Here is a 56153-nt window from a genome sequence, read left to right as displayed (position 1 = left end):
CCTCCCCGGGTGCCGTCGTAGACGGTGGCGTTGGTAATCAGCACGGTGTTCATAGCGAGCGACGTGCTCCTTTCTAGGCTTCGGTGGCGAAGAGCGTGAGCAGGCGGGAGGCCTCCGCACCCAACGCCTCACGGCCCTTCGCGACGTACTTGCGCGAGTCCGTCACCTCGGGGTTGTCGGTCAAGAATTCGCGGATGGCGCGGGTGAAGAAGCCGTTGAGGTGGGTGGAGACGTTGATCTTGGTCATGCCGGCGCGGATGCCGCGCAGGATCTCGTCGTCAGGCACGCCGGAGGAACCGTGCAGCACCAGCGGCACGTCGAGCGCATCCTTGATCTCGGCGATGAGGTCGAGGTCGAGCGAGGCCGTCCGGCTGGCCATGGCGTGCTGCGAGCCCACGGCCACGGCCAGCAGGTCAACGCCCGTGGAGGCCACGAACGACGCCGCCTCATTCGGGTTCGTGCGTACGCCGGGGGCGTGGGCGTTCTGCTTGCCACCGATCTCGCCGAGCTCCGCCTCCACGTCGCAGTTGTGGGCGTGCGCGTAGTCGACGACCTCGGCGGTCATAGAGACGTTTTCCTCATAAGGAGTCCACGAGCCGTCGAACATGACGGAGTTGAACCCGAGATCCACCGCCCGCTTGGCCAGATCCACCTTCTCGCAGTGGTCGAGGTGGACGGCGACCTGCGCGCTCGAGGCGCGCGCGAGTTCCAGCGTGGTGGCCGCGATCGGCTCGAGCGCGCCGTGATACTTCACGCAGTTCTGGCTGATCTGCAAGATGACCGGCAGCTGCGCCTCCTCGGCTGCGCGGACGAGGGCCTCCGCCGTCTCCAGGTGGATGACGTTGAAGGCGCCGATGCCGGTTTTCGCCTCAGCGGCGGCGGTCACGAGTTCTTTGGTCGAAGCAGTAGGCAAGGGCTTTCTTCTTTCTCTTGTGTATCTAGCGAGCAGTGACTATGACCCGGTCGGACAAGGCGGTCCACTGCGTGCCGATCGCCCCCGCCACCGGCTGCGTGACCGCCGCCGCCGACCACGCCACGGCCCGGCGCAGCAGCTCGGTCGCGTCCAGGTCATCCATGAGTGCCGTGGCCACCGCGGCCACTACCGCATCCCCAGCGCCGGCGGGTTGCCCTCGAGCTCCTCATCCAGCACCGCCTGCGTTACGTCCTCGGCGGTGACCAGCACCAAGCCCTCGGCACCCCGGGAGACCAGCACCTTCTTCGCACCATCGTCGAGGAGTGCCTGCGCGGCGTCGCTAAGCTCGCTGATCCCCGTGGCCTCTTCAAGCTCCGCGGCATTCGGCTTCACCAGGTCAGCCCCGCGCGGCACGCGGTGCGCAGCATGGGCCCCGAGGTATCGACGATGATCTTCCCGCCCGCGCGATGAGCCGCCGCGATCAGCGACTCCACGAGCTCCGGCGGGGTGCCCGGCGGCAGGGATCCACTGACGGTGACCACCGAGTGCGGGTCGCGGGCAACATGCTTGTCGACGCGCGCCACCACGTCATCCCACACCTCGCGCGCGTGCTCGAAGCCGGGCTCGTTGAGGATATAGGTGGCGTTGGTGGTCTTCTCGTAGATCGCCCACGTGCAGCGCACCGGCTGCGGCGTGGGGGAGAAGGCGGCCTCGACGCCGGTGTGCAGGCCGGTGTCGGGGTGATCGGCGTAGGCCTCTTTATCTGCCGACGACAGCGGCCCCAGCGCCACCGCCTGGTAGCCCTGTTCGGCGCAGACGTTGGCGACGTTGAGGCCCTTGCCGCCGAGTTTGCGCTTCGCTGTGGCTATTCGGTGCGTCGCATGCGGTTCGAGCTTATCGACCGTCATGCTCAGATCGAGAGCAGGATTCGGGGTTGCAGCTATGACAGTGGGCATTGCTCCATCGATTCTCTGCGTGAAAACGCGAGCGTAGGGCGGCTTTCCACCCTCGATGCTACGGCAACGTTATAACGAAGTAAAGCGTATATATACTCTCTGCATGATAGCGATAAGGCTAAGGAGCGCCTAGCGTCGCGCCATGACGTCGGCGAGCTGGCGGCGATCGCGCACGTCGAGTTTCCGATACGCCCGGGTGAGGTGGTGCTCGACGGTCTTCGTCGACAGTGACAGCTGCGCGGCGACCTGCTTGTTGCTCAAGCCCTCGGCGACCAGCAGCGCGACTTGCTCTTCCTGGCTGGTCAGCTGGTTGCCGCCGCGCGTCAGGGCGCTGCCGCGGGTGGAGCGGTGCAAGGCGTCGCAGCGGCGCACCATCGCCGGCGCGCCGATGAGAGCGTAGATCTCGCGGGCCTGGGGGATGACCTCCGCCGCCCGGGAGCGGCGGCCGTGGCGGCGGAGGGCGCGGGCGTAGTCGAAAAGCACGCGGGCGTGATAGGTCGGCATGTGGCGGCCCTCGAGGGACTCGGCGGCTTCCTCATAGGCTTTAAACCCGGCCGTCTTCTCGCCGCGCTGGAGGAGGATCGCCGCGTGCACCATGGCGTTCTTCGCGTTCACGGACACCAGCCCCGCCGGCATCTGACGGTCTAAGGTGCGATCGTTCAGTGCCGCTGCCTTGTCGACTAAGCCTGCCCGCAAAAGCGTCTGCGCGTAGACGTCTTCCCACGGCCAGTACCCGGGGTGTTGGGTATCGGTGACGGTCACGGTCTTTTCCAGCTCCTCGCCCGCGCGCAGCGCCGAGGGCAGATCCGCGGTCGCGGCGGTGTAGATCATCCGGCCCATCGCAGCAGGCAGGCGTTGGAGGAGGAAGGCGTCGTCGGCGACGGGCATCCGGTCGAAGTAGAACCGGGCCAGCGCATCGTTGCCCGACATCGCCGCCGTCTGCGCCCCCGTCCACAGCAGCAGCGGCTCCAAAAGGTAGAGCCCGCGGGCCTCGACGTTCGCGAGCCCGCGTTCCACCGAGGTCAGCGCCCCGGGTAAATCGCCGAGCACGTAGTGGGTGCGGGCCAGCCAGGCGTCTTTCCACGCGCGCATGACGGCGGACTCCTCGGCACGCGGGCGCAGGTATTCGCGGGCCCCGAGAACGTCGTCGTGCGCGAGGCTGATCCAGCCGAGCATCATCTCCAGCCGGTTGTGGCCGGTGGGGGTGCGCATCTTTGGGATATCGACGGGGCGCAGACCCGTCGTCACCGACTTCCCGAGCAGCGCCATCGCCCGGGATTCGTCGAGCGCCTGGTCGCAGAGCTCGCCTTGCTGCGCCGCCTCGGATAAGGCGGCGATGTCGGCTGGGCGCCAGTCGGCGAGCGCGACGAAAGCGCGCCGGGTCGCGTCCAGCCGTTCCAGCTGCGCGGTTTCCGGACGATCGCCCGAGTACACCGACAGGTAGGTGGCTAAGGCGGCGCGTTCGTCGTCTTCGCCGGGCAGTGCTGTGTCCGAGGCGTAGACCCGGGCGGTCGAGATCTCGCCGCGCGCGGTGAAGTCGCGGGCCTTCGCCAGCGAATCCGGACTGGTCGCCTCCGGGGTGTTCCAGTCGTCGCGGGGGTGGGCGTCGAGAAGCTGATCGATGGCGTCGAGATCCCCTGTGGTGGTATCCCGGATCTTCTCGATCTGCGCGGAGCTCAACCGGGTGCCCACTTTGCGCCACACATAGGACGAGATCTCCGGCAGCGTCAGCGGGCTGACCCGCAGCCGCTCGGTCACGAGGTCGTCGAAACGGCTATCGCGGCCCGTGGCGACGACCACCAGCGGCTTCTCCCGCGACTGGTGCACGCGCTGCAGAAGCATATCCAGCGACTCGTCGTCGATGTAGTGCAGATCGTTGAGTAACGCGATGCCGCTGTCCGCCGGCAGCAACCTAGCCACCGAGCCCGAATCGCCGCGGTTGGAGGGGATGAGCTGCACGAAGCGGGCGGCGCGGTGCGACAGGGCGTCATGCAGCATGAGCAGGAATCTCCGCCCGATCGCCGGGGAGGCGGCGTCGATGGACACCAGCAGGCCGAGATCGCTGGGCAGGGCGTCGACGCGCAGGGCCAGTCGGGTCACGAGGCGGTAGTCCATACCGCCACAGCCTAGCCATGCGCGCAGAAACGGCTATGCTGACTGACATGGAGGACAAGCAGGAGAGCAATATGTACGACGTCGTCGTTTTCGGTGCGACCAGCTTCGTCGGCACGCTGGTGGCCCGCTACGTCGCCAACCACGCCCCACAGGGCGTCAGCTTCGCACTGGCGGGGCGCAACGAGCAGAAGCTGCAGAGCTTAGGTATCGACGCCCCGCTCATCGTCGCCGACGCCTCCGACGCCGAAGACATGCGCCGGCTGGCGGAATCGGCACGCGTGGTCATCACCACCGTCGGGCCTTATGACCTCTACGGCCGCACCCTCGTGCGCGCCTGCGCCGAGGCCGGCACCGACTACCTGGATCTCGCCGGCGAGGTGAACTTCGTGCGCGATTCGATCCTCACCCTCGATGAGACCGCCCGTAAAAGCGGCGCCCGCATCGTCCACTCCGCCGGCTTCGATTCCATCCCCAGCGACATCGCGCTGTTTCGCCTCCACCAGAAGCAGGGCTCGCTGGGCACGACCCGCATGGTGGTCGAGGACTTAGTCGGCGGCATCTCCGGCGGCACGGTCGCCTCGGCGCTCAACGCCCGAGAGCACGTGGCCCAGCTTGACGAAGAGAAACGCGCCGCCCTGCGCTCTCCCTTCGCCTTGGCACCGGGTGCGCGCTCGACGAAGAAGGTCCGCTCCACCGGAGCGACGGGCGATCTCGCCCCGTTCTTCATGGCCGGCTACAACACCCGGCTGGTGCAGCGCAGCGCTCAGCTGCTCGACTACGGACCCGAGTTCGCCTACAGCGAGTACCGTCGCGTCGGCAGCCGGTGGCGCTCGCTCATCACGACCGCCCGGCTCAAGGTGTTCGGCTGGCTGACCAGCACCCATTTAGGCCGCCGCCTGGCCTCCCGGTTCTTGCCCGCCCCAGGCGAGGGGCCGTCGGCCGAAGAGCGCGCCCGGGGCCGGTTCAAGATCAAGACCACCGACCAGGAGAGCGTTCGCGTCGAACTCGACATGGATCCCGGCTACGAGGGCACCGCACTCATGATCGCCGAGTCCGCGTTCTCCCTGCTCGAGCACGAGGGCGATGCCGGCGTGACCACCCCGGCGGCCGCACTCGGTGACACACTCGTCGAGCGCCTGCGGGCGGCGGGGATGCGGATTTCCTAGTTCTGCCGCGCCCGGGTGGGGTAGTGGTCCAGCGCCCAGGCGATGAAGCAGCCGATCACGATGCCCCAGAACGCCGCGGAGATGTTCAGCAGCGTGATATTCGACGCGGTGATGAGAAAGCACACGAGCGCGCCGGTGGAAAACTGGCCGGAAAAGCCCGCCATGAACGCGTTGCGCAGCGGGGTGAGCATGGCGATGCCGGCGAGCGTCGAGACGAACGCCGCTGGCATGCCCAGCATGAACCCCGTTGCCGCCGGGGCGAAGAGCCCCACGACGATCGCCGCGCTCGCCGTGACCAGCGCCGTGGCGTAGTGGCGCTCGCGCAGAGGGCTGGAGGTGATCAGCGCGTTCGTCGGTCCGGTCAGACACGTCGACGAGGAGCCCAAGAACGCCTGCGGGACCGACCACAGCCCGGAGGCCGCGGCCGAGAGGTTGACGCCCTGGGTGTGCCCGGCGCCGCGCAGCACGGCCGTTCCCTGGCCGTTTTGCACGATGACCACGGTGATCGCCAGCGGTACGACCAGCTCCGCCAGCGCGGCGGGCGAGAACTCCGGCAGGGTCAGGGTGGGGCTGGCGAGGATGCCGTCGTCGAAGATGCCGTCGGCGAGCTGGCCGTCGGCAATCGCGATGAGCGTGCCGACGACCGCCGCCACCGCCACCGGCGGCGCCAGTGCGGCCAGCCGCGGCAGCATGGTCAGGCCGACAAAGAGCGCGATCATCGGGATCGCCACCAGCGGCGAGCCCACGGCGGCCTCCACCAGCTCGATGCCGAAGCGGAGGAACACCCCGGCGACCATGGCCATGACGATCGTGTGCGGGATCAGCTCCATGATCCGACCGATGAGCCCGGACCAGCCGAGCAGGAAGACGAGCACCGCCGTGGCGAGATACGCGCCGACCACCTCGCCGAAGCTCAGCCGGGTCAAGGAATCCCCGACGATGACGGTCCCGGGAATCGTCCAGAAATACGCCTGCGGGCTGCGATAGAGCCAGGTCAGAAGGGCCGTGAGGAGACCGTTGCCGAGGAACGCGCCGAAGATCCAGGTCGAGGTCTCCTGCGCGCTGAGCTCACCGGCGGCCGCCGCGGCGAGGATCACCGCCAGCGGGCCGGAGGCCGAGAAGATCAGCGCGACAAGTCCCGTGCCGATCTCCTGCGGGCCGGTGTCGCGGAGGATCTCGGGGAGACTCGGCCGCGCAAGCTCGGGCTTTTCAATAGCCCCCAGTAGAAACCGTGCCATGCTCTAGTAGCGGGAGAAGAACTCCACGAGGGCGTCGTTAACCTGCTCGGCCGCCTCGATGGTCGGCACGTGCGCGCCGGGGGAGACGACCACGCTGGTGACTTCCCCGCCCACGCCGGCGGCGATCGTTTCGAGTGCCGACGGCGGCGTGGATGCGTCCTGCTCACCAGCGAGGGTGAGCACGGGGCAGGTGATCTCCCCGAGACGCTCGCGGAAATCCCACTGCGCCAACGCGTCGGCGCAGGAGGCGTAGCCCACACCGCGGGTCGAGAGGATCATCCGCCGGTAGAAATCGGTGGTGGCGGGGTAGTTCGCCTGGAACCCATCCGTGACCCACAGGCCGAGCACCCCGTCGAGCATGGGGTCCATGTCCTCGGCGCGGGTGAGCTCGGAACGCGGGCGCCACTTGTCCTCGCCGCCGAAGTAGGCGGCGGTGCACAGAAACGCCGCGGACTCGACCCGCTCGGAGGTGGCGGCGAGGTACTGCGCCAGCACGCCGCCCAGCGACAGCCCGACGACGCGGAAGTCTTCCACCCCGAGTTCATCCAGGGTGGTGAGGATGTCGTCGACGAGGTCGTCGATACCCGTGGTGAAAGGCTCGACCTCGGGGTCCTGCGAGAGCCCGTGGCCGCGGTGATCCAGCGCGATGACGTGGTGCTCGTGGGAGAGCACGTCGAGCTGGTTGAGCCACATGTCCGTGTGCGAGGCGATGGAGCCTAAGAAAACGATCGGGGTGCCGCCGTGGCGACGGCCGTATTCCACGTGGTGCAGTTGCATGTTTAGCCTTCCTTCTTGATGACCGCGGCCAGCCCCTGCCCGCCGCCGATGCACATGGTGACCAGGGCGTTCTTCTTCTCTGAGCGGGCGAGCTCGTGGGCGGCGGTCACGACCATGCGCGCGCCGGTCGCACCCACCGGGTGTCCCATGGAGATGCCGGAGCCGACCGGGTTGAGGCGCTCATCATCGGCGTCGATGCCCCAGGCCTTCAGGCAGGCGAGGGCCTGCGCGGCGAAGGCCTCGTTGAGCTCGATGAGGTCGATGTCGTCGAAGGTGAGGTTAAGGCGCTCAAAGAGCTTCTCGGTGGCGGCGACCGGTCCGATGCCCATGGTCTCCGGGGCCACGCCGGCGACGGCCCAGCCCTTGAGGGTGGCGGCCGGGGTGAGACCCAGCTCGGCGGCCTTGGCGCGGGTGGTGACGATCATCGCCGCCGCCCCGTCGTTCTGGCCCGAGGCGTTGCCGGCGGTGACGGTGGCGTCGTCGCCGTACTGCTTCCGCATGATGGCGCGCAGCCCAGAGAGCTTCTCGACGGTCGTATCCGCCCGCGGGTGCTCATCGCGATCGACGACAACGGGATCGCCCTTGCGCTGCGGGACCTCGACGGGGACGATTTCGGCGTCGAAAAGCCCCTGCTCCTGCGCCTTGACGGCCGACTGGTGGGAGTTATAAGCCATCTGATCCTGCACCTCACGCGTGATCGAGTACTCCTCGCGGAGGTTCTCGGCGGTTTCGATCATGCCGCCGGGGATCGGGTGGTTCTTGCCGCCGGCGGTCTCGCGGGCCTCGGCGAGGCGGTCGCGGAAGGTCATGTTGCCGCCCTTCTTGCCCCAGCGCACGTCGGCGTCCACGGTGTACTCGGTGCGCGACATCGACTCCGCGCCGCCGGCGATGATGAGCTCGGCCGCCCCCGACTGGATGTGCGCGGCGGCGGTGGCGATGGCCTGCAGGCCGGAACCGCAACGACGGTCGAGCTGCATACCCGGCACACTCTCGCCCAGCCCGGCGTCCAGCGCGACGACTCGACCCAGCGCCGGGGCCGCGCCGTTGGGGGAGGCCTGGCCGAGGATGAGGTCGTCGACCTGCTCAGGCTTCAGGCCGGTGCGCTCCACCAGGGTGCGCACGACCAGCGACGCGAGGTCCTGCACCGGAACGTCCTTGAGCGCGCCGCCATAACGGCCGACCGGGGTACGCAGCGGCGAGCACAAAACGATGTCGTTGTCATGGGACATGGGTCAATAGCCTTTCTAGGTGAGTTCAGTGGACACTAAGTCATCGGAGATGGCGCGAGCCGTATCGAGGACCGCCGGCAAATGCCGGGCGCAGAGCTCCTCGAGATCGTGCACCGAGGTCTGCGTCGAGACGTTGATCGCCGCCACCGCGTCCCCGCCCGGCGAGAACACCGGCGCCGCGACCGAGCGCAGCCCCGGCTCGAGCTCCTGGTCGACGATGCACCACCCCTGGCGACGGATGGTGTCGAGCTCTTCTGCCAGCCGCCGCTTATCGACGGTCGTCGCCGGCGTCAACGCATCCAGCTCCGCGTGCGCGAGGTAGCGCTGGCGGTCCTCGTCGCTCAGATGGGCGAGCAGCACCCGACCCATCGAGGTGGCGTGGGCGGGAAAACGGGTGCCGATCGTGATCGACACCGTCATGATTCGCCGCACCGGCACGCGGTTGACGTAGACGATCTCGCTGTTGTCGAGCACGGACATCGAACAGGACTCGTCGACCAGGCGCGACAGCGCCTCCAAGCGGGGCTGCGCGATCGCCGGCAGGCCGAGTCCCGACATGTAGGAATAACCCAGCTCGAGCACCCGCGGGGTGAGCCAGAACTGGGTGCCGTCGGTGGCGGCATACCCCGTGGTCACGAGGGTGTGCAAAAAGCGGCGCGCGGTGGCGCGGGCCAGCCCGGTGGCCTCGGCGACCTGCGCCAAGGTCTGTCGCGGGCGGTCAGCGTCGAAGGAGCGGATGACCGATAGCCCGCGCACGAGCGACTGCACCGTCGGCTGTTCTTCGGCGGCCATGGTCCCTCCTTTCGTCGGTGAAGTACGTGGTGGCACCCCACCCTACACACGTTTGTTCACGATGTGAACCCTTGTGCGCTAGGTGGCTGTGGGTTAGGGTGGGGCGCATGCTCGATAAAACCGTTTCCTCCATCGACGATGCCGTGGCTGACATCCACGACGGCGCCTCCATTGCCGTCGGCGGATTCGGCCTCGTCGGCATCCCCGCCCGCCTCATCGAGGCGCTTCGTGCCCAGGGCGCGAAGGACCTCACCGTCATCTCCAACAACCTCGGCACCGACGGCTTCGGCCTCGGCCTCTTGCTCGAGGACAAGAAGATCTCCCGCTCCATCGGCTCCTACATCGGCAGCAACAAGGAGTACGCCCGCCAGTACCTAAGCGGCGAGCTCACCGTCGAGTTCACCCCGCAGGGCACCCTCGCCGAACGCCTGCGCGCCGGCGGCAACGGCATCCCGGCGTTCTACACGAAGGCCGGCGTCGGCACGCAGCTCGCCGAAGGTGGCCTGCCCGCCCGCTACCACGAGGACGGCACCGTCGCCGAGTTCTCCCGCCCCAAGGAGACCCGCGTCTTCAATGACGAGCTCTTCGTCCTCGAAGAAGGCATCCGCGCCGACTTCGGCCTCGTCCACGCCCACAAGGCCGACCGCTACGGCAACCTGATCTTCCGCAAGACCGCCCGCAACTTCAACCCCGATGTCGCCATGAGCGGCAAGGTCACCATCGTGCAGGCCGAGCACCTCGTCGACGAGATCGACGCCGACGAAGCCCACCTGCCCGGCATCTTCGTCGACCGCATCGTGGTCGTCGGCGAGCAGGAGACCGGCATCGAAAACCGCACGATCACCGAGAAGGAGGCCTAAGCCATGACCTGGTCCAAACAACAGATGGCCGAACGCGTCGCCAAGGAGCTGCGCAACGGGCAATACGTCAACCTGGGCATCGGCATGCCGACCCTCATCCCCGGCTACCTGCCCGACAACCTAGAGGTCGTCCTCCACTCCGAGAACGGCATCCTCGGCGTCGGCCGCTACCCGACCGAAGAAGAACTCGACCCCGAAATGATCAACGCCGGCAAGGAAACCATCACCGCCGCGCCGGGCGCGAGCTTCTTCTCCTCCTCGCAGTCCTTCGGCATGATCCGCTCCCGCGCCATCGACGTCGCCGTCCTCGGCGCCATGGAGGTCTCCCAGTACGGCGACCTCGCCAACTGGATGATCCCCGGCAAGATGGTTAAAGGTATGGGTGGTGCCATGGACCTCGTGCACGGCGCCAAGCAGATCATCCTCATGATGGACCACGTCACCAAGAAGGGCGCCTCCAAGGTCCTCGACTCCTGCAAACTCCCCCTCACCGGCGCCAAGTGCGTCGACCTGATCGTCACCAACTACGCCGTGTTCAAGGTCGACCACGCCGAGGGGCTCACCCTCATCGAAATCGCCGAGGGCGAAACCCTCGACAGCGTCGCCGAGGTCACCGAGGCCCCATACGAGGTGGACCCGCGTCTCCAGTAGGCCCATATCCTCTTGCAGGCGCGGCTTTCGTCGTTGTCGGTCCTCGGCGACTAGGATGAGAGGCCATCCTGATCCCGAAGAAACGAGGTCTTCTCCCGTCATGGCACGTATGCAAGAAAGCGCCGACCTGCTGAAGTGCTCGTTCTGTGGAAAGAGCCAGAAGCAGGTCAAGAAGCTCATCGCCGGTGGGGGCGTTTATATCTGCGATGAGTGCATCGAGCTGTGCAACGAGATCATCGAGGAAGAGCTCGGCGCGGCCGAAGCGGAGGGCGCGGACAACGAGAACAAGCGCCTGCCGCGCCCTAGCGAGATCTCGGCGTATCTCGACGAGTACGTCATCGGCCAGTCCGCCGCCAAGCGGACGCTGAGCGTGGCCGTGTACAACCACTACAAGCGCGTGCGCGCAGAGAAGATGGGCAAGCGCCGCCGCTCGGAGGAGCAGGTGGAGATCGCGAAGTCGAACATCCTGCTGCTCGGACCCACGGGCTCCGGCAAGACGTACCTGGCGCAGACGCTGGCGCGCATGCTCGACGTGCCTTTCGCGATCGCCGATGCCACCAGCCTCACCGAGGCGGGATACGTCGGCGAGGACGTCGAAAACATCCTGCTCAAGCTGCTGCAGGCGGCGGATTTCGACGTCGAACGCGCCCAGCACGGCATCATCTACGTCGACGAGGTGGACAAGATCTCGCGGAAGTCGGACAACCCGTCGATCACCCGCGACGTCTCCGGCGAGGGCGTCCAGCAGGCGCTGCTTAAGATCCTCGAGGGTACGGTCGCGTCGATCCCGCCGCAGGGCGGGCGCAAGCACCCGAACCAGGAGTTCATCCAGCTGGACACGTCGAACGTGCTGTTCATCGTCGCCGGCGCGTTCGCGGGTTTGGAGAAGGTCGTCGCCGAGCGCGTCGGCCGCAACGGCCTCGGCTTCGGTGCGAGCCTGGACAGTGCCGACGACAAGGCCGCCCGCAACCTGTTCGCGGAGGCGCTGCCGGAAGACCTCGTGAAGTTCGGCCTCATCCCCGAGTTCATCGGGCGTTTGCCGGTGGTGGCGACCGTCGAGAACCTCGACCGTGACTCGCTGGTGCGGGTGCTCACCGAGCCGAAGCATTCCCTGGTCAAGCAGTATGAGCGCCTGTTTGAGATGGACGGCGTCGCGCTGCGCTTCGAGAAGGAAGCCCTGGGACTCATCGCCGACAAGGCCCTTTCGCGCGGCACCGGCGCTCGCGGACTGCGTGCGATCATGGAGGAGCTGCTCGTGCCGGTGATGTATGACATCCCGGACCAGGAGGGCATCGAGGAAGTCGTGATCACCCCGGCCGTCGTCGAGGGCACCGACGCCCCGCAACTCATCCAGCGCGCCGAGTCGGCCTAGTCCTCGTAGACCCGGTCGGCGCCGTCGTCGTCACTTGCCGACGACAAATACGCCCTCTGCCCCGAATCCGGGATATTCGCCGTCAGAAAGGCCAGCACCGCATCGACGATCATGCGGTGCAGCCCCCGCGTGGCCTCCTCCGAGGCGAGGTCGATGTCGAAGAGGTTATGGGTCAGCCCCTGGTGGATCTGCCGGTAGAAGACGAGTGAAGAGATCAGCGCGTAGATGTCGTAGGCGGAGATGCCGGGCCGGAACGCGCCGGAGTCCTGGCCGAGCAGCAGCAGCCGGTCGAGGTAGAGCGTCGTCTCGGAGTCGTTGCTCAGCGACACCTGGTTCTCGCCAGTCGCGACCTTATCGAGGCCCTCTTTCAACAACAGCCGCACGCACGTGGGATGGGTGAGGAATTGGTCGAACATGGCGTCGATAAGCTTGCGTACCCCCTCGACCGGCACGGAGGTGTCCAGCTGCAGCTCGGATTTCGGCACGTGCAGCCGCCGGATCGCCTCGCTGAGCGCGCGGGTATAAAGGCCGAGCTTGTCGCCGAAGTGGTAGTGGATCATGCGTTTCGACATGCCGGACGTACTCGCGATGGTGTCGAGCTTCGTGTCCGCATACCCATAGGCGGCGAACTCCTCGAGGGCCACGGCGATGACGTCGTCGACTGCTACGGCCGAATCGCCGGTCCCATCCTGCACGTCCATCACAATCCGTTCCTGTCGGTCATCCACTGGTTCGTGTCCATGGTGCCCCATGGCCAGTGCATCGGGCTACGACTCCACCCCCCTTGGGGACGTGCGCACGCGCAACCCGCCCCAACCGGGGGTAGGGGCTAGTCGAGGATGCGCATCGCGCCCAGGTTTCCGACGGGATGATCACTCAGTATGGGTGGCCCGCCGCGCGGCGGCCGCCACACGATATGGCCGTTGACTCTCTCGAGCCTGCCGTTGCGGGGGCGGGCGGGATCGTCGTCGTTGGCGCCGTTGTGGTAGCCGCAGAGGCAGGAGAGGTCCTCCATGTTGGTCTTGCCGCCGCGGGCGAAGGCTTCGAGGTGGTGGATCTGGCAGCGGCTGGCGGGCATCGAGCACCCGGGCCATGGGCAGATGGGGTTTTCGGCGCGCGCCATGATCCGCTGCGCCTCGCTGGCGAAACGGTCGGTGCGATAGAGGTTCAGCCCGCCGCTGACTGGGTGGAACAGCCCGACGAAGCCGTGCTCCGTCATCCGGTCGTTGACGAGCTCGGCGCCGCTCACGAGCGTGCCGTCGTCGCTGGCGAGCATGATGTCGTCGCCCTCGCCGCCGAGGATCGGGCGCAGATCGCGCGCGGAGACCACCACCAGCGGGGTGTAGCGGGTGCGGGGGATGGCGGTGCCTGTGCCACGCAGTTGTGCGAGCATCGCCTCGCCCAACGCTTCTCGACGCGGCGCATCCTTCGCCTGCGCCTCCAGCCCGCGTATCAGGTCGGCGCCGGTGCGGGTATCGACGGTCAAAGCCAACGTCGTCGTATGCGCCCGGTGGTTGTGGCGCACGCTCACCCCCGGCGTCGGCGTGGGTGGTTCTTTCGGTTCGTTGAGCTCCTCGACCCGCCGGCGCGCGTGATCGCGCACGGCCTCGAAGTTGCCTTCAACGCGGCACAGCTCGAGGCGCAGCGGCCACTGTTGGCGCTCCTCGCGCGCGCGGCGGACGTAGCGCTCGATCATCGCCAGCGTGGCTACCCCATGTCCGTTGCGTTCGGCGGCGTCGAGGGCGTCGCGCTGCACGCGGGTATAGCGCGTCGGGCCGCAGTAGGTTTCCGACAAACGGACGAGGCGCTGCGCTTCGGTGCGCGGCAGGGAGTTTTCGACCACGAGCTGCCGGGCGCTGCGGCCCGCGATGGCCCGCAGCAGCTCGGCGCCGCGGCTGTTGAGGGCGGTGAGGGCGTCGAGAAGCGGGTGCATGGGCCTCAACCTAAAACAAGAGGCCATGGGTCCACGGCGCAGAGACCATGGGGCTGTGGATAACTCGAGTTATCCACAGATTTGGCCTCGGCGCGCGTAGTTGGCCGGTGCGCTGGCCCAAACCCCGATAAGATGGGGCGCGCTATCTATCGACTCTATCGAGGAGTGACATTATGGCTGCTTCCCCTGTTCGGATCACGGTCACCGGTGCGGCCGGTAACATTGCCTACTCGCTGCTGTGGCGGCTGGCGGCGGGCGAGGTCTTCGGAAAGGGCACCCGCGTCGAGCTGCGCCTGCTGGAGATCCCGGAAGCGCTGAAGGCGACCGAGGGTGTGGCCATGGAGCTGGGGGATTCGGCTTTCCCGCTGCTGAGTGATGTCGTGGTCACCGACGATGCCGCGAAGGCCTTCGACGGCACGAACGCCGCGTTCTTGGTGGGCGCGAAGCCGCGCGGCAAGGGGATGGAGCGTTCGGATCTGCTCGCCGAAAACGGCCGGATCTTCGGCCCGCAGGGCAAGGCCATCAACGAGCAGGCGGCGGAGGATGTGCGGGTGTTGGTCGTCGGCAACCCGGCGAACACGAACGCGCTGATCGCCTCGAGCAATGCCCCGGACGTGCCGGCGGAGCGTTTCCACGCGCTCATGCGCCTCGATCACAACCGCGCGTTGAGTCAGCTGGCCCAGCGCCTGGGGTGTGCGACGAATGAGATCGAGAACGTCGCGGTGTGGGGTAACCACTCGGCGACCCAGTTCCCGGATCTGACGAATGCGACGGTGGCGGGTAAGAAGGTCATCGACACCCTGGATCCGAGTTGGTACACCAAGGAGTTCATTCCGCGTGTGGCCAAGCGCGGCAGCGAGATCATCGAGGTGCGCGGCAGCTCTTCGGCGGCTTCGGCCGCCTCGGCGGCGGTCGATCACATGCGCGACTGGATCCACGGCTCGGCCGGCTGGGCGACGGCAGCGGTGCCCTCGGACGGCTCCTACGGCATCGACGAGGGCCTGGTGTGCGGCTTCCCGACGGTCGCCGAGAACGGCTCCTACCGCATCATCGACGATCTAGAGCTCAACGATTTCCAGCGCGAGCGCATCGAGGCCTCCGTCGCGGAGCTGCGCTCCGAGCGCGAGGCGGTCGCTGACCTGCTCTAGAGGTGGCGTCTCGGTGCGCGGACCAGCCCCGCTAAGATGGTCCGCGTGACTGAGCGAAACTCTCTTCTGGGTAAAAACCGTGCCGACGAGCTCCCGAAGTCTTGGGAGCCCGGCGAGCACGAAGCCGCCATCTACGAGCGCTGGGTCGAGCGCGGTTACTTCACCGCCGACGCCGCGAGCGATCGCCCGCCGTTTTCGGTGGTGCTGCCGCCGCCGAACGTGACCGGCCAGCTGCACATGGGGCATGCTTTAGACCACACGCTGATCGACGCGATCGTGCGGCGCAAGCGCATGCAGGGCTTCGAGACGCTCTGGCTGCCGGGCATGGACCACGCCGGCATCGCGACGCAGACCAAGGTCGAGGCCCAGCTGCGCGAGAAAGAGGGCAAGGACCGCTACGACTACGGGCGTGAGGAGTTCGTCGAGAAGGTCTGGGAGTGGAAGCACCGCTACGGCGGCGATATCCAGAACCAGATGCGCGCGATCGGCGATTCGGTCGACTGGTCGCGTGACCGTTTCACGCTGGACGAGGGGCTCAACCGCGCCGTCGTCACCATCTTTAAGGCCCTGTTCGACCGCGGCATGATCTACCGGGCGAACCGCCTGGTCAACTGGTCGCCGGTGCTGGAGACCGCGGTCAGTGACATCGAGGTCGTCTATAAGGATGTCGAAGGCGAGCTGGTGTCCATCCGCTATGGCTCCCTGGACGACGACGAGCCGCACGTCATCGTCGCCACCACCCGTGTCGAGACGATGCTGGGCGATGTCGCCATCGCCGTCCACCCCGACGACGAGCGCTACGCCGACCTCGTCGGCCAGGAGTTCGACCACCCGTTCCGCGAGGACCTGAAGCTCACCGTCGTCGCCGACGAGTACGTCGACCCCGAGTTCGGCACCGGCGCGGTGAAGATCACGCCGGCGCATGATCCGAATGACTATGGGATCGGCAAGCGTCATGACCTCGACATGCCCACCATCATGGACACCACCGGCCACATCGCCGATACGGGCACCCAGTTTGACGGCTTAACCCGCGAAGAGGCGCGGGTGAAGGTCCGCGAGGCGCTCGCCGAGCAGGGCCGCATCGTCAAGGAAGTCCGCCCGTATGTCCACTCGGTGGGGCATTCGGAGCGCACCGGCGAGCCGATCGAGCCGCGCCTGTCGCTGCAGTGGTTCGTCAAGGTCGACGAGCTGGCGAAGATGTCCGGCGACGCCGTGCGCCAGGGCGATACCACCATCCACCCGCAGTCGATGGAGCCCCGTTACTTCGACTGGGTCGACAACATGCACGACTGGACCATCTCGCGCCAGCTGTGGTGGGGGCATCGCATCCCGATCTGGTACGGCCCCAACGGCGAGGTGGTTTGCTGCGGGCCGGACGACACCCCGCCGGAAGGCTACGAGCAGGACCCGGACGTCTTGGATACCTGGTTCTCCTCGGCGCTGTGGCCTTTTTCCACCATGGGCTGGCCCGACAATACCGCCGACCTGCAGAAGTTCTACCCGACCAACGTCCTGGTCACCGCCTACGACATCCTGTTCTTCTGGGTCGCGCGCATGATGATGTTCGGCACCTTCGCCGCGACAATCACCCCGGAGATCCTCGGCACCGCCGCCGACGGCCGCCCGCAGATCCCGTTTACCGATCTCTACCTCCACGGCCTCGTGCGCGACGAGCACGGCCGCAAGATGAGCAAGTCGCTCGGCAACGGCATCGACCCCATGGACTGGGTCGAGCGCTTCGGCGCCGACGCCCTGCGTTTCACCCTCGCCCGCGGTGCGAACCCGGGCGTGGATCTGCCCGTCGGCGAGGACCACGCACAGAGCTCCCGTAACTTCGCTACCAAGCTTTACAATGCCACGAAGTTTGCGCTGATGAACGGCGCGGCCGTCGATAAGCTGCCGGCGCGCGAGCAGCTCACCGACGCCGATCGCTGGATCCTCGATCGCCTGAACGCCACCCACGCGTCGGTGGATCGCTTCCTCGACGACTACCAGTTCGCCAAGGCCAACGAGGAGCTCTACCAGTTCATCTGGAATGAGTTCTGCGACTGGTACCTCGAGATCGCCAAGACGCAGATGAACGACGACACCCGCCGCGTGCTCGGGCACGTCCTCGATGTGGTGCTGCGGCTTCTGCACCCGTCGATGCCCTTCGTCACCGAGGTGCTGTGGACCACGCTGACCGGCGAGGAAACGCTCACTCGCGCCGCCTGGCCCACCCCGGATACAGAGACGGCGGCCGACGAGCGGGCCGCCGCGCGTATCGACGACTCCATCAACCTCATCACCGAACTGCGCCGATTCCGCGCTGACCAGGGCGTGAAGCCCTCGCAGAAGGTGCCGGCGGCCATCGACTTCGCCGCCGCCGACCTCGCCGCCCAGGAGGACATGATCCGTTCGGTGGCGCGCGTCGAGGTCCCGGGGGAGGATTTCGCCGCGTCGGCGTCCATCGAAGTCCGCCTCGGCACGGCGACGCTGGAGGTGCAGCTGGATACGTCCGGCACCGTCGATAAGGAGGCCGAGCGCAAGCGGCTGGCAAAGGCGCTGGCAGCGGCCGAAAAGGAGCTGGAGACCACCGGCAAGAAGCTGGCCAACGAGAACTTCCTGGCGAAGGCGCCGGCGGAGGTCGTCGAGAAGATCCGGAAGCGTCAGCAGGTCGCGCGCGAGGAGCAGGAGCGCGTCTCGAAGCGCATGGAGGGACTCCAGTAGTGGCAGACGAGGAATTCGGACGCATCCGCCTCGAGGAGCACGGCATTACGCTCAACCTCGGGGAGTCGCACGAAAAGAACCCGGAGGTCGTCCACCGCGAGGTCACTGACGCCGACCGCGAGGCGCTGGCGCGCGTGCAGGCCGAGCTCAACTCCCGCTGGCCGGAGACGAAGATCGACCCGTCGTTGGAGCGGATCGAAAAGCTGATGGATTATCTCGGCCATCCCGAGAAGACGTTTAAGTCCATCCACGTCGCCGGCACCAACGGCAAGACCTCGGTGGTGCGCATGGTCGAATCCCTGCTGCGCGCGTTTCACCGCCGCACCGGGCGCACTACGAGCCCGCACCTACAGTCGGTCACCGAGCGCATCGCCATCGACGGCGAGCCGATCCACCCGGCGGACTTCGTGGCGATCTACGACGAGATCATCCCCTTCGTCGAACTCGTCGACCGCGACTCCGAGCACCCCATGTCGACTTTCGAGGTGCTCATCGCCATCGCGTACTCGGCGTTCGCGGACGCGCCGGTCGACGTCGCCGTCGTCGAGGTCGGCCTGGGCGGCAGGTGGGATGCGACGAACGTCATCTCCTCGGACGTGGCGGTGGTCATGCCCGTCGGCATGGATCACACCGATTACCTCGGCGATACGCTCGCCGAGATCGCGGGGGAGAAGGCCGGGATCATCAAGTCGCGCTGGGACACCGGCGATTTGCTCGCCCCGCCCGACAACGTCGCCATTGTCGCCGAGCAGGAACCGGAGGCCATGGAGGTCATCCTCGAGCGCGCCATCAGCGTCGACGCCGCCGTCGCCCGCGCCGGGCGCGAGTTCGGGCTGGCGGCCGCCGGCATCGCGGTCGGCGGGCAGATGATCAACATCCGCGGGCTCGCCGGCGACTACGACGAGATCTTCTTGCCCCTCGCCGGCGAGCACCAGGCCCACAACGCGGCGCTCGCGCTCGCCGCCGTGGAGGCCATGTTCGGCGCCGGCCCCGGCCGCCCGCTCGATATTGAGACCGTGCGCCGCGGCTTCGCCGAGGCCACCTCGCCCGGCCGGCTCGAGCGCGTGCGCTCCACGCCGGCGACATTTCTCGACGCCGCCCACAACCCGCATGGCGCGGCGGCGCTCGGCGCGGCCCTCGAGCGCGACTACGACTTCGCCCGGCTCATCGGGGTGGTCGGCGTGCTCGGCGATAAAGACGCCGCCGGGATCTTGAAGGAGTTGGAGAAACGCTTAGACGAGGTCGTCGTCACGCAAACTACCTCGCCGCGGGCGCTCGATGTCTATGATCTCGCCGAGATCGCCCGCGACATCTTCGGCGACGAGCGCGTGCACACCGTCGAGGACCTGCCTGGGGCCTATGATCTCGCGGTGGAGCTCGCGGAGGACGCAGACATCCAGTCCGGCTCGGCGGTCGTGATCACCGGCTCGGTGGTCACCGCCGGCGAGGCCCGGGCGCTGTTCGGAAAGGACCCGCAGTGACGGACGAGACGAATAACTACGGCCCGCTTGGACCCGGATCCACCCCGGTCAAAGACCCCTTCAAGGGCCTGCGCGGCGTGCTCGCCGGCGTGCTCATCCTAGAGGCGATCACGATCTTTCTGGCGCTGACCGTGATCCTCCAGGTCGACGGCGGCCAGTATTGGACCACGTTCAACTGGGGCTTCATCGTCGTGCTCGGCACCGCGCACGTGGTGCTGGCGTTTCTGCAGCGCTTCGACTTCGCCCTGCCGGCCGCCCTAGTACTGCAGGCGATCGGCTTTGTCGGCGGGCTGTTTGTGCACTGGTCGCTGTCCGCCGTGATGTTTATCTTCCTGCTGGTGTGGTGGTACGTGCTGCGCCTGCGCAAAAACCTCCTGGAGCGCATGAAGCGCGGCCTGCTCACCACCCAGCATCTGGGCACTAAGTAGGAGCTACTGCGCCGAGGTATCGAGCGTGACCTGGTCGACGACGCTGCCGTCGGCGACGTTGTAGGTGGTCAGCACCATGGTCTCCGGGCTCACCTGGATCTGGGTGAAATCCGGGGTGCGGTCCTGGATCCAGTAGGCGGTGTGCTCGGCGGTCAGGCCGGCGGCGTCCGACTGCTCCATGGTGGTGATCTCGGGGTACTCCTCGTAGGAGCGGCCCTCGGCGACGGCGAAGTCATAGTACTTCGAGCCGGTCGACGAGGTGCCGGTGAGGTAGAGCACCTCGTTGTCCGCCGGGGTGAGCACATCGCCCGGGCCGGTCTCACCCTCGGGGACCTGCGGGGTGTTACCCACCATCAGGTGCGAACGGGTGTGGATGTGATCGTGGCCGGCGAGCACGACGTCGACACCCAACTCCGAGATGAGATCGACCATCCCGTTGTGGCGGTAGTCCTGCACGATCCGGTCGGTCTGGTGGTAGGCCTGCGAATAGGTGGAGTGGTGGTAGGTCACCACGATCCAGTCCTTATCCGCGCCGTGGTTTTCCACGGTCGAGCGCAAAAAGTCCTTCTGGGCCTCCAGCTCGCCGGAGGTGATCGTGTTGCTGTCGAGCGCGACGAACAGCACGTTGTTGTGCTCGAAGAAGTAGTTGTGCGGCTGGATGCCGGTGGCGGTGGAGTTCGGCAGATTGAACGCCTCGCTGTAGGCTTTCGAGACGTCGTGGTTGCCGCGGTTGGCGGCGAAACGGTTCTCGCGCAGCTCATCGGGGGTGAAGAACAGCGAGTACTCATGCTGCTGGATCTGACCGTCGAGGAAGAAGTCGACTTGGTCGCCGGCGGAGAGCCACAGCGAGCTGTCCGGGTGGCGCTCGCCGATGGCGGCGGCGGTGCGCTCCCAGGAGCCGCCGTCGTCGACACGCGCGGAGCTCATGGCCATCTGGGAGGCGCCGATCTGTGGGTCGCCGAAGAAGCTGAACTCCCACTCGTCGCCAAACGTGCCGGTGGTGAAGGTATAAGGTGCGCTCCAGCCGCTGCGCTCGGAGCCGGCGCGGTAGACGTATGCGGTGTTTTCTTCTAACCCGGAGATCTCGGCGGTGCGCGGGTAGCGGGCCTCGCGGATGGTCAGCCCGCCGCGCTCGGCGGGGATGGTGGTGGCGGCGTCTACGGGAAACTCGGTGCCGTCGAAGGTAGTGGTCGGGGCGATCTGCAGGTACTCCTGCTGCAGGCCCGGGGCGGACCAGTTGAAGTTGGCGCTGGTCTCGTCGGCGCCGACGCCGAGCACGAGGTTTTGCACCCGGGTTCCGTCGTGGGCGAGGGCGATCGGGGTGGCGACGGCGCCGGCGGCCACGGCGGCCACCGCGGTTAAGGCAAGGCGGGTGCGGAGCATGGGGTCAAGCTGTCCTTTTCCTTGTAAGGGGCTGGAAACGTAAACATTCATTAATGTACGACAGACTCCTTGGCTCCGCAGGGCGAGTTAATCGATGCGGCGCTCGGGGCGGGCGACGGGCTTCGGGTTCTTGCGGGGCCGGATCACGGCGTTGGGCAGTCTCGGCGCGGGCAGCCGGTCGAGGCCTTCGGGGTGGTGGGCGATGTAGCCGTCGGTACGCCCGAAGCGTGCGGCGTGGTCCTCCCACTCGGCGCGGTAGGCGACGATCTCGTCGTGGCTGCGGCCGATGAAGTTCCACCACATGACGACGTCCTCCGTGAAGGGCTCGCCGCCTATGAGCACCATCCGGGCGCGCTGCGGGGAGCGGTTGGAAATGCGCAGGCGGCGTTCGCCGACCCCGGTGTAGGCGAGCTCGCTTTCGGCGACGCTCACACCTTCGAGGGCGATGTCGCCGGCGTCCACGAGCAGGCCGTGTTCGAAGGCGGGATCGACGTCGAGTGTGAGACTGCCGTGGCCGTCCAGGCGGATCTCGGCGGCCACCAGCGGGCTAAACGTCGCCACCGGCGAGCGATATCCGAGCAAGGAGCCGATAAAGACGAGCGCCTTGCCGCCGTCGAAGGACACCGGGGTGGGGCGGTGGTGATCGAAGCGGCGCTCTCCGTGGCGGGCAGAATCCGGCAGGACCGTCCACAGCTGCACGCCGTGCAGGGTCGTGGTGGACTGCGTGGAGACCTCCGAGTGGCAGATGCCGGCGCCGGCGGTCATGAGATTGACCTCCCCGGGGCGGACGACGGCGTGGTGGTCGCCGGAGTCGTGATGGGTGATGTGGCCGTCGAAAAGCCAGGAGACCGTCTGCAACCCGGTATGGGGGTGCGGGGCGACGTCCATGCCGCCGGTGCGGGAGACGTCGTCGGGGCCATAATGATCGATGAAGCAGAATGCACCGATGAGTGAGCGCTGCCGCTGCGGCAGGGTGCGGCGCACGGTCATGGCGCGCGGGCCGCCGAGCGGGACGTTGCGGGCGGTGATGATCTCGACTGGGGCGGCGTCGGTGGTGGACATGGCCTCAACCCTAGCAATGGTGACGTGTCACTGAGGTAGCCTGGAGACCATGCGCATCCTCCTGTTCGTGGTTTCGGCTGTCTTTTCGCTCGCCGCCGTCGGTCTGCTTGTGTTCGGGCTGCCGCGGTGGGTGGCGCTGATCATGCTCGCGGTCGCCGGCCTCGCGCTGGTGGGTGCCATGCGTGAGCAGGCCCGGCAGGAGGCGCCGCGGGCGATCGAGCTCGACGAGAAGCAGCGCGCACAAATCCGCGACATGAAGGCGGAGGGCCGCCACGGGGCGGCGATTAGGCAGGTGCAGCTGTGGCATCGCTACGCCACGGAAAGCGATGCCCGCCGACTTGTGCAGGAGGCCTAGCATGCCAGGTAGGATCACGAAGTATGACTGAACGTACTCTGATCCTGATCAAGCCCGACGGTGTCGCCAACGGTCACGTTGGCGAGATCATCTCCCGTATCGAGCGCAAGGGCCTCAAGCTCGCCGAGCTGGACCTGCGCACCGCGGACCGCGAGACCGCTGAGAAGCACTACGCCGAGCACAAGGACAAGCCTTTCTTCGGCGAGCTCGTCGACTTCATCACCTCCGCCCCGCTGATCGCCGGCATCGTTGAAGGCGAGCGCGCCATCGAGGCGTGGCGCCAGCTCGCCGGTGGCACCGACCCGGTCTCCAAGGCCACCCCGGGCACCATCCGCGGCGACTTCGCCCTGACCGTCGGCGAGAACATCGTCCATGGTTCGGATTCCCCGGAGTCCGCTGAGCGGGAGATCGCTATCTGGTTCCCGAACCTCTAAAACGCTTAAGCTTCATAGCGTTTCGGCCCCGCGTGATGCGGGGCGTTTTTGTTGCCCGAGGCCCGCCCGAGAGATTGTGATCGAATGCACAAAAATTGATTAATTAGCGTCGGTCTAATAAATTACTCTGCATGAATGCGGCAGGAGGGCGCCGGCCCCGGCAGACGCGAGCGACCGAGAAGAAGCGATTAATTCTCGAGGCCGCCATCATGCTTATGCTGGACAAAGGCCTTGCGAGCGTGACTCACCGTCAGGTAGCCCACGGCGCTGGGGTGCCAGTCGGCTCGATTGGTTATTATTTCAACTCTCGTGGCGAATTACTATTGCGCGCTGTGGAGGAGATCGGCGCCCGGCGCCAGCAGAAGGCGGCAGAGCTTATCGACGCCGCCGCCCCCGCCAGCACCGCCGTCCTCGCGAGAGACCTCGTCGAGATCTACTCTTTCGGCGACAGCACCAGGCTGCTCGGCTGGCTCGGCGCCACCGTCGATTGCGTGCGCGAATCCGAGGACTTACGCCTCATGCTCTGCCAGCACCGCACCCAGAAGGTGCGCGACTTCCGGACCTACCTCGAGGCCGCCGGCAGGCCGGAGGCCTCCGCCGAGTTGTTAGTCATGCTTATCGACGGCGCCCTCGTCCGCAGCGCCGTCGAGGGGGCCATCGGCTCCGCGGCCGTCGATACCGCGGTGGAGGCGCTGGTCCGCGAGCTCGACGGCTAACACCCCGGCCGGGGTAATGGTCAAGGACTCGCGGGCGCCGATGCCGCCGTCGGCCACCAGCCCCGCCTTCTTCAGGGCCCGGATCGGTTCTTTCAGCTGCCCCGGCTCGAAGCCCATGAGCAGGTGCAGATGCTCACCCTTGAGGATCACCCCGTCGATCGCGCCGACGGCGTAGAGCGCGGCGATGACCTCGGCGTACTCGTTGAGCACCTCGAGTTGTTCGTCGGTGACCTCCGGTGTGTCCTCGGCTTCGAGGATGCGCCGGCGGCGTCGGAACCCGATGACGCGGTAGCGCCGATACGAGCGCGCCAACAGCCACCACATGGCGGCGCTCTGCAGGGCCCACGATCCGGCGAAGGTGAAGGCGGTGGGCAGGGCGGGGACCTCGACGAGCTCGGCGGTGCCGAAGAAGCTGGCCCCGAGCGCAGCCAGCGGCAGCAGCAGCTGGGTAAACGGTATATCCCCATCGCGGTACTCGCTGGTGTGCGGCTCCGGAAAATCCGACAAGTCTTTGATAACCATGCCAAAGGCCACCGCCGTGACCACCCCGAGGATCACTATAGGGACCCACGCGCCGGCAGCCAGGGTGGCCATAAACCCGCCGAGGGGGATGGCCACCGTGAGCATGGAGCGGTGGGGCAGCGCGAGTTTGTCTTCGTAGCGCCGGATCATGCTCATGGTGCTCGAGGATAGCGCTGGTATGTCACAATGGGGGATGGACTTAAAAAGCCGCCAACAATTACAAACTTTTCGGCCTGACGCGCCCCGCCCGCGCGGCTGCGGCTAGATCCCCTTTTTTAAGGATCCGGCCAGCGCCCGGGCTAAAGTCAAAGGGAGCGTCACGCTGACGCCGTTATTCAAGGAGCATCTGTGGCGAATACGACCACCCCTTTGCCGACCTCATTGGTAGACCTCGACCGCGAGTCCATCACCGAATCCATGAGGGTCTACACCCTGGCGAAGAAGCTCGGGGTGACCTCGCGGGAGCTGACCGCAGCGCTGAAGGATATGGGCCTGAACAAGGTCGCCCAGTCCGCGCTGAGCCCGAAGGAAATCAACGCGCTCATCGACGCCCAAGCGAAGCAGGCCGATTCCGCGGAGCAGGGAAAGCCCGAACCGCAGGAGAAGCCCGCCAAGAAGGCCACCCGGAAGCGGGCGGCGAAGAAGACCACGAAGAAGAAGCCCGCCAGCGCCGAGGACGAAGAGAAACTGCGCGAGCGCGTGCGCAAGAACGTCGCCAACGAGATTCACCAGCTCGAAGAGAAGGTCGAAGCTGAGCTCGCCGAGGCCGCCGAGTCCGCCCAGGGCACCACCGATGAGCCGCTGGAGGACATCACCCCGAATATCACCCCGGCGCCGCAGGCCAGCCCGTCCGCGAAGTTAGCACCGGTGTTCGTCGCCCCCGGCGAGCAGGATGAGCTCGACGTCGAGGACCTCGATGAGGACGACGAGCCGGACAACGAGCAGCCGCACGCCACGAAGGGCTCGACGCGCCTGGAGGCGAAGCGTCGTCGCCGCAGCGAGATGCGCGAAGCCGGCCGGCGGGCGAAGCCGATCGTCTCCCAGGCCGAGTTCTTGGCGCGCCGCGAGTCCGTCGAGCGCACGATGGTCGTGCGCGAGCGCGCCCGCCACGACGGCCCCGGCCAGATCACCCAGGTCGGCGTCTTAGAAGATGACCTGCTTGTCGAGCACTTCGTGACCACCGAGGCGCAGAAGTCGATAATCGGCAACATCTACCTAGGCCGGGTCCAAAACGTCCTGGCCTCGATGGAGGCGGCCTTCATCGACATCGGCACCGGGCGCAACGGCGTGCTCTATTCCTCGGAGGTCGACTGGCGCTCCACCGGGGAGGGGGCGAATCGCAGCCGCCGCATCGAGCAGGTGCTGCACTCCGGTGATCAGGTGCTCGTGCAGGTCACGAAGGACCCGCTCGGCCACAAGGGGCCGCGGCTGACCACCCAGATCTCGCTGGCCGGGCGTTACCTCGTCTACGTGCCGGGCGGGCGCAGCGCGGGGATCTCCCGCAAGCTGCCCGGGCCGGAGCGCAAGCGTTTGAAGAAGATCCTCAGCAACGTCATCCCGGGCAAGGGCGGGGCGATCATCCGCACCGCCGCCGAGAACGTCTCGGAGGAGGCGATCGCCACCGACGTGCGCCGCCTCCATGACACGTGGGAAGACATCCGCACCCGCTCCGAGCAGGAGAAAAACAGCAAGGGCGCCAAGCCGGTCACCCTCTACGAGGAGCCGGACATGCTCGTCAAGGTCGTCCGCGACCTGTTCAACGACGACTTCTCGAAGCTCGTCGTCGACGGCCGCCGCCCCTGGAACACCATCCAGGCCTACGTGCACTCGGTCGCCCCGGACCTCGAGGACCGCCTCGAGCGTTACGACGGCGAGGGCGACGCCTTCGAGAAGTACCGCATCGACGAACAGATCCAGAAGGCGCTAGCGGAGAAGGTGTGGCTGCCCTCCGGCGGGCACCTGATCATCCAGCGTACCGAAGCGATGGTGGTCATCGACGTCAACACCGGCAAGTTCACCGGCTCGGGCGGCAACCTCGAGGAGACCGTCACCCGCAACAACCTCGAGGCCGCCGAGGAGATCGTCCGCCAGATGCGCCTGCGCGATCTGGGCGGCATGATCGTCGTCGACTTCATCGACATGGTTCTGCCCGAAAACCGGGACCTCGTGCTGCGCCGCCTCAAGGAGGCGCTCGGCCGCGACCGCACCCGCCACCAGGTCTCCGAGGTCACCTCGCTCGGCCTGGTGCAGATGACCCGCAAGCGCCTGGGCACCGGCCTGCTCGAGACCTTCTCCACCCCGTGTAAGTGCTGTGGCGGCCGCGGGCTCATCCTGCACGACGACCCCGTCGACGAGCGTGACGACGAGCACCCCTCCGAGCGCCGCCGCGCCAAGAAACAGTCCCGCCAACGCCAGCGCGAGCACGACTCCGAGGACAAGGACTCCGCAAGCCTCGAGGAGATGGCGGCCTCCGTCATCGCCGACGACAGCGACGAAGAACCGCGCCCGCCAAAGCGCTCCTCGCGCCGCCGCGGTCGCCGCGGGGGCAGCCGAGGCCGCGGACGCGAGCGCGAGCAGGAGCAGGAGCAGGAGCAGGAGCGCAGCGAGGTCGGGCAGATCGCCTCCGAGGCCGTCGACCGCGCCAAGCGGGAGGACCCGGACGATCACGACGAGAGTTTCGAGCAGGCCGTTGCGGACTACGAGAACTCGCCGCGGCGCAAGCGCAAGACCCGCGGTAACTCGCGCTCGGATCACCGGCCCGAGAAACCCGAGCCCGAGAAGCCGGCCTCCTCGCCGCGCCGCCGGGAACGCCGCCGCGCCGTGCGGCGTAGTGGCGGGCGGGCGTCGGCGCCGTCGAGAAGCGAGCAGCGCCAGCAGAGTCAGCTGGAACAGCCCAGCCAGTCGAAGCCGCAGAAGTCCCGGGGACGCCGCCGGGCCGTGCGACGGGCGACGCGGCGCCGTTCCTAGATGGGCGGTTTGGTAAATGGCCAGCCAGCGGGGTAGTCTTTCACAGTCGCTGTTTTGGCCAGAGACCTAGGCGGTCGGCGGGCCGGAAACAGAAAGAATTTCTGAGAAAATGTCCATGTCAGACTCGGGTCAGCTCCCGGGGCTGAGCCGAGTATAGATAAGGGGTAACCCTCCTATGTACGCGATCGTCAAGACCGGCGGTAAGCAGTACAAGGTTGCCGAAGGTGACCTTGTCAAGGTCGAGAAGATCGAGGGGGAGCCGGGCGCTGCCGTGGCTCTCACCCCCGTTCTGCTCGTCGACGGCGCCGACGTGAAGTCGAAGGCCGACGATCTGGCCAAGGTCTCCATCGACGCCGAAATCGTCGAGCAGACCAAGGGTAAAAAGATCGACATCATGAAGTACAAGAATAAGACCGGTTACAAGCGTCGTCTGGGTCACCGCCAGCCGCTGACCGTTCTGAAGATCAACGGCATCAAGTAAAGGCAAGGGAGGGAAACGAAATGGCAACCAAGAAGGGTGCATCGAGCACCAGCAACGGCCGTGATTCGGAGGCTAAGCGCCTCGGTGTGAAGCGCTTCGGCGGCCAGCAGGTCAAGGCCGGCGAGATCCTGGTCCGTCAGCGCGGCACCAAGTTCCACCCGGGCGAGAACGTCGGCCGCGGTGGCGACGATACGCTGTTCGCGCTCGAGGCCGGCTCCGTCCAGTTCGGCATTAAGCGCAAGCGCCGCATCGTCAGCATCATTCCGGCGCAGGAGCAGGCGGCGTCCGCCACCGCTTAAGCCGGATAGCGCTACCAGCTTCCACACCCTCCGCACCCTGTGTACCTCGGGCGGAGGGTGTTTTCTTTATACCGGCTATAATCGCTGTTCAACGTAGGTATCGACCGCCAGGAAAGGAACCGCATGGCTCAGTTCGTCGATCGCACCGTCCTCCACCTGCAAGCAGGTCACGGAGGCCACGGCGCCGCGTCCGTCGCCCGCGAGAAGTTCAAGCCGCTCGGCGGGCCCGATGGCGGCAACGGCGGCCACGGCGGGGACATCTACCTCGAGGTCTCCGAGCAGGTCCATACCCTGCTGGACTTCCACTACCGGCCCCACATCCGCGCCGAGCGCGGCGGCAACGGCGCCGGCGACAACCGCCACGGCGCGCGCGGCAAGGACTTAGTTTTGGAGGTGCCCGTCGGCACCGTCGTGCGCAACGAGAAGGGCGAAACGCTCGCCGATCTCACGGTGCCGGGTACTCGTTTTCTCGCCGCCGAGGGCGGTTTCGGCGGCCTGGGTAACGCCGCGTTGGCGACGGCGAAGCGCAAAGCCCCCGGCTTCGCCCTCAAAGGCGAAGAAGGCGAGGCTCACGACCTCATCTTGGAGCTGAAGTCGATGGCCGACGTCGGGCTGCTCGGCTTCCCGTCGGCGGGGAAGTCCTCGCTCATCTCGGTGCTCTCCGCGGCGAAGCCGAAGATCGCGGACTACCCGTTTACCACCCTGCAGCCGAACCTCGGGGTGGTCAACGTCGGCGACGACACCTACACCATCGCCGATGTGCCCGGGCTGATCCCGGGGGCCTCTGCCGGCAAGGGACTCGGCCACGACTTCTTGCGCCACATCGAGCGCACGGCGGTGCTCGCGCACATCGTGGATACCGCGAGCATCGAGCCGGGCCGGGATCCCTTCAGCGATATCGACGCCCTCGAGGCCGAGCTCGCGGCCTACCAGAGCGAGCTCGACGAGGATACCGGCCTCGGCGACTTGAAGGAGCGCCCGCGGGTTATCGTGCTCAACAAGGCGGACGTGCCGGAGGCCGCGGAGCTCGCGGAGTTCGTGAAGGAAGATCTCGAGGAGAAGTACGGATGGCCGGTGTTCATCATCTCGGCCGTCACCCGCCAGGGCCTCGATAGCCTGAAGTACGCCCTCTACGAGATCGTGCAGAAAGATCGCGCCGCACGCCCCCAAGAAGAGCGTGATGACTCCCACACGGTCATCCGCCCCGCCCCGGCCAAGCGCCGCGGCAAGGCGGCCGACTTCGAGGTCACCGAGGACCCCCAAGAGCCGGGCCTATACGTCGTTGCCGGCGACAAGGTCGAGCGCTGGATCGAGCAGACCGACTTCGACAACGACGAGGCCGTCGGCTACCTCGCTGACCGGCTCAAGCGCCTCGGTGTCGAAGACGCCCTGTTCAAGGCCGGTGCCGAGGAAGGCGCGAGCGTCGCCATCGGCGGGATCGTCTTCGAGTGGGAGCCGATGACCGGTGGGGGAGATCCCACCCTGGCCGGGCGTGGACGCGACGCCCGCCTGGAGCGTTCCACCCGCATCTCCGCCGCCGAGCGCAAGCGCGCCTCCCAGGTCAGACGTGGTCTTATCGACGAGTACGACTACGGCGATGGCCAGGAGGCCGACCGCGAGAGGTGGCAGGGGTAGCGGCGTCTGCGACACGTTATCCTGGATTCCATGTCCAACAGCAAAGCTGCAACCAAGTTCGACACGCACGAGGATCTGCGTCGCCATATCGCGGGGGCGAAGCGGATCGTCGTGAAGCTCGGGTCGTCGTCCGTCACCAAGGAATCCGGGGGTGTCGATCGCGTCGCGATGGACCACTACTCCGAGGCGCTGGAAAAGCGCATGGCGGATGACACCGACTTGATCCTCGTCTCCTCCGGCGCCGTCGCCACCGGCATGGACCCGCTGGATCTCAACGTGCGCCCGCGCGATTTGGCCACGAAGCAGGCGGCCGCGGCCGTCGGCCAGGTCGAGCTCGCCCGCCACTGGTCGGACTCTTTCCGCCGCTACAACCGCTGTGTCGCCCAGGTGCTGCTGACCGCCGGCGACGCCGGCGTGCGCGACCGCGCCCGCAACATCCAGCGCACCCTCGATCGCCTGCGCCAGCTCAAGACCGTGCCGATTGTCAACGAGAACGACACCGTCGCCACCAGCGAGTTCCGCTTCGGCGACAACGACCGGCTCGCCGCCATCGTCGCCCACCTGATCAGCGCCGACGCCCTCATCCTGCTCTCTGATGTCGATGGTCTCTATGACCGCAACCCCTCCGATCCGGAGGCCAAGTTCATCCCCGAGGTCCGCTCCGGCCACGACCTCGCCGACGTCTCCGCTGGCGACGGCGGCCGCCTGGGCACCGGCGGCATGGCCTCGAAGGTCTCCGCCGCCCGCCTGGCCGCCCGCGGCGGCGTGCCGGTCCTTCTTACCTCCGCCGCCAAGATGGACGACGCGTTGTCCACCGCCTCCTGCGGCACCGTCTTCCACACCCGCCCGGAGAAGCGCCTGAGCGCCTGGAAGTTCTGGGCGCTCTACAGCGCGGACGCGGAGGGCATTTTGCGTATCGACGCCGGCGCCTCCGACGTCGTCACCAAGGGCGGCGCCTCGCTGCTGCCCGTGGGTATTACCGCCCTCGAGGGCGAGTTCCACCGCGGCGACATCGTCGAGATCATCGGGCCCCGCGGCGAGTCGATTGGGCGCGGCGAGGTGCAGTATGAATCCAGCGAGTTGGGCTCGATGATCGGCAAGAACACCGCCGATCTGCCGGAGCACTTGCGCCGCCCGGTCATCCACGCGGACTACCTGTCGAACTACGCCACGCGTCTATAAGCTGGGCAGCATGAAATTCACCATGCTGCCTAATCCCTGGGACGACGTCATCGACGAGGTCGAAGGCGCCGGCCACCACTACACCACGGATATCAACGAAGCCGAGTTCCTCATCTTCAACGGCGGGAAGCGGGCCTTCCCCGATCCTTTGCCGGAGAACATCGGATTCGTGCAGTGGCCTTTCGCCGGCGTCGACGACCTGATCGCCAAGGGCATCCTCACCGAGGATGTGCGGTGGGCGAATGCCGCCGGCGTCTACTCCAAGCCGGTCGCCGAGGTCGCTTTAGGCCTCATCATCTCCCAGTACCACTACTTCAAGTACCCCACCGTGGACGGCTCCTTCGACTCGCGCGACGAGATCGTTGACCGCCAGGACTGGCTCTTCAACGACAAGACCGTCGCCCTCTTCGGCGCCGGCGGCATCGCCCGCGAGCTCATGCGGATGCTCGAGCCCTTCGGCGTGCGCACCATCGCGGTGAACCGCTCCGGCAACGAGGTCGCCGAGGCCGATAGGACCGTCGCCATGGACGCCGCCGACGACGTCTGGGGCGAGGCCGATATCGTCGTGCTCAGCCTCCCGCTGACTGATGAGACGCGCGGTCTCGTCGATGCCGAGAAGTTCGAGCGCATGAAAAACGACGCGCTGGTTATCAACGTCGGCCGCGGCGCGCTGATCGACCACGACGATCTGGTGGACGCCCTCAATGAGAAGAAGATCGCCGGCGCCGCGATGGACGTCACCGCCCCGGAGCCGCTGCCGGCGGGCCACCCGCTGTGGAGTATGCCGAACGTGGTGATCTCGCCGCACATCGCCGCCCCGCCGACGGTGGCTCGTATGCTCATCGGCGCGCAAATCATCGACAACGCCGCCGCGTTCGAGCGCGGCGAGAAGATGCCGACGGAGGTCGACGCCGCTGCGGGCTACTAGCCCCACTACCCAAATATGTGATCTGCGTTAAACTCGGAAAAAATGTAACGTGCAACCTATTTTTCTGAGGAGCAGCATGATCCCACCCGTGTATGTGACGCAGGCTCAGCGGACCCCGATCGGCACCTTCGGGGGATCGCTGTCGAAAACCTCCAGCATCGATCTGGGCACGCATGTCGCCAAGGCCGTCATCGAGGCCTCCGGCGTGGGGGCAGAGAACTTCGATTCCTCCGTCTGGGCCAACGTCGTGACCACCGGCCCGCGCGATATGTACACCTCCCGCGCCGTGGCCCTGGAGGCCGGGCTGCCGGAAAGCTCGCACGCCTACGGCGTCAACCGCCTGTGCGGCTCCGGCATCCAGGCCGCTGTCAGCGCCGCGCAGCAGCTGCTCAGCGAGGACGCGCGTCTCTCGCTGGTCGGCGGCGTCGAGGTCATGAGCCAGGCCCCCTACTCGGTGGAAGGCATGCGCCAGGGCCGCAAGATGGGCGACGGTAAGCTCGTCGACTGGCTTTCCGGCGCGCTCAGCGACCCGATGGGCCACGGCATTATGGGCAAGACCGCCGAGAACATCGCGGCCAAGTTCGGCATCTCCCGTGAGCGTCAGGACGAGTTCGCGCTGCAGTCCCACAATCGCGCGGCTGAGGCCATCGCGCAGGGACGTTTCGACGAGCAGATCGTCCCCGTCGGCGAGTTCACCACCGACGAGCATCCGCGGCAGACCAGCGCGGAGAAGCTGGCGCGGTTGCGGCCGTCGTTTAGCAAGGACGGCTCGGTGACCCCGGGGAACTCCTCCGGAATTAACGACGCCGCCGCCGCGCTCGTGATGACGGGCGAGGAGGGCTTGAGCGAGTACGGCTTGGAGCCGATGGCGAAGGTCATCTCCTGGGGCGTGGCCGGCTGCGATCCGAAGTACATGGGCTTGGGCCCGACCGTCGCGGTGCCGAAGGCGCTGGACAAGGCGGGGATCACGCTCAACGACATCAAGATCATCGAGTCCAACGAGGCGTTCGCCGCCCAGGCGCTCGCCGTGTCCGACGAGCTGGGCTTCGACAACGACAAGACCAACATCAACGGCGGCGCCATCGCCTTAGGCCATCCAATCGGTGCGACCGGCGTCATCCTGATCACCAAGCTCATCCATTCCTTGCGCGATCACGGCGGGGGATACGGTCTGGTCACCGCGTGTATCGGCGGCGGCCAGGGAATCGCTTTAGTCCTGGAGGTGTAAAAAGATATGTCTTCGACCATCACCACAGCAGCAGTTCTCGGCGCCGGATCCATGGGCGCCGGCATCGCCGCGCTGCTCGCCAGCGGCGGCATCAAGGTTCACCTGTTGGATCTACCCGCCGACGGCGACGACCGCGACGCCCGCGCCCGCAAGGGCATCGAGACCCAGATCAAACGCCGCGGGTTCACCCGCCCCGAGTACGCCGAGCGCGTGATCCCTGGCAACACTGAAGACCACCTCGAGCGCCTGGCGGAGGCGGACTGGATCGTCGAGGCCGTCTTCGAAGACATCGACGTCAAGCGTGAGACCTACGCCAAGGTCGACGCCCACCGCCGCCCCGGCACCCCGGTGACCTCGAATACCTCTACCATCCCGCTGGATACCCTACTGCAGCAGGCCAGCGAAAAGTTCAAGGCCGACTTCGCCATCACCCACTTCTTCAACCCGCCGCGCGTGATGCGCTTAGTCGAGTTCGTCGAGGGCCCGGATACCCGCGACGAGGTCAAGCAGAAGCTGCGCCAGACCATTGAGCGGGACCTCGGCAAGGTGGTGGTGGATTGCCGCGATACCCCGGGCTTTATCGCCAACCGCATCGGCTCGTTCTGGATGGGGGTCGGCGCCCAGGTGGCCTTCGACCAGGGCATTGCCCCGGAGCAGGCCGACACCGCCTTCGGCAAGCCCTTCGGGGTGCCGCGCACCGGCATCTTCGGCCTCTTCGACTACATCGGCCTGCAGGTCGCGCCGCATATCTGGCATTCGCTGCTCGAGGCGCTGCCTGCCGACGACGCCATGCAGGACTACGGCGTGACCGACACTCCGCAGTTCCAGGAGCTCCTGGACAAGGGCTACACCGGGCGCACGGCCGACTCCGGCTTCTACCGCGGCCGCGACGAGGTCTACGACTTCAGCGCGGGAGACTACCGCCCGAAGCAGTCTTATGAGGTACCCAAGGATCCGAAGGAGCTCATGGCCTCCGGCACCCCGGAAGGCGACTACGCCCGCGAGGTCTTCCGCACCACCCTCAAGTACTGCTGCGATACCGCCACCGAGATCGCGGCGACGGTCGACCAGATCGACGCCGCCATGGAGTTGGGCTACGGCTGGAAGAAGGGCCCGTTCGCCCTAGCCGATGCGATCGGGCTGGATGACGTCGCCGCCCTCTACGACAGCCCGCCCGAGCTGCTCGAGGCCGCCCGCACCGCCGGTGGTTTCTACCCCGACGGCCAGGTCCTCGGCTCTGCGGGCACACCTCAGACACCGGTCGAGCGCGAGGGTGTTGTCCGCGTCGCCGAGCTCGTCGACGGTGCAGAGATCATCGCCCAGAACGAAGATGCCACGGTCTATCGCCTCGACGATGGCGTGGGCGTGTTCGTCTACACCACCCCGATGAACTCCTCGACCGACGAGGTCACCGAGCTATTCGGTCAGGCCGGCGACTGGGAGCTTAAGGCGCTCGTGATCGCCAACGACGAGGCCCGCGCCTTCTCTGCCGGCGCCAACCTGCCCAAGCTGGCTGAGATCTCCGGCCCGGATGGCGATGAAGCCGAGCGCAAAGCCACCATCCGTCGGGGCATCGATGGGCTGGCCGCTGTGCGACGCGCCCCCTACCCCGTCGTCGGCGCCGTCCGCGGCGTCGCCCTGGGCGGTGGCATGGAGCTGCTCCTGCACACCGACGCCGCAGTGATCCACGCCGAGACCCGCGTGGGCTTCCCCGAGCGCCAGGTGGGACTCTTCCCGGCCTGGTCCGGCCCGGTTCGCCTGCTGGAGCGCTTCGTCGAGCTGGGCGTGGAAAACCCGCACCGGGCCGCATACGAGGCGTTGCTCAACGTCAAGCCCGTCCCCGCGATCAACGTGGATTTCTGGCGTGACAACGACCGCGTGATCATGAGCCCCGACCACGTGGTGGAACAGGCACTCGAGCTGGCCCGCGAGCTGGCGGAAGACTACACGCCGCCGCAGCCCGCCGAGCTGGAGTTGACGAGCGAAGAGCTCGCCTACACCGAAGGCAGCGAGACCGACGCCGCCATCGGCACGGCCTTGGCCCGCGTACTCACCGGTGAGGGCAGCGCCACCGAGGAGGAGCTCGCCGAGCGCCAGGTCAACGCCGCCTCGGATGTCCTCGCCCGGCAGGAAAACAGCGACCGCGCCGAGCACATGGCGAAAACGCGCAAGCCGCTGAAGAACTAGTTGCTGAGTGGGGCTGGGCGTTGGCTCATGCTGCGTTAGTGCTGGTCGAAAGCAGGGCTATAGAAAGGATTCCTGGTTTCGACCGCGCGGGACTCGTTTAGGAGCACCTCCTTTCGACCAGCGTAAGCGCACCATGGCGTCTGGCGGCGCGGATGCGTCGTGGGGAGTTGACGCCGGGAGAGGCGGGACTGGTGGGGTAGTCGGAGTGTGGTGCTTTGCGGCAGTGCTGACCTTTAGCTCATACCGCGCTAGCGCTGGTCGAAAGCAGCCCCTCAGAAAGGACTACTGGTTTCGACTTCGTGGGACTCGTTTAGGAGCACCTCCTTTCGAACAGCGTAAGCGCACCATGAAGCTAGGCGATCCCCAACACCCCAAAAGCCCAACGCCCCTAACGATAAGCGCTGACACCGGTGATCGTCTTGCCCACGATGAGGGACTGGATCGTGTCCGTGCCCTCGTAGGTGTGCAACGATTCGATGTCCAGCATGTGGCGGATCACGTCGTGTTCCAGAAGGATGCCGTTGCCGCCGAGCATGTCGCGGGCGTTCGCCGCCACGCGCCGGGCGCCGCGGGTGTTGTGGACCTTCGCCAGCGCGGCCTGCTTCTCGGTCATCTCGCCAGATTCCTCCAGCGCCAGAAGCCGCTTGCAGTACAGCGCCATGGCGGTGACGTCCATGAGCATGTCCGCCAGCCGCTGCTGGATGATCTGGTTCTTCACCAGCGGGCGGCCGAACTGCTCGCGCTGCGAGGCATAGGCCAGGGCCTTTTCGTAGCAGTCGATGGCGATGCCGAGCGCCGACCAGGCGACGCCGACCCGGGTGCCGCCGAGGACGGTCGCGGTATCGCGGAAGCTGCGCGCTTTAGGGAGGCGGCGGGAGTCGGGGACGTGGACGTCGTTAAGTGTGATGCGTGCCTGCGGGATGCCGCGCAGCGACGCCTTCCCCGTGATCGTCTCCGCCTCATACCCCGGTGCGTTTTGGTCGACGATGAAGCCGCCGACCTCGCCGTCGTCCATCCGCGCCCACACCACGGTGATGTGGCCGACCGAGCCGTGGCCGATCCAGCGCTTCTCGCCGTTTAAGACCCAGTCATCGTCGTCGCGTACCGCGGTGGTCTCCAGGGCGATGGAATCGGAGCCGTGGTTCGGTTCGGTGAGCGCGAAGCCGCCGCGGATCTCCATGCGCGCCATCGGTCCGAGGTAGGTCTGCTTCTGCTCCTGCGAGCCGCAGAGGTTGATCGACTGCATCGCCAGGCCGGCCTGCACGATCACGGCGGTGGCCACCGAGGCGTCGCAGCGCGCGAGCTCCATCTCGATGAGGCGGTTGGCGCGGATCGACATGGGACGCTCGCCGTCGATGTCGATGGTGTCGCGCACCAGCCCGCGCCGGGCGGCTTCCTCGATGGCGGGGATGTTGTACTCGGCTTTCTCCCAGGCGTCGTTGATGTGCGGGCGCACCCACTCGGCGAACTCGCGGGCTTGGGCCCACCAGGTGAGGTCGTCGCCGGAGACATCGGAAAACACCTGGTAGTAGTCGGCGGTGGCACCGAGGATGTCCGAAACTGACTGAGTCATGTGGGGCCTCTTTCCGGTGGTCTACGAGGTGGTCTAGGACTGGGAAGGGAGATCGCGCAGCTTGCGGCGCTCGATCTTGCCGCTCGGGTTCTTGGGGATCTGCTCGATGAAGTCGACGGCGCGGACCTTCTTATACGGGGTCACGCGCGTGGCCACCCAGTCAATGATCTCCTCGGCGGAAATATCGGAGCCCTCCGCGCGGACCACAAAGGCGTGCGGGATCTCCAGGCCGTCGCGGTCCACGCCGACGACGCCCACGTCGGCGACGTCCGGGTGGGTGAGCAGCAGCGCCTCGAGCTCCGCGGGCGCGACCTGGTACCCCTTGTACTTGATCACCTCTTTGGCGCGGTCGACGATGTAGGTGGTGCCGTTGTCGGCAAGCCGCCCGATGTCGCCGGTGCGCATCCACCCGTCGCTGACCATGACCTCGTTGGTCGCCTCCTCGTTGTTGAGGTAGCCGAGCATGACCTGCGGGCCCTTGACGGTCAGCTCGCCGACCTCACCCGCGGGCACCTCGGTCTCGCTTTCGAGCTCTAAGAATTTGAACTGGGTGTTCGGTGCGGCGAAGCCGATCGAGCCGGGTTCGGCCTTCCCACGCACGCCGACGTGCGTCACCGGGGAGGTCTCCGTCATGCCGTAGCCCTGCAGCATGGTGATATCGAGTTTCTTCTCGACGGTGCGCGCCAAGTCATTATCCAGCGGCGCCGCACCGGAGAGGATGTATTCGGTCGAGGCGAAGGCCTCCGGCGTGACGGACGGGTGCTTCGCCAAGGCCACCACCATCGGCGGGGCGACGAAGGTGAAGTTGATCTGATGCTTCGGGTGCGCCTCGAGGAAGGTCGCGAGGTCGAACTTCGGCAGGGTGAACACGTGGTTCCGGGCGCTCAACTGGGTGAGAAGCAGCGTGGTCATGCCGTAGATGTGGGTGAAAGGCAGCGGGCTTAAGACGCGGATGGGCTCGGTGATGCCGCTTTGCGCATGCATGAACTTGGTCTGCTCAATGTTGGCCACGATGGCGTTGTGGGGCAGCATCACGCCCTTCGGCAGGCCGGTCGTGCCGGACGAAAAGGGGATGGCCATGACGTCGTCCGCCGAGATCTCCACCTCAGGCGCCGGGTGGTTGCCCTGGGCGAGCGTGCGGACCTCACCGCTCCAGATCTGCGGCATGTTCTCGATGTCGGTAATGCCCACGTAGTACTTCGCTCCGGAGAGCTCGAGCAGCTTATCGACGTCCGCCTGGTTCATCAGCACGCCGAGCGGGGACACCGTCGCGCCGGCGCGCACGATGCCGAGCAGGGCGATGGCGTAGTTGATGCTGTTGGGGATCTGCAGGGTGACCACATCACCCTTGCCGATCCCGCGGGCGGCCAGCGCGCCGGCGAAGGACTCCGCGAGTTTCTTGAGCTCGCCGTAGGTGATGGTGTCGTCGGTGGTCAGCTCGGTCAGCGCCGGGCTGTTGGCCTCCTCTTCGGTGAGGTCGCCGAAGAGGTGGGTGAACACGTCGTGGTGGGGGATCTCGATGTCGGAGTAAGGGCTGGAGTAGGACATGGTCTTTCCTTTCGAGTTTTAGCTGGTGAAAGCGCCGACGCCGGTGATGGACTTGCCCACGATGAGCGATTGCATGGTGTCGGTGCCCTCGTAGGTGTGGAGGGTCTCGATGTCTGTGAAGTGGCGGATGACGTCGTGCTCGAGCAGGATGCCGTTGCCTCCGAGCAAGTCGCGGGCGTTGGCCGCCACGCGCCGGGCGGCGCGGGTGTTGTGGACCTTCGCCAGTGCGGCCTGCGTCTCGGTCATCGCGCCGGATTCCTCCAACTCCAGAAGCCGCCGGCAATACAGCGCCATCGCGGTCAGATCCATGAGCATGTCGGAGAGCCGTTGCTGGATGATCTGATTCTGCACCAGCGGCCGGCCGAACTGCTCGCGCTGCGAGGCATAGGCCACGGCCTTCTCGTAGCAGTCGACGCCGATGCCGAAGGCGCTCCACGCCACCCCGATGCGGGTGCCCATGAGGACTTTCGCCGTGTCGCGGAAAGAGCGGCATCCGGGGAGGCGGTTTTGCTCGGGGACGTGGACGTCGTCAAGCGTGATGTGGGCCTGCGGCACCCCGCGCAGCGACGCCTTGCCGGTGATGGTCTCCGCCTCATACCCCGGCGCGTCCTGGTCGACGAGGAAGGCGCCGACCTGGCCGTCGTCACGCCGGGCGTAGACCACCGTGATATGCCCGACCGAGCCCTGGCCGATCCAGCGCTTCTCGCCGTTTAAGACCCAGCCATCGCCGGCGGGTACCGCGGAGGTCTCTAAGGCGATGGAATCGGAGCCGTGGTTCGGCTCGGTCAGGGCGAAGGCGCCGCGGATGTCCATCCGCGACATCGGCGCGAGGTACTTCGCCTTCTGCGGCTCGGTGCCAAAAGCGTTGATGGACTGCATAGCCAGGCTGGCCTGCACGCCCACGGCGGTGGCGGTGGAGGCGTCCCAGCGCGCCAGTTCCATCTGGATCAGGCGGTTCGCGCGCACGGACATGGCGGGCTCGCCGTCGATGTCGATCGCGTCGCGGACAAGCCCGTGGCGGGCGGCGTCTTCGAGGCTGGCGATGTGGTAATCGGCCTGCTCCCAGGCCTTATTGACGTGCGGGCGGGCCTGCGCGCAGAAGTCGCGGGCTTTCTGCCACCACTCGAGATCCGCGCCAGCTGTGTCAGCGAAAACGCGGTAGTAGTCAGTGCGCCTATCGAGCGGGATCCCGGAGAACTCCGGGGTGGTGGGGCTAGTGGGAGCAGACATCGAGGCCATCCTTCATCGTGTTGCCTAGATCCTATCTGGTTCCCATTGTGACCTATATCGCATTAGCGTGCAACACTGTTGATCTCAGCGGGACGCTGGGCGCACAAAGGACCCGGAAATATAGCCTGGGTGCATGAAGTACACGCAGATCCCAGAAAAGCAGGACACGGTCGTCGAGGTCTTGAGCAACCACGGCCACACCTACACCGACGACGTCAACGAGGCGGAGTTCATCATCTTCAACGCCGCGCCGGAAGAGCTTCCGGACCCGCTGCCGAAGTCAGTGCAGTTCATCCAGACCCAGCTCGCCGGCGTCGACGCGCTGGTGACCTCCGGCGTCATGGAGCGCTCCCAGGTGCGCTGGGCCAACGCCGCCGGGCTCTATGACGACACCGTCGCCGAATCCGCGCTCGCCCTGCTGCTCGCGGTCAACCACCAGCACAAGGTGGCTGCCGTCCACAACACGTGGGACATCCGCGAAAAGGTCGAAGCCCAGACCCGCTTTTTGTTCCGCGACCAGACCGTCGCCGTGATCGGCGCCGGCGGCATCGGTCGCAAGGTCATCGAGCTGGCCAACGCTTTCGGCGCCCGCACCGTGGCGGTCAACCGCAGCGGCAACGACGTCCCCGGCGCCGACGAGACCCACCCGCTGAAGGAGGCGGAGCACGTCTGGGAAAGCGCCGACGCCTTCGTCCTGCTCACCCCGCTGACCGCGCAGACCCACCAGCTTGTCGATCGCACCAAGCTCGAGAAGATGAAGGATACGGCTGTCGTCGTCAACGTGGGGCGCGGGCCTTTGGTGGATACCGACGCTTTGGTGGAGGCGCTCGTCGATAAGCGCATCGCCGGCGCCGGCCTCGATGTCACCGACCCCGAGCCGCTGCCCGACGGCCACCCGTTGTGGGGGATGGACAACGTGGTCATCACCCCGCACACCGCGAACACCGGGTGGTACATGCAGGAGACGATCGGCGAGCTCGCCGCCCGCCAACGCCGAGGCCTTCGCGCGCGGCGAGAAGATGCCGACGGAGGTGGACGTCGAAGCCGGTTACTAGAAATCGGTAGGCTGGGGTGCCATGAATCAACGAGAAGAAGTTCTGTCCAAGGCCGAATCCGCCAAGTCGATCGCCCCGCGCATCGCCACGCTGACCACGCCCGAGAAGAACGATCTCCTCCGTGCCGCCGCCGAGGCCCTGGTGAAGCGCTCCGCGGAGATCATCGAGGCGAACAAGGCGGATATCACCGCCGGTGAAAAGGCCGGAATGGCCGACTCGCTCATCGACCGCCTGCGTCTCGACGACAACCGCATCGCCGGCATCGCCGACGGTTTGCGCCAGGTCGCCTCGCTGAGCGACCCCGTCGGCGAGGTCCTGCAGGGCCGCACCATGGATAACGGCATCCAGATGAAGCAGGTCCGCGTCCCCCTCGGCGTGATGGGCATGGTCTACGAGGCCCGCCCGAACGTCACCGTCGACGCCTTCGGCCTGGCGCTGAAGTCCGGCAACGTGCCGCTTCTGCGCGGCTCGAAATCGGCGCGCCGGTCGAACGAGAAGCTCGTCGAGATCTTGCAGGACGTCGCCGCCGCCCATGACCTGCCGCGCGAGACCGTCCAGCTGCTGCCGTGCGAGTCCCACGACTCGGTGAAGGACCTGATCACGGCGCGCGGGCTGGTGGATGTGGTCATCCCGCGCGGCGGGGCGAAGCTTATCGACGCCGTCGTCACCGGCGCGACCGTTCTCGCCATCGAGACCGGCACCGGTAACTGCCACTTCTACATCGACCGCGACGCGGAGTTGGATTCCGCGATCGAGATGCTGCTCAACGGCAAGACCCGCCGGTGCTCGGTGTGCAACGCCACCGAGGTGGTGCTCATCGACGTCGCGTTGGACGACGCCGACAAGAAGCGCATCATCACCGCGCTGCAGGAGACGGGCGTGACCGTCCACGGCGAGGTCTCCGAGCTCGAGGCCTTCGGCGCCACCGACATCGTCGAGGCCACCGAGAGTGACTGGACCGACGAGTACCTCTCCTTCGACATCGCCGCGAAGGTGGTCGAGGGTATCGACGGCGCCGTCGAGCACATCACCCGCTACAGCACCGGCCACACCGAGGCGATCGCGTCGAAGAACGCGTATACCTGCCAGCAGTTCGCCAACGAGATCGACGCGGCCGCCGTCATGATCAACGCGTCGACCGCGTTCACCGACGGCGAGGTCTACGGCATGGGCGCCGAGATCGGCATCTCCACCCAGAAGCTGCACGCCCGCGGCCCGATGGCCCTGCCGGAGCTGACCAGCACCAAGTGGATCCTCGAGGGCACTGGACACACCCGCCCGTGAGCCGACGCATCGGGATCATGGGCGGCACGTTCGATCCCATCCACCACGGCCACCTCGTCGCCGCCAGCGAGGTCGCCGACCGCTTCGCGCTCGAGAAGGTCGTCTTCGTGCCCACCGGCCAGCCGTGGCAGAAGGCGGAGCGCTCCGTCACCCCGGCGGAGCACCGCTACCTCATGACGGTGATCGCCACCGCCTCGAACCCGCGCTTCCACGTCTCCCGCGTAGACATCGACCGCGAGGGCCCGACCTATACCGTCGATACCCTCGAGGATCTGCGGGCCCAGCACCCGGATGCCGAGCTCTTTTTCATCACCGGCGCCGACGCCTTGGGCTCGATTCTCTCCTGGCGGGACTGGGAGTCGATGTTCGACCTAGCGACCTTCGTCGGGGTGACCCGCCCCGGCTACGAGCTCAGCGAGAAGATGCTGCCGCCGGAAAAGCAGCAGCGCGTCGAGCTTATCGACGTCCCCGCCATGGCGATTTCCTCCACCGACTGCCGCGAGCGCGCTGCCACGGGGCGCCCCGTGTGGTATCTCGTGCCGGATGGGGTGGTGCAATACATCACCAAGAACGGGCTCTACGCGGATCGGCACAGCGCGAACTAGGTAACAGCAGGGGTTTCGTGAAAGAATCTTAAAAAGTAGTCAATCGTCGATACGAAGGCAACAGCTCTTGACCGCTTCTGAGAAATCCATCGAACTGGCCCACGTCGCCGCCCGCTCGGCGTATGAGCGCGGCGGCGAGTCGATCGCTGTCTACGACGTCTCCGACGTCATGGCGATCGCGGATATCTTCGTCGTCGTCACCGCGGGCAACGAACGCCAGGTCCGCGCGGTGGTCGAGGAGATCGAAGACGGGCTCACCGGCGTCGGCTCGGAGCCTCTGCGCCGCGAGGGCCAAAACGAAAGCCGCTGGGTGCTGCTCGATTATGGCCAGTTCGTCGTCCACGTCCAGCGCAGCCAGGAACGCGAGTTCTACGGGCTCGATCGCCTGTATGCGGACTGCCCGCTCATCGGGATAGAGGGCGTGGAGAACTTCGAGCGTCCCGGCGCATACGCCGACGATGTGGATACCCGAAGCGTCGAATCCATCGACGACATTCCGCTGGCGGGCGATGAGGTCTAGATGACCCGCCGCCTCTACCTGCTCCGCCACGGGCAGACCGACCACAACGCCACCCGCCGCATGCAGGGACAGTTAGATACCCACCTGTCCGAGGCCGGCCTCGAGGGCGCCCACCGGGTCGCCGAGATGCTCGAGGGCCGGGAGATCTCCAAGGTCATCGCCTCTGATCTGTCCCGCGCCGCGGATACCGCCCGCGTGGTCGGCGAGCGCATCGGCGTCGAGGTCACCATCGATCCCCGCCTGCGCGAAACCCACCTCGGCGAGTGGCAGGATATGCACCACGACGAGGTCGACGTCCGCTACCCGGGCGCCCGCGTCTACTGGCGCCACGACCCGACCTGGGCCCCGCCGGGCGGGGAGTCGCGCATCCAAGTCGCCCAGCGCGCCCGCCGCGTGATCGACGAGCTCATGGCCACCTTCGACGACTGGAACAACTCCGCCGTGCTGGTGGTCGCTCACGGCGGCACGATCTCGGCGCTCGCCGGCTCGCTGTTAGGCTTTTCGACGCCCATGTTCCCCCTTTTAGGCAGCCTCTCCAACACGCATTTCGCGGTGCTCAGCGCCCGGCCCGCCTTCAACCCGGCGGTGGAATCCGCCGAGTCGCTCAGCCCGGACTTCGCGCCGGGCGGCGGGACGTCGGCCCAGTGGTATCTCAACGGGTGGAATATCGGATTGGGAGACATCTAAGCCATGGCTGTACGCATCGTCACCGACTCTTCCGCCGGCCTGCCCCCGGAGATCGTCGAGGAACTCGACATCACCGTCGTCGATCTGCATGTGCTGACCCGGGAGGTCAAAGACAGCATCGAGACGACTACCTCGGGGCTGAGCACCTTAGAGCTGGTCGCCGCCTATGCGCGGCAGCTTGAGCGCGGCGGCGACGACGGCGTGGTCGCCCTGCACGTGCCCGGCGCGTTGAGCTCGACGGAGTCTTCGGCCATCGCCGCGGCCGCCGTGTTCGACGGGCTGGTCGAGGTCGTGCAGACGAGCACCGTCGGCATGGCGATCGGTGCCGCCGCGATGGCCGCGGCGAAGTGCGCCCAGCAGGGCGAGGACTTGGCTTCCTGCGCCGAGACCGCCCGCGCCACCCTGGCGAGGGCCGTGACCTGGGTGTATCTGCATAAGATCGACGACATCCGGCGCGGCGGGCGGCTGTCGACCGGCCAGGCGATGCTCTCGGCCGCCACCCTGGCGACCAAGCCGATCATGCAGGTCACCGACGGCCGGTTAGAGCTCGTCGGCAAGACCCGCACCCAGACGAAGGCTTTTACCAAGCTTGTCGAGCTCGTCGCCGAGCGCGCCGACCACCAGCCGGCGTTCGTGGCCATCCAGCACAACGACGCCCCCGTCGCCGCCGAGGACCTGCGCGATCTTCTCGACGACGTCCTCACCGCCGAAACCAGCTTCATGGTCATCCCCATGTCGGAGGCCCTCGCTGTGCACGCCGGTACCGGAGCAGTGGGGGTCTCTGCAGTCTTCGCCGCCGAATCTGTGGATAACTCCGAGTCAGACGGCGATTAGGCGGGTTTTCGTCACGCTTTCGTCGGGGTTATCCACAGCTCCTCCGCGCGCACGTGGGCATCCCGGTAGCGTGCGCGCCATGAGCAGAGAAGTAATCGACCGCCTCAGCGATCTCACCCGCCCCACCGGGGAGGAGATCAAGATGAACGTCTCCTACCCGCGCCTGTCCGTCTCCCCGAAACTGGCGCTCGCCGCCGCCGCGGTCGTGGCCGTGATCATCGGCCTCGTCGTCGCGCACGCCCTGTTTCGCGGCAGTCCCGATACCCTCGACGCCCCCGCGCTCGCCCACGTCGGCGCGGAGGAGGAGACCGGGGGCGAGATCGTCGTCTCCGTTGTCGGCGAGGTCCACGAACCCGGCTTAGTCACGCTTGTCGACGGAGCCCGCATCGCCGACGCCCTCACCGCAGCCGGAGGCCTGACCGACGGCGCCGACCCCGCCGCCCTCAACCAGGCCCAACTCATCGTCGATGGCCAGCAGATCGTGGTCCCCGCGGTCGGGGCGGCACCCCCTCCCGGAGGCACCCCGGCGGTCAGCGGCGGCGGGGGAGGCATCTCGCTGAACTCCGCCGACGCCAGCGAGCTGACCACGCTTAAGGGCATCGGCGAGGCCACGGCGGCCGCGATTATCGCCTACCGGGAAGAACACGGCGGCTTCCGGGAGATCGACGAGCTTCTGGAGGTCTCCGGCATCGGGCCCGCGAAGTTCGAGGCCCTCAAAGACGAGGTCACCCTCTAAGCCCGGTGGAGCTGCGTCTCGTTCCCGCCGCCTTGAGCCTGTGGGCTGCGCTGATCACCCTGGTGCTCACCGAGCGAGCCTTGTGGGCGCTCGTGGTGATCGGGGTGGTTGCCGCGGTGTTTGCCGGGCTGCGCCACTACGGCCAGGCGGTGTTGGTGGCTCTGGTGTCTACGCTGGGGATAACCGGCGCCTGGGTGGCTCGGTGGCGGGCGGAGAACTTCGCGCAGGGCCCGAGCTTTTCGGCTACGGTCGCCACCGCACCCGGCGAGGGGCATCTCAGCGTGCATACCCGCGGCTATCCGGAACCGCTGACCGTTTTTAGCGACGACCCGGTGATCGCGGACCTTGCCACCGGCGCGCGGGTGGAGATCACCGCCGAAGTTTCCGAGTCTTCCCGCTTAAGCCTCGGGGGCAAGATCGCCCACGGCGAGATCACCTCCGTGGCCGATCCCACCGGCCCGCTGGCCTTCGCCGCGGCGGTGCGCGAGCGGTTGACGCTAAGCGTCGAGAAGCTTCTCGACGGCGAGCACCGCGGCCTTCTACCCGGCATGGCGCTCGGCGATACCTCCCTGCAACCCGCGGAGGCCGAGGAGCTCTACCGGATTACCGGCCTCTCGCACCTGTCGGCGGTCTCGGGGGCGAACGTCGCCATCGTCACCACCGCCGCGCTGCTGCTGTGCCGCGCCGTGGGGGTCGGCCCGAGGGTGCAAACGGCGTGCGCGCTCATCGTCCTGGCTGTCTACATCCTGCTCGTGGGCACCGAACCTTCCGTCCTGCGCGCCGGGGTGACCGGCTTGGTCGGGCTCGTCGCCGTCGTGGCCTCCACGCGCGCGCAACCCCTGCACGCGCTCGCGCTCGCGATCCTCGTGCTCCTGCTGGTGCAGCCGCACCTCGCGGTCAACTACGGCTTCGCGCTGTCGGTGGCGGCGACCGTCGGCATCATCCTCATCAGCCCCGTGATCGCCGCCCCGCTCATCGACGCCCACCTCCCACCCATCGTCGCCCGGGCCATCGCCATCGCCGTGGCCGCCGACGTGCTCACCATGCCGATCATCTCGCTGATGGTGGGGGAGGTCTCGGTGGTGGCGGTGGTGGCGAATATCCTCGTCGCCCCGGCCGCCGCCCCGGTGACCATCCTGGGGATCACCGCTGCGGCCGCCGGGCCCCTGGCGGCGCCGTTCATCCTCGCGGCCGCGCCGCTGACCTGGTGGATTCACACCGTGGCCGTAATCGCCGCGGCCGTGCCGGTGGTGACGGTCGAGCTCGATCCGGTGGGCGTGCTCATCGGCTACGGCTGGATCATCACCGGGCTGATCAGCGGCCGGGTGCTGAGCACCAGTCTGGTCGTGGCGGTCGGCTTCGTGTTGCTGTGGAGCCCGGAGCGGCGCGCGCCTGCCGTGGATCTCTCTGAGATCCGCGCGGTGACGGTGAGTACCGAAGAGGAGATCGAGAACGTCCCGCCCGGCACGCAACTCATCGTCGTCGAGGACGCCCGCGGCCCGCCGGCGGAGCATCCGACGGTCACCCGCGAGGGGGTCGCCGTGTTCTACCCGGAGCGCGACGGGGTGGTCGAGCTGCTGCGCGATGGCACCCAAAGGGCGCAGGATGGCCGGTTCTAGAAGGGATTCTAGGATGGAGGCCATGGATCAGGTCCACTTCATCGTCGGCGAGGACGAGTTCCTCGCCGAGCGCGCCCGCCGCGAGATCATCGACCAGCTCAGCCCCGCCGCGGAGCGTTCCGATCTGCGCGCCAGCGAGATCACCGCCGCCGAGATCATCGAGCTGACCAGCCCCTCGCTGTTCGCGGAGGACCGGATCATCGTGGTCACCCACGCCGAGGCCGCCGGGAAAGAGCCGCTCGAGCTGCTGCTCAAGACCGCCGTCGACCCCGCCCCGGGCATCTTTATGATCATCCAGCACACCGGCGGAGGGCGGAACAAGAACCTTGTGCCGAAGTTCGAGAAGGCCGCCACCGTGCACCGCGCCGATCCGATCAAGCAGAAGGACCTGCACCGGTGGGCGAGCGCGGAGTTCCAGCGCCACGGGGTGCGGCCCACCCCGGATGTCGTGAACACCCTGCTCGAGGGTGTCGGCTCGGACCTGCGGGAGCTGGCTGGGGCGATCTCTCAGCTGGTGGCCGATACCGGCGGTGAGGTCACCGACGAGGCCGTGCGCACCTACTACTCGGGTGTCGCGGAGGTGAGAGGCTTCGACATCGCGGATCTCGCCGTGGCCGGGCACGCCGCGAAGGCGCTGGCCTCGACGCGCCGGGCGCTGCAACTCGGGCACAGCCCGGTGGCGCTGGCGGCGGCGCTCGGCCAGAAGGTCGGCGCCATAGCAAGGCTCTACTCCACCCGCGGTGGCAACGCTCGGCAGCTCGCCGGCCAGCTGGGGATGCCGCCTTTCGCCGTCGAGAAGGCGATGCGGACCGCCCGGCGCTGGTCCGGCGACAATGTCTCCGAGGCCGTGATCATCGTCGCGGATCTGGATGCCGTCGCCAAAGGCGAGGGCGGGGATATCGAATTCGCGGTGGAGAATGCGGTGCGTCGCATAGCAAAGCTCGCCGGTTAGGATGGTCATCATGTCCGATGAGCACACTGAAGAACTTCCCTCTGACGTCCAGGACCTCGTGCATCGTCTGTTTAAAATGGCACGCGAGGGCAACACCGACCTCGTGGACTACGTCCGTCAGGGCGTCAACGTCGACCTCATGAACCAGGACGGCAACACCTTCCTCATGCTCGCCGCTTACCGAGGTCACGCCGACCTAGTCCGCGGCCTTATTGAGGTGGGCGCGGACGTCGATAAGCGCAACAAGCACAACCAGGCGCCGCTGGCAGGAGCGATCTTTAAGAAGTACGACGATGTGGTCGACGTGCTTATCGACGCCGGCGCCGACCCCACCGTCGGCCACCCCACGGCCGTGGAGACCGCGACCATGTTCGGCCGCGACGACCTGCTGGAACGCTTGAACGCCGAGCAGAAGTGAGCGTCGGCAACCTTCTTCTGCTCGCCGCGCTGAACGTGGTGGGCGCTTTATCTCCAGGCCCCGACATCATCCTGATCACGCGGACCGCGACGCGCTCGCGTCGGCACGCGGTGGCCGTGACCGCCGGCATCCAGACCGGCGTGGTGTTCTGGTGCGCGCTGACGGTCTTGGGGGCGGCGGCGCTGCTCACGGCCTTCCCCGAGGCCTTAGAGATCGTGCAGCTCGTGGGTGGCGGCTGGCTGATCTACATGGGCATTCGCATGCTCATCGGCGGCTGGAAGGATCGCACGACCCGGCCGGTGGACCTAGACGAGGCGGAGGCGCGCCTCGGAAGGCTGCGCCAGGCGTATCTCTCCGGCTTGGCGACGAATCTGTCCAACCCCAAGATCGTGCTCTTTTTATCCGCGATGATAGCGCCGCTGCTTCCCCCGCAGCCGACGGTGTGGCAGGCGGTCGTTGTGGTGCTGGTGCTCTCGCTCTCGGCGCTGGCGGTGCAGCTGAGCCTGGCGCTGGTGGTCTCGACGAACGCGGTGCGGCGCCGGCTTCTGCGTGCCGGACCGTTCATCGATATCGGTGCTGGCCTGTTCTTCGTGGTTGCGGGCGTGACACTCGCGTTCAACGGCGCGCATGGGCTGTTGACCTAGCGTTCGTTGGCCCGCTATCGTCTGAGCACATCGACCCCAGCCGTTGCACACCCCAGCTGGGAGTGAGCTTTGGGTGTTGTTCTTCCGCGTAGAGTTTTTGGGCCTGGTGGTAGCCGTTGAGCCCGGAATGCCCTTGCCTGAGTGTTCCTCGCATTTTGGCGATCGGCCCGAAGAGAGTTTCTGGACCGCTCCGCCTTGGGCTAGTGGCCGAGGTGAAGAAACGGGTGTCACCTACGCGACTATGCCGCGGCATAGTGCGGACCGGGTTTTTACGCACGTGCGTAATCGGGAATCGATAAATTCCGGGAAACTCATAGGCCCGCGGGGCACACTCCAGGACACACTGTCACTTCCACCGTGCGGCGAACGCTAGTGCCGCCGCGCTCGAGGTCTGCTGAAAGCTGGGAGCCTGCTGCGCCACCGAGGCTGGATCGTGGCGGCCGGGGCCGGATGGATGCTATCGACTATCCGGAAACCGTCGCTACCGTTTTGCCGGATAAGCGCTACGAACAAACCGCATCTGACCCTAGGCTCACGAAGCTTTCGCACTACGGGGTGAAGCCCCGGGGTCTGCTGATAATACAGGCGGTGGGCGCACAAACGCGATACAGGCACAGACCGAAGAAAACTAAAAGGCCCGCACCCCGAAAACCAGGGGAGCGGGCCTTTTAGTTGATGCAGGGCGAAGAGCCCAAGCTAGTCCGAAGACTAGTCCATCTTGTTGTAGGCGCGGGCCATATTGGACTTCTTGTTGGCCGCGGTGTTGCGGTGGAAGACGCCCTTGGACACGGCCTTGTCGAGCTTGCGGGAAGCGACGCGCAGCTGCTCGCCGGACTTCTCCTTGTCACCGGTGGCGACGGCCTCGCGGAACTTGCGGATCTCGGTGCGCACGGCGGAGCGGATAGCCTTGTTGCGCTGACGGCGCTTCTCGTTGGTGAGAACGCGCTTCTTCTGCTGCTTGATGTTCGGCATGACAATTACCTCTTGACTGTCGGCATTACTATGTGCTGCGACCCACCGTGGCGGAGGAGCTTGACACGTGTCTCTTTCGTGAAGGCGGACCCAAGGTCCTGCCCGCCTGGACACGCGATCGCGCCGGTCGGCGGATAACCTTGCTTAGCGTAGCAGCAGGACAGGTCGAGACACCAAATCAGGACCAGTCGAAACGCTCCCGCAGCACCCGCGCCAGCCTTTCGAAGCGGCGCTCGGGGAACAGCGCGCCCTGGCGGCGCACCCAGTTCTCCGGCACCTGGATGATGCGGTCCAAGCGTAGCCAGCAGGGCTCGCCGGTGGGCTGCCACTGCCCGGAGCCGATGGGGAACCAGTTCTCCTCGTCGGCGTGTTCGGGGGCGGGGGAGATCAACAGCCCGAGCAGCTCCTGGTTCATGCTGCGTCCGACGACGAGTATGGCCCGCTCGACGGGCGGTTGGTTCGGACCGTTTTCGGGTACCCTTAGCCAGACGATTTCGCCGGCGTCGGCGGGGCCGTCGATATCTGGGCCGTAAATCAGTGCCCGGGCGCGCTTTCCGGTGGGGTGCACCTTGATCGGGGCGACCTTGTGCGTTTTCTCGGCAGAGTTGTCCGAACGAGTCAGCCCCATGCGGCTGCGGAGGGTGGCGACATCCTCGACAGGCGAAGGGACGGACGGCAGTAGACGCCTTTTGAGTTGGGAACGCTTCGTGTGATCGCCCTGCTCTTTGCCGCGGGAGCGCAGCCCGCCGAATAACATGGAATCAGTCCTGCTCGGGTCGTTTTCGTAGTGTGGGTTTGAACACTCACTTTACGCCTTCCGGCCACGAGTCGAAAGGACGCTGGGTATAGGGTGGGTGCGGTTAGGGCCTCGCCGTCGGGACCGATACTGTAAGGGAGTTATGGGCACCAATTTCGCGGAGAGCACGTTCACGGACCTAGAGCAGATCCGTAACTTCTGCATCATCGCGCACATCGACCACGGTAAGTCCACGCTGGCGGACCGTATCCTGCAGCTGTCGGCCGTCGTGGCGGACCGGGACATGCGGGACCAGTACCTCGACAACATGGACATCGAGCGCGAGCGGGGCATCACCATTAAGGCACAGAACGTGCGCCTGCCGTGGGTTCCGCGCTCCGGCGTGCTCGAGGGCGAGAACATGGTCCTGCAGATGATCGACACCCCCGGCCACGTCGACTTCACGTACGAGGTCTCCCGCGCCCTCGAGGCCTGTGAGGGCGCCATCTTGCTCGTCGACGCCGCCCAGGGCATCGAGGCCCAGACCTTGGCGAACCTTTACCTCGCCATGGACAAAGACCTCGAGATCATCCCGGTGCTGAACAAGATCGACCTGCCGGCCGCCGATCCCGACAAGTACGCCGACGAGATCGCCCACATCATCGGCTGCGAGCCGGAGGACGTCCTACGCGTCTCGGGCAAGACCGGCGAGGGTGTGCCGGAGCTGCTCGACCGCCTCTGCGAGCTCGTGCCCGCCCCGGCCACCGAGGCGGAGCACGACGCGCCAGCCCGCGCGCTCATCTTCGACTCGGTCTACGACACCTACCGCGGCGTGGTCACCTACATCCGCATGATGGATGGCACTCTCAAGCCGCGCCAGAAGGTCAAGATGATGGCCACCGGCACCACGCACGAGATCTTGGAGATCGGCGTCGTATCGCCCACCCCCAAGCCGTGCGAGGGCTTAGGCCCCGGCGAAGTCGGGTACGTCATCACCGGTGTGAAGGACGTCCGCGAAACCAAGGTCGGCGACACCATCACCTGGGCGAACGACGGTGCCGAAAAGCCCCTCGCCGGCTACGAAGACCCGAACCCCATGGTGTATTCGGGCCTGTTCCCCGTCACCCAGGCGGAGTTCCCGGACCTGCGGGACGCGCTGGAAAAGCTCCAGCTCAACGACGCCTCGCTCACCTACGAGCCGGAGACCTCCGTGGCGCTCGGCTTCGGTTTCCGCTGCGGCTTTTTGGGCCTTTTGCACATGGAGATCACCCGGGTGCGCTTGGAGCGCGAGTTCGACCTCAACCTCATCTCGACGGCCCCGAGCGTGTCCTACCGCGTGGTCACCGAGTCTGGCGAGGAAATAGTCGTCCACAACCCCTCGGAGTGGCCGGAGGGTAAGAACCGGGCGGTCTACGAGCCGATCGTTAACATGACCATCATCGTGCCCGCCGAGTTCGTCGGCCCCACGATGGAGCTGTGCCAGATGAAGCGCGGCCAGATGAAGAACATGGAATACCTCTCCGAGGAGCGCGTCGAGCTGCGCTACATCATGCCGCTCGGTGAGATCATCTTCGACTTCTTCGACATGTTGAAATCCCGCACCCGCGGCTATGCCTCCCTGAACTACGAGGAGGCCGGCGAGCAGGAGGCGGATCTGGTCAAGGTGGACATCCTGCTGCAGGGTGATCCCGTCGATGCGTTTAGCGCCATCGTGCACAAGGACGACGCCCGCCACTACGGGTTGAAGATGACGAAGAAGCTGCGCGAGCTCATCCCGCGCCAGCAGTTCGAGGTCCCGGTGCAGGCGGCGATCGGCTCGAAAATCATCGCCCGCGAGAACATCCGCGCGATGCGCAAGGACGTGCTGGCGAAGTGCTACGGCGGCGATATCTCGCGTAAGCGCAAGCTTCTGGAGAAGCAGAAGGCCGGCAAGAAGCGCATGAAGAACATCGGCTCCGTCGAGGTGCCTCAGGAGGCCTTCGTCGCCGCGCTGTCCACCGACGAGGACTAGCGCCTACGAGGCACGCACCAGCTCGGGTTGCTGGTCCTCCTCGGTTGCCGAGGACACGGCCACCAGCCCGGCGCCATAAAGCGTGACGACGACCGCGGCCACAGGCAGCGCGTCCAGGCCCAGCCACAGGGAGGTCACGAGTCCCGCGAAGCCACCGATGGCCAGCACGCTCGTGCGCCATTCGGCGCGCCGCCACATCGCCGTGCCGACGGCCACGGCCACCAGCGCCACCGCGTAGGACTCACGGCCGGCGACCGCCGCCAGCCCGGCGGCGAGCAGCGGCACGGCGGTGAAGATCACCATGACCGTATCGACGCGCAGCCTCTCCAGCTGGTTGCTCAACTCGCGACGCAGCAGGCTCGCGGCTCCGGCACCCGCCGGTACGGCCAGCCCGCTGGCGATCAGGAGAGAAAAAGTGGTGCCGCGCTCGGGGCCGACGAGGGCGATCAGCGCGATGAGGCAGGCGGTGATAAAGCCGCTCAGCAGAGCATGGGAGGTGGCAGACATGTCCTTCAGGCTAGGACCTCAACCCGGCAATTCCACTGCCTGCCCACTGAGACCGTTATAAGAATGTTATGTGCTCTCGCTGGGCCTTAGATCCCGCGCAACGCGTTTTCCACGCGCTGAGCGGTTTCATACACCCTGGTCCAGTCGAAGCCCGCGGGCATCGCCTCGCCGGCGGCATAGGAGCGCCACCAGGCCGTCCGGCCGCGCCGGGGCGGGATCCACAGTCTCTCGAGCGCCAGGTAGGCCGCGGCCTCGGACTCCGCTCCGCGCGCAGGATGATCCTCTATAAGCGTCGCCGCGGCTGCGCGCACGATCTCCGGCAGCATGTCCTTGCCGAGCTTCGGGTTGACTCCAATGACCCACCACGCGGTGTACTCCGTCATATCCGGGGTGGGCTGCTCACCCGCCAAGGCGCGCGTGCCGGCAACGGTGCGCGAGGGCGCATCAACGACCTGCTGGTCAGGTACGGCGACGACGCCCAAGCGCCACAGGTTGCCCATAATCTGCTGACGCCGCGTGGGCAGCTCGGGAAACAGAGCGCTGTAGTCAGCCTCGCCGCCGGTGACCAGCTTGCGGGCATCGCGCTCGATCTCCTCGAAAGGCTGCAGCCGCTCGTGCGAGTGGAAGGGCCGGCTGGTGTGCTCGGCGAGATAAAAAGTATCCCACTCGAGCGGGTTTCTCTCGCTTTCCAGGCGCACGGGCACCGCGTCCTCGGTCGGTTCATAACCGTAGGTCTCCCACTCGAAGGCCGAGCGCAGCTGCAGCCTGCGAGCTAAGGCGTAGATGGCGTCGAAGGTCTCGTAGCGCTGCAGATCGACGGCCGTGGCCAGCTGCGTGGCGGCGGAGGCCGCCTGGGGGATGCTCAACTGCGCGTTCGCGCGGGCGTATTCGACGGTGAAACGCTCCCGAGTCATGCCGGTAAGCTCCTTTTCGTGCTCAGGGCCTTGCGGGCGTCGCGTAGCGCCTCCGCCAACGAGACGAGCTCGGCGAAGGAGAGTTCGCGGTCGTTGTGGGCGTTACAGTAATCGAGCATGGCATAGCCGGTGCGCTGGATCAGCAGGTGGTCGTCCCAACGCCGCGCCGCCTCGGCGCGGTCGACCTCCGCTAGGGCGAGAATCGCGGCGCGTTCGGAGAGCAGTTCGTACTGCAGGTCGCGACGCTGCCGGGTCGCGCCCTCCGGCGAAGTGGTGGTGAGCGCCCTGAGGAGATCGCCCATCTGCCCGAAGGCGCGGACGACGAGGCCGGCGTGGTTGCGCCCGTCGCTACGCGGGGCCCAGAACCACAAGGCCAGAGAGGCGAACACGACGGACAGCAGCACCTCCACGGTGCGGGAGACGACGACCTCGCCCAGCGGGTCGGTGACGGAGTTACCGAGCAGCAGTGCCAGGGGAGTGGTGAAGATGACGCACAGGGCGTAGTTCTTCACCACGAAGAACTCGGCGCCGAACTGGCAGATCGCCAGGGCGATGAGCAGGCCCCAGCCGCTTAAGCCCATGAGGTGGAACGCTGCGAAGACCCCGATGCCCAGCAGCGAGCCGATGACGCGGCGCAGCCCGCGGATCTGTCCGGACCAGCGGTTCGGGCCCCACTGCAGCGTGAGCAGCGCGGAGACGATCGCCCAGTCGGGGCGGGTAAACCCGAACGCGATGCCGATGACCGCTGCGGCGAGGCTGGCGATCATGACCTTCTGCGCGGTGATCATGGAGTGCGAGTTCGGATCCAGCGAGCGGTAGATCCGGTAGCTATTCGACGGGCGCGTATGCGGGATCGCGGCGCGCGAGGGATCGACCAGGCTCGGGGAATCGGTCAGCCGGTCGGTGTCGCTGAGGTTCATGCCCAGCTCTGCGGTGCGCCGCGCCAGCCGCAGCTGGGATTCGCGGGTGCGGGTGACCAGGTAGGTCAGCTCCGGTTTGGCGATGCTCCCGGCGTGGATGACCCCGGCGTCACCGAGGGCCTCCCACGCTGCGGCGAGGGCGTCGGCGGCCTGGTGGCGCTGCGACAGGGTGGGCTCTTCGGCGGCCTCGAAGTCGGCGACGGCTTTATCAAGGTTGATGACGGCGCGGCGTTCGGGGGCGTGGGCGTCGAAAAGCGCCGGCGCGATACCGAGGAGCACACCGGTGGCCGCGCCGATGCTGGCCCACAGGCCCACCTCGATGGGGTTGATGCCGAGGCGGGCGACCATCGTCGCGCCGCCGGAGACCATGACGATGAAAAACGCTCCCGGCGGGCGCAGGTGCAGGGCGTTTTGTACGAAGGCGCCGACGGTGGCCATCGCGGTGCAATACAGGGCCGGCAGCAGCAGCCACCACAGGGTGGCGCCGGTATCGATCTGCTCCCAAGCGGTACTGCCGACGAACGCGCCGCCGGTGGTGCCGAGGGTGAGCAGGCCGCCGGCGATGACCATCACGCGCCAGCGCGCCCGGTAGGGGTGGCCCTCGCCGTAGATGACGGTGCAGCCGCCGGCGGCGATGAGGAGCATGACGTTGTCGAAACCCAGAAGGAGAGCTGCCGCGCCGGGCAGAAAGATCGCCAAGGCCGCGCGCAGCGCACCCGGCCAGCGGGGTGCCGACGGGTGAAACGCCGTGAGCAGCTGCCAGGGATTCGGCCGCTGCGGCATCGGTTCCCGCAGGTTCTCAGGGGTGGACACGCACGCTCCCCTCCTCTTTAAGGTGACGACGACAAAGGGGCCATTGTACTCCCGCTTTCAACTAAAGCTACCCAACGGGCGGACAGGTCGGTCTATGCGCGCTGGACAGATCTGTTTTTACGGTCTAGAGTCAGTCCTCCTACGCGAGAAAGGGAATACCACTCATGATTCTTACTGGACTAGGGCTCGGCGCCGTGCTGGGCGCGGTCATGCAACGGGGCCGCTTCTGCGTGACCAGCATGATCCGCGACATCTGGCTCAACGGCGCCTGGCGCAACCTCACCGCACTGTTTATCGTCATCGCCGTGCACGCGGTCGGCATCGCCGCGCTCACCGCCGGCGGCGTGATCGCGCCGGAGGATTCGACGTTCGCCCCGGCGGCCGTCATCATCGGCGGTTTTATGTTCGGTCTCGGCATCATTTTG

At 66.8% G+C, this 56153-nt stretch carries 52 protein-coding genes and 2 pseudogenes (2 of these 54 only partly in view); 32 read left to right on the top strand and 22 right to left on the bottom strand.

What is annotated here, in order from left to right:
* The 5 genes and pseudogenes from nagA to C3B44_RS09055 all read right to left on the bottom strand — a co-directional run.
* Positions 1-53, bottom strand: partial view of an N-acetylglucosamine-6-phosphate deacetylase gene (nagA, locus tag C3B44_RS09080; protein ID WP_108432093.1) — the beginning only. The gene continues 1102 nt to the left of window position 1, outside the view; the window shows 53 of its 1155 coding nt (coding positions 1-53); it begins with the start codon at positions 51-53; its stop codon lies beyond the left edge, outside the window.
* A gap of 20 nt (positions 54-73) precedes the next feature.
* Positions 74-913 carry a class II fructose-bisphosphate aldolase gene (locus C3B44_RS09075; RefSeq protein WP_108432092.1) on the bottom strand — a complete coding sequence of 280 codons (840 nt, stop codon included), beginning with the start codon at positions 911-913 and terminating at the stop codon, positions 74-76.
* A 25-nt stretch (positions 914-938) separates the two neighbouring features.
* Positions 939-1076: a hypothetical protein gene (locus C3B44_RS12090; RefSeq protein WP_268876416.1), complete on the bottom strand. Its 138-nt coding sequence runs from the start codon at positions 1074-1076 to the stop codon at positions 939-941.
* 23 nt (positions 1077-1099) lie between these two features.
* A pseudogene (locus C3B44_RS11990) lies at positions 1100-1821 on the bottom strand (1-phosphofructokinase family hexose kinase).
* Positions 1822-1998: 177 nt separating this feature from the next.
* Positions 1999-3984 (bottom strand): helix-turn-helix transcriptional regulator, encoded by a 1986-nt coding sequence (locus C3B44_RS09055; RefSeq protein ID WP_108432088.1) that lies wholly within the window; start codon positions 3982-3984, stop codon positions 1999-2001.
* Between the two features lie 47 nt (positions 3985-4031).
* Here C3B44_RS09055 and C3B44_RS09050 point away from each other — a divergent pair, with 47 nt between their 5' ends.
* Positions 4032-5150, top strand: coding sequence for a saccharopine dehydrogenase family protein (locus C3B44_RS09050; RefSeq protein WP_108432632.1), 1119 nt, complete (start codon positions 4032-4034; stop codon positions 5148-5150).
* Here C3B44_RS09050 and C3B44_RS09045 read toward each other — a convergent pair.
* From C3B44_RS09045 to C3B44_RS09030, 4 genes are read right to left on the bottom strand one after another with little or no spacing between them, the layout of a single operon-like run.
* A complete protein-coding gene (locus tag C3B44_RS09045) occupies positions 5147-6388 on the bottom strand; it encodes a benzoate/H(+) symporter BenE family transporter (RefSeq protein WP_108432087.1) in 1242 nt (413 codons plus the stop codon). The two genes, C3B44_RS09050 and C3B44_RS09045, sit on opposite strands and share 4 nt — an antisense overlap.
* A 3-nt stretch (positions 6389-6391) precedes the next feature.
* Complete coding sequence (locus C3B44_RS09040; RefSeq protein ID WP_108432086.1) at positions 6392-7165, bottom strand: alpha/beta fold hydrolase; 774 nt, start codon at positions 7163-7165, stop codon at positions 6392-6394.
* Between the two features lie 2 nt (positions 7166-7167).
* On the bottom strand, positions 7168-8394 hold the full coding sequence (locus tag C3B44_RS09035; protein ID WP_108432085.1) for an acetyl-CoA C-acetyltransferase: 1227 nt from the start codon (positions 8392-8394) through the stop codon (positions 7168-7170).
* A 15-nt stretch (positions 8395-8409) separates the two neighbouring features.
* Positions 8410-9186, bottom strand: coding sequence for an IclR family transcriptional regulator domain-containing protein (locus C3B44_RS09030; protein ID WP_108432084.1), 777 nt, complete (start codon positions 9184-9186; stop codon positions 8410-8412).
* Positions 9187-9293: 107 nt separating this feature from the next.
* Between C3B44_RS09030 and C3B44_RS09025 the strand changes: the two genes are divergently transcribed.
* The 3 genes from C3B44_RS09025 to clpX all read left to right on the top strand — a co-directional run bounded on the left by C3B44_RS09025 (position 9294) and on the right by clpX (position 12069).
* Entirely contained in the window at positions 9294-10046 is a 753-nt protein-coding gene (locus tag C3B44_RS09025) for a CoA transferase subunit A (RefSeq protein WP_199222384.1), read from the top strand.
* A gap of 3 nt (positions 10047-10049) precedes the next feature.
* On the top strand, positions 10050-10697 hold the full coding sequence (locus C3B44_RS09020; RefSeq protein ID WP_108432082.1) for a 3-oxoacid CoA-transferase subunit B: 648 nt from the start codon (positions 10050-10052) through the stop codon (positions 10695-10697).
* A gap of 100 nt (positions 10698-10797) precedes the next feature.
* Positions 10798-12069, top strand: a complete 1272-nt coding sequence (gene clpX, locus C3B44_RS09015; RefSeq protein ID WP_108432081.1) for an ATP-dependent Clp protease ATP-binding subunit ClpX — start codon at positions 10798-10800, stop codon at positions 12067-12069.
* Here clpX and C3B44_RS09010 read toward each other — a convergent pair.
* Both C3B44_RS09010 and C3B44_RS09005 read right to left on the bottom strand, forming a co-directional pair.
* The gene (locus C3B44_RS09010; RefSeq protein ID WP_108432080.1) at positions 12066-12770 is read right to left on the bottom strand and encodes a TetR/AcrR family transcriptional regulator; all 705 of its coding nucleotides are present in this window, start codon (positions 12768-12770) and stop codon (positions 12066-12068) included. The two genes, clpX and C3B44_RS09010, sit on opposite strands and share 4 nt — an antisense overlap.
* Before the next feature lie 128 nt (positions 12771-12898).
* Complete coding sequence (locus tag C3B44_RS09005; RefSeq protein ID WP_108432079.1) at positions 12899-14002, bottom strand: HNH endonuclease signature motif containing protein; 1104 nt, start codon at positions 14000-14002, stop codon at positions 12899-12901.
* 173 nt (positions 14003-14175) lie between these two features.
* On the opposite strand from C3B44_RS09005, the gene C3B44_RS09000 reads away from it, so the two are divergent.
* Genes C3B44_RS09000 through C3B44_RS08985 form a run of 4 tightly spaced genes read left to right on the top strand, consistent with a single transcriptional unit; the run spans position 14176 to position 19771 of the window.
* The gene (locus tag C3B44_RS09000) at positions 14176-15150 is read left to right on the top strand and encodes a malate dehydrogenase (RefSeq protein WP_108432078.1); all 975 of its coding nucleotides are present in this window, start codon (positions 14176-14178) and stop codon (positions 15148-15150) included.
* 36 nt (positions 15151-15186) lie between these two features.
* Positions 15187-17862 carry a valine--tRNA ligase gene (locus tag C3B44_RS08995; protein ID WP_108432077.1) on the top strand — a complete coding sequence of 892 codons (2676 nt, stop codon included), beginning with the start codon at positions 15187-15189 and terminating at the stop codon, positions 17860-17862.
* Entirely contained in the window at positions 17862-19343 is a 1482-nt protein-coding gene (gene folC, locus C3B44_RS08990) for a bifunctional tetrahydrofolate synthase/dihydrofolate synthase (protein WP_108432076.1), read from the top strand. The genes C3B44_RS08995 and folC overlap by 1 nt, the downstream gene beginning before the upstream one ends.
* Positions 19340-19771, top strand: coding sequence for a DUF4233 domain-containing protein (locus tag C3B44_RS08985; protein ID WP_108432075.1), 432 nt, complete (start codon positions 19340-19342; stop codon positions 19769-19771). Before folC ends, C3B44_RS08985 begins: the two co-directional genes overlap by 4 nt.
* A 3-nt stretch (positions 19772-19774) precedes the next feature.
* Here C3B44_RS08985 and C3B44_RS08980 read toward each other — a convergent pair whose 3' ends face one another.
* Together C3B44_RS08980 and C3B44_RS08975 are read right to left on the bottom strand one after the other, a co-directional pair.
* A complete protein-coding gene (locus C3B44_RS08980; protein WP_158268620.1) occupies positions 19775-21154 on the bottom strand; it encodes a purple acid phosphatase family protein in 1380 nt (459 codons plus the stop codon).
* 87 nt (positions 21155-21241) lie between these two features.
* Positions 21242-22216, bottom strand: a complete 975-nt coding sequence (locus C3B44_RS08975; protein WP_108432073.1) for a pirin family protein — start codon at positions 22214-22216, stop codon at positions 21242-21244.
* Between the two features lie 49 nt (positions 22217-22265).
* On the opposite strand from C3B44_RS08975, the gene C3B44_RS08970 reads away from it, so the two are divergent.
* The 3 genes from C3B44_RS08970 (at position 22266) to C3B44_RS08960 (ending at position 23721) form a co-directional block, all read left to right on the top strand.
* Positions 22266-22571 (top strand): hypothetical protein, encoded by a 306-nt coding sequence (locus C3B44_RS08970; RefSeq protein ID WP_108432072.1) that lies wholly within the window; start codon positions 22266-22268, stop codon positions 22569-22571.
* A 23-nt stretch (positions 22572-22594) separates the two neighbouring features.
* Positions 22595-23005 carry a nucleoside-diphosphate kinase gene (ndk, locus tag C3B44_RS08965; protein WP_108432071.1) on the top strand — a complete coding sequence of 137 codons (411 nt, stop codon included), beginning with the start codon at positions 22595-22597 and terminating at the stop codon, positions 23003-23005.
* A gap of 131 nt (positions 23006-23136) precedes the next feature.
* Positions 23137-23721: a TetR/AcrR family transcriptional regulator gene (locus C3B44_RS08960; RefSeq protein ID WP_108432070.1), complete on the top strand. Its 585-nt coding sequence runs from the start codon at positions 23137-23139 to the stop codon at positions 23719-23721.
* Here C3B44_RS08960 and C3B44_RS08955 read toward each other — a convergent pair.
* Positions 23611-24399, bottom strand: a complete 789-nt coding sequence (locus C3B44_RS08955; RefSeq protein ID WP_146183449.1) for a hypothetical protein — start codon at positions 24397-24399, stop codon at positions 23611-23613. The two genes, C3B44_RS08960 and C3B44_RS08955, sit on opposite strands and share 111 nt — an antisense overlap.
* Positions 24400-24591: 192 nt before the next feature.
* Here C3B44_RS08955 and C3B44_RS08950 point away from each other — a divergent pair, with 192 nt between their 5' ends.
* The 8 genes from C3B44_RS08950 (at position 24592) to C3B44_RS08915 (ending at position 35150) form a co-directional block, all read left to right on the top strand.
* On the top strand, positions 24592-27210 hold the full coding sequence (locus tag C3B44_RS08950) for a translation initiation factor IF-2 N-terminal domain-containing protein (RefSeq protein ID WP_235840373.1): 2619 nt from the start codon (positions 24592-24594) through the stop codon (positions 27208-27210).
* 175 nt (positions 27211-27385) lie between these two features.
* Positions 27386-27691, top strand: a complete 306-nt coding sequence (gene rplU, locus C3B44_RS08945) for a 50S ribosomal protein L21 (protein WP_108432068.1) — start codon at positions 27386-27388, stop codon at positions 27689-27691.
* Positions 27692-27711: 20 nt separating this feature from the next.
* Entirely contained in the window at positions 27712-27990 is a 279-nt protein-coding gene (rpmA, locus tag C3B44_RS08940) for a 50S ribosomal protein L27 (RefSeq protein ID WP_108432067.1), read from the top strand.
* A gap of 123 nt (positions 27991-28113) precedes the next feature.
* On the top strand, positions 28114-29625 hold the full coding sequence (gene obgE / locus C3B44_RS08935; RefSeq protein WP_108432066.1) for a GTPase ObgE: 1512 nt from the start codon (positions 28114-28116) through the stop codon (positions 29623-29625).
* Positions 29626-29655: 30 nt separating this feature from the next.
* On the top strand, positions 29656-30807 hold the full coding sequence (gene proB / locus C3B44_RS08930) for a glutamate 5-kinase (RefSeq protein ID WP_108432065.1): 1152 nt from the start codon (positions 29656-29658) through the stop codon (positions 30805-30807).
* A 10-nt stretch (positions 30808-30817) separates the two neighbouring features.
* Complete coding sequence (locus tag C3B44_RS08925; protein WP_108432064.1) at positions 30818-31735, top strand: D-isomer specific 2-hydroxyacid dehydrogenase family protein; 918 nt, start codon at positions 30818-30820, stop codon at positions 31733-31735.
* 76 nt (positions 31736-31811) lie between these two features.
* Complete coding sequence (locus C3B44_RS08920) at positions 31812-32963, top strand: thiolase family protein (protein WP_108432063.1); 1152 nt, start codon at positions 31812-31814, stop codon at positions 32961-32963.
* Positions 32964-32969: 6 nt separating this feature from the next.
* Positions 32970-35150 (top strand): 3-hydroxyacyl-CoA dehydrogenase/enoyl-CoA hydratase family protein, encoded by a 2181-nt coding sequence (locus C3B44_RS08915; RefSeq protein ID WP_108432062.1) that lies wholly within the window; start codon positions 32970-32972, stop codon positions 35148-35150.
* Between the two features lie 388 nt (positions 35151-35538).
* Here C3B44_RS08915 and C3B44_RS08910 read toward each other — a convergent pair whose 3' ends face one another.
* The 3 genes from C3B44_RS08910 to C3B44_RS08900 are packed head-to-tail and all read right to left on the bottom strand — an operon-like array spanning position 35539 to position 39501.
* Positions 35539-36723, bottom strand: coding sequence for an acyl-CoA dehydrogenase family protein (locus C3B44_RS08910; protein WP_108432061.1), 1185 nt, complete (start codon positions 36721-36723; stop codon positions 35539-35541).
* Between the two features lie 33 nt (positions 36724-36756).
* Positions 36757-38271 carry an AMP-binding protein gene (locus C3B44_RS08905; protein WP_108432060.1) on the bottom strand — a complete coding sequence of 505 codons (1515 nt, stop codon included), beginning with the start codon at positions 38269-38271 and terminating at the stop codon, positions 36757-36759.
* A gap of 18 nt (positions 38272-38289) precedes the next feature.
* Positions 38290-39501 carry an acyl-CoA dehydrogenase family protein gene (locus C3B44_RS08900; RefSeq protein ID WP_108432059.1) on the bottom strand — a complete coding sequence of 404 codons (1212 nt, stop codon included), beginning with the start codon at positions 39499-39501 and terminating at the stop codon, positions 38290-38292.
* Between the two features lie 133 nt (positions 39502-39634).
* Here C3B44_RS08900 and C3B44_RS11985 point away from each other — a divergent pair.
* From C3B44_RS11985 to C3B44_RS08845, 11 genes and pseudogenes are all read left to right on the top strand, one after another.
* Positions 39635-40556: pseudogene (locus C3B44_RS11985) on the top strand (D-isomer specific 2-hydroxyacid dehydrogenase family protein).
* A 21-nt stretch (positions 40557-40577) separates the two neighbouring features.
* Complete coding sequence (locus C3B44_RS08890; RefSeq protein WP_108432058.1) at positions 40578-41840, top strand: glutamate-5-semialdehyde dehydrogenase; 1263 nt, start codon at positions 40578-40580, stop codon at positions 41838-41840.
* On the top strand, positions 41837-42445 hold the full coding sequence (gene nadD / locus C3B44_RS08885; protein ID WP_268876417.1) for a nicotinate-nucleotide adenylyltransferase: 609 nt from the start codon (positions 41837-41839) through the stop codon (positions 42443-42445). Before C3B44_RS08890 ends, nadD begins: the two co-directional genes overlap by 4 nt.
* Positions 42446-42512: 67 nt before the next feature.
* The gene (gene rsfS / locus C3B44_RS08880; protein ID WP_108432057.1) at positions 42513-42965 is read left to right on the top strand and encodes a ribosome silencing factor; all 453 of its coding nucleotides are present in this window, start codon (positions 42513-42515) and stop codon (positions 42963-42965) included.
* Positions 42966-43652: a histidine phosphatase family protein gene (locus C3B44_RS08875; RefSeq protein ID WP_108432056.1), complete on the top strand. Its 687-nt coding sequence runs from the start codon at positions 42966-42968 to the stop codon at positions 43650-43652.
* A gap of 3 nt (positions 43653-43655) precedes the next feature.
* Positions 43656-44486, top strand: a complete 831-nt coding sequence (locus tag C3B44_RS08870) for a DegV family protein (RefSeq protein ID WP_108432055.1) — start codon at positions 43656-43658, stop codon at positions 44484-44486.
* A 79-nt stretch (positions 44487-44565) separates the two neighbouring features.
* Entirely contained in the window at positions 44566-45222 is a 657-nt protein-coding gene (locus tag C3B44_RS08865) for a ComEA family DNA-binding protein (protein WP_108432054.1), read from the top strand.
* 5 nt (positions 45223-45227) lie between these two features.
* Positions 45228-46841, top strand: coding sequence for a ComEC/Rec2 family competence protein (locus C3B44_RS08860; protein WP_108432053.1), 1614 nt, complete (start codon positions 45228-45230; stop codon positions 46839-46841).
* A gap of 13 nt (positions 46842-46854) precedes the next feature.
* Positions 46855-47793, top strand: coding sequence for a DNA polymerase III subunit delta (gene holA / locus C3B44_RS08855; protein WP_108432052.1), 939 nt, complete (start codon positions 46855-46857; stop codon positions 47791-47793).
* Between the two features lie 10 nt (positions 47794-47803).
* A complete protein-coding gene (locus C3B44_RS08850) occupies positions 47804-48211 on the top strand; it encodes an ankyrin repeat domain-containing protein (RefSeq protein WP_108432629.1) in 408 nt (135 codons plus the stop codon).
* A complete protein-coding gene (locus C3B44_RS08845) occupies positions 48208-48855 on the top strand; it encodes a LysE family translocator (protein WP_108432051.1) in 648 nt (215 codons plus the stop codon). The genes C3B44_RS08850 and C3B44_RS08845 overlap by 4 nt, the downstream gene beginning before the upstream one ends.
* Positions 48856-49563: 708 nt before the next feature.
* Here the strand turns inward: C3B44_RS08845 and rpsT are convergent.
* Together rpsT and C3B44_RS08835 are read right to left on the bottom strand one after the other, a co-directional pair.
* Positions 49564-49827 (bottom strand): 30S ribosomal protein S20, encoded by a 264-nt coding sequence (rpsT, locus tag C3B44_RS08840; RefSeq protein ID WP_108432050.1) that lies wholly within the window; start codon positions 49825-49827, stop codon positions 49564-49566.
* Between the two features lie 178 nt (positions 49828-50005).
* Positions 50006-50584, bottom strand: a complete 579-nt coding sequence (locus C3B44_RS08835) for a type II toxin-antitoxin system PemK/MazF family toxin (protein ID WP_108432049.1) — start codon at positions 50582-50584, stop codon at positions 50006-50008.
* Between the two features lie 142 nt (positions 50585-50726).
* Here C3B44_RS08835 and lepA point away from each other — a divergent pair, with 142 nt between their 5' ends.
* On the top strand, positions 50727-52574 hold the full coding sequence (gene lepA / locus C3B44_RS08830; RefSeq protein WP_108432048.1) for a translation elongation factor 4: 1848 nt from the start codon (positions 50727-50729) through the stop codon (positions 52572-52574).
* 3 nt (positions 52575-52577) lie between these two features.
* On the opposite strand, the gene C3B44_RS08825 is transcribed toward lepA, so the two are convergent.
* The 3 genes from C3B44_RS08825 to C3B44_RS08815 form a co-directional block, all read right to left on the bottom strand.
* The gene (locus C3B44_RS08825) at positions 52578-53081 is read right to left on the bottom strand and encodes a hypothetical protein (RefSeq protein ID WP_108432047.1); all 504 of its coding nucleotides are present in this window, start codon (positions 53079-53081) and stop codon (positions 52578-52580) included.
* Positions 53082-53167: 86 nt separating this feature from the next.
* Positions 53168-53995, bottom strand: a complete 828-nt coding sequence (locus tag C3B44_RS08820) for a hypothetical protein (RefSeq protein WP_108432046.1) — start codon at positions 53993-53995, stop codon at positions 53168-53170.
* The gene (locus C3B44_RS08815) at positions 53992-55728 is read right to left on the bottom strand and encodes an FUSC family protein (RefSeq protein ID WP_235840375.1); all 1737 of its coding nucleotides are present in this window, start codon (positions 55726-55728) and stop codon (positions 53992-53994) included. Before C3B44_RS08815 ends, C3B44_RS08820 begins: the two co-directional genes overlap by 4 nt.
* 164 nt (positions 55729-55892) lie before the next feature.
* Here C3B44_RS08815 and C3B44_RS08810 point away from each other — a divergent pair, with 164 nt between their 5' ends.
* Positions 55893-56153, top strand: the beginning of a protein-coding gene (locus tag C3B44_RS08810; protein WP_108432045.1) for a YeeE/YedE thiosulfate transporter family protein. The gene runs 1143 nt beyond the window's last position; only the first 261 of its 1404 coding nucleotides appear in the window; it begins with the start codon at positions 55893-55895; its stop codon lies off the right edge, out of view.

Source organism: Corynebacterium yudongzhengii (assembly GCF_003065405.1).
Classification (GTDB): Bacteria; Actinomycetota; Actinomycetes; order Mycobacteriales; family Mycobacteriaceae; genus Corynebacterium; species Corynebacterium yudongzhengii.
The sequence above is the reverse complement of the archived record's forward strand: the minus strand, read 5'-3'. Positions and strand labels throughout refer to the sequence as shown.

What these genes read in the sequence shown, in the direction of transcription:
- clpX (WP_108432081.1), top strand. Translation starts at nt 10,798, where the DNA reads ATGGCACGTATGCAAGAAAGCGCCGACCTGCTGAAGTGCTCGTTCTGT.
- C3B44_RS08890 (WP_108432058.1), top strand. Translation starts at nt 40,578, where the DNA reads ATGAATCAACGAGAAGAAGTTCTGTCCAAGGCCGAATCCGCCAAGTCG.
- C3B44_RS08865 (WP_108432054.1), top strand. Translation starts at nt 44,566, where the DNA reads ATGAGCAGAGAAGTAATCGACCGCCTCAGCGATCTCACCCGCCCCACC.
- proB (WP_108432065.1), top strand. Translation starts at nt 29,656, where the DNA reads ATGTCCAACAGCAAAGCTGCAACCAAGTTCGACACGCACGAGGATCTG.
- C3B44_RS09030 (WP_108432084.1), bottom strand. Translation starts at nt 9,186, where the DNA reads ATGGCCGCCGAAGAACAGCCGACGGTGCAGTCGCTCGTGCGCGGGCTA.
- C3B44_RS08850 (WP_108432629.1), top strand. Translation starts at nt 47,804, where the DNA reads ATGTCCGATGAGCACACTGAAGAACTTCCCTCTGACGTCCAGGACCTC.
- ndk (WP_108432071.1), top strand. Translation starts at nt 22,595, where the DNA reads ATGACTGAACGTACTCTGATCCTGATCAAGCCCGACGGTGTCGCCAAC.
- obgE (WP_108432066.1), top strand. Translation starts at nt 28,114, where the DNA reads ATGGCTCAGTTCGTCGATCGCACCGTCCTCCACCTGCAAGCAGGTCAC.
- C3B44_RS08995 (WP_108432077.1), top strand. Translation starts at nt 15,187, where the DNA reads ATGGTCCGCGTGACTGAGCGAAACTCTCTTCTGGGTAAAAACCGTGCC.
- C3B44_RS08920 (WP_108432063.1), top strand. Translation starts at nt 31,812, where the DNA reads ATGATCCCACCCGTGTATGTGACGCAGGCTCAGCGGACCCCGATCGGC.
- C3B44_RS09045 (WP_108432087.1), bottom strand. Translation starts at nt 6,388, where the DNA reads ATGGCACGGTTTCTACTGGGGGCTATTGAAAAGCCCGAGCTTGCGCGG.
- C3B44_RS09040 (WP_108432086.1), bottom strand. Translation starts at nt 7,165, where the DNA reads ATGCAACTGCACCACGTGGAATACGGCCGTCGCCACGGCGGCACCCCG.
- C3B44_RS09020 (WP_108432082.1), top strand. Translation starts at nt 10,050, where the DNA reads ATGACCTGGTCCAAACAACAGATGGCCGAACGCGTCGCCAAGGAGCTG.
- C3B44_RS08960 (WP_108432070.1), top strand. Translation starts at nt 23,137, where the DNA reads ATGAATGCGGCAGGAGGGCGCCGGCCCCGGCAGACGCGAGCGACCGAG.
- C3B44_RS08975 (WP_108432073.1), bottom strand. Translation starts at nt 22,216, where the DNA reads ATGTCCACCACCGACGCCGCCCCAGTCGAGATCATCACCGCCCGCAAC.
- C3B44_RS08955 (WP_146183449.1), bottom strand. Translation starts at nt 24,399, where the DNA reads ATGAGCATGATCCGGCGCTACGAAGACAAACTCGCGCTGCCCCACCGC.
- holA (WP_108432052.1), top strand. Translation starts at nt 46,855, where the DNA reads ATGGAGGCCATGGATCAGGTCCACTTCATCGTCGGCGAGGACGAGTTC.
- C3B44_RS08925 (WP_108432064.1), top strand. Translation starts at nt 30,818, where the DNA reads ATGAAATTCACCATGCTGCCTAATCCCTGGGACGACGTCATCGACGAG.
- C3B44_RS08980 (WP_158268620.1), bottom strand. Translation starts at nt 21,154, where the DNA reads ATGCTCCGCACCCGCCTTGCCTTAACCGCGGTGGCCGCCGTGGCCGCC.
- C3B44_RS09000 (WP_108432078.1), top strand. Translation starts at nt 14,176, where the DNA reads ATGGCTGCTTCCCCTGTTCGGATCACGGTCACCGGTGCGGCCGGTAAC.
- C3B44_RS08870 (WP_108432055.1), top strand. Translation starts at nt 43,656, where the DNA reads ATGGCTGTACGCATCGTCACCGACTCTTCCGCCGGCCTGCCCCCGGAG.
- C3B44_RS08910 (WP_108432061.1), bottom strand. Translation starts at nt 36,723, where the DNA reads ATGACTCAGTCAGTTTCGGACATCCTCGGTGCCACCGCCGACTACTAC.
- rpmA (WP_108432067.1), top strand. Translation starts at nt 27,712, where the DNA reads ATGGCAACCAAGAAGGGTGCATCGAGCACCAGCAACGGCCGTGATTCG.
- C3B44_RS09035 (WP_108432085.1), bottom strand. Translation starts at nt 8,394, where the DNA reads ATGTCCCATGACAACGACATCGTTTTGTGCTCGCCGCTGCGTACCCCG.
- rplU (WP_108432068.1), top strand. Translation starts at nt 27,386, where the DNA reads ATGTACGCGATCGTCAAGACCGGCGGTAAGCAGTACAAGGTTGCCGAA.
- C3B44_RS09055 (WP_108432088.1), bottom strand. Translation starts at nt 3,984, where the DNA reads ATGGACTACCGCCTCGTGACCCGACTGGCCCTGCGCGTCGACGCCCTG.
- rpsT (WP_108432050.1), bottom strand. Translation starts at nt 49,827, where the DNA reads ATGCCGAACATCAAGCAGCAGAAGAAGCGCGTTCTCACCAACGAGAAG.
- C3B44_RS09010 (WP_108432080.1), bottom strand. Translation starts at nt 12,770, where the DNA reads ATGGACGTGCAGGATGGGACCGGCGATTCGGCCGTAGCAGTCGACGAC.
- lepA (WP_108432048.1), top strand. Translation starts at nt 50,727, where the DNA reads ATGGGCACCAATTTCGCGGAGAGCACGTTCACGGACCTAGAGCAGATC.
- C3B44_RS09050 (WP_108432632.1), top strand. Translation starts at nt 4,032, where the DNA reads ATGGAGGACAAGCAGGAGAGCAATATGTACGACGTCGTCGTTTTCGGT.
- C3B44_RS08825 (WP_108432047.1), bottom strand. Translation starts at nt 53,081, where the DNA reads ATGTCTGCCACCTCCCATGCTCTGCTGAGCGGCTTTATCACCGCCTGC.
- C3B44_RS09005 (WP_108432079.1), bottom strand. Translation starts at nt 14,002, where the DNA reads ATGCACCCGCTTCTCGACGCCCTCACCGCCCTCAACAGCCGCGGCGCC.
- C3B44_RS08915 (WP_108432062.1), top strand. Translation starts at nt 32,970, where the DNA reads ATGTCTTCGACCATCACCACAGCAGCAGTTCTCGGCGCCGGATCCATG.
- C3B44_RS08970 (WP_108432072.1), top strand. Translation starts at nt 22,266, where the DNA reads ATGCGCATCCTCCTGTTCGTGGTTTCGGCTGTCTTTTCGCTCGCCGCC.
- C3B44_RS08820 (WP_108432046.1), bottom strand. Translation starts at nt 53,995, where the DNA reads ATGACTCGGGAGCGTTTCACCGTCGAATACGCCCGCGCGAACGCGCAG.
- C3B44_RS08835 (WP_108432049.1), bottom strand. Translation starts at nt 50,584, where the DNA reads ATGTTATTCGGCGGGCTGCGCTCCCGCGGCAAAGAGCAGGGCGATCAC.
- C3B44_RS08900 (WP_108432059.1), bottom strand. Translation starts at nt 39,501, where the DNA reads ATGTCTGCTCCCACTAGCCCCACCACCCCGGAGTTCTCCGGGATCCCG.
- C3B44_RS12090 (WP_268876416.1), bottom strand. Translation starts at nt 1,076, where the DNA reads ATGGATGACCTGGACGCGACCGAGCTGCTGCGCCGGGCCGTGGCGTGG.
- C3B44_RS08875 (WP_108432056.1), top strand. Translation starts at nt 42,966, where the DNA reads ATGACCCGCCGCCTCTACCTGCTCCGCCACGGGCAGACCGACCACAAC.
- C3B44_RS09025 (WP_199222384.1), top strand. Translation starts at nt 9,294, where the DNA reads ATGCTCGATAAAACCGTTTCCTCCATCGACGATGCCGTGGCTGACATC.
- C3B44_RS08905 (WP_108432060.1), bottom strand. Translation starts at nt 38,271, where the DNA reads ATGTCCTACTCCAGCCCTTACTCCGACATCGAGATCCCCCACCACGAC.